We start from the raw sequence: 56,087 nt of genomic DNA, 5'->3' as shown, positions 1-56,087 counted from the left end.
TGGGTGCAGATGTGGCACTCATTACCGACGGGCGTTTTTCGGGGGCTACGCGGGGGCTTAGCATCGGACACGTGAGTCCTGAGGCAGCTGAGGGCGGTCTGATTGGCTTGCTAGAAAATGGGGATACCATTACAATTGATGTGGATAGTTATGAAATCCATGCCCATTTGGACGAAATCGAAATTCAGACCCGTCAGGCGCACTTTACGCCAAAAGTCCAAACAGTCAAAGGCTCGTGGCTCAAACAATACCGCCAACTTGTCACCAATGCTAGCAACGGCGCCATGCTAAAGACGGAGCTTGAGTGAACGAATTTTTCGCCCTGTTTCTACAGCAGACCATTACCCTTTTTGCCATCATTGACCCCTTGGGGGTCAGTGCTATTTTACTCTCCATGCTTCCTGCTTCTACGACGCAAGAACAGATGAATGGCATCGCCAAAAAATCTACGCTAACCATCGTCATCGCTTTTTTTGTGGTATTGCTCACAGGAAAGTTTGTGCTCAATCTTTTTGGCATTGAGCTAGACGCGCTAAAAGTTATGGGTGGGCTTGTGTTGTTGCTTATGGCCATTAAGATGGTTGAGGGGAGTTTGGAGCCTAAAAACCAAACCCCTGAAGAGCGCGAAGAGGCCAAACATAGCCATGAATTTGCCATCATCCCTCTGGGAATTCCCATTACCTTTGGGCCTGGCATTTTTGCTACTATTGTCATTTTCAAAGCCAGCGCCACAAGTTACCTCGACCTTGTGGCCTTAACATTGGCATTTTTGGTGGTGGCTTTTTTAACTTACATTGCCTTTCGTAATTCTTTGAAGATTCGTAAGCTTTTGGGCATCACGGGCCAAAAAATCATCAGCCGTTTGATGGGCCTCATTGTTGGGGCTATTGCGGTGCAGTTTGTAGTAGGCGGGGTCTCTTCTTTATGGAGTGCAGGGCTTTAGTCAAAGCCCTGCAGGTCTATCTACTTTTGAATGGGCTCGCTTTGGGTGTAGCCAAATTCCAAGGTGCGTTGTTCCCCAGCTTTTAATGTAAAATTCCAGCGCACCTTTCCTTCTGCATCTAGGGAGTCGGGTGCGTCCCCTAAGCGTTTAATCACCACTTTTTCATGACTAGAAAGGGGAAGCCTTTCTAGAAAATCGACGGCTTGTGTCTTGGAGGAGCGGTTGGAGAGGGTGTATCGCCAAACACGTTCGGTGGTTTTGGTGGAACCAAATCCCGATTCGGTGGTAAAGTTGCGCACCAGTTTTTTCTCTACTCCAATCAAATCGTGTTTTCCAAAGTAAACATGGGCTTGTTGGTCGGGGAGAAATTGGCCTGTATTGCGCTCTCCCAATAGCATTCCATCAAGGACAAAGTGGGTTAAGGCAGACTCTACGCTCACTTGGGGTGAAAAGGTTGCACGCATGTATGCTAACGCCGTGCCATAGCCGTCTACTTCGATGCCATACTGGGCAAATGCCTGCTGTTGGTGCAATATCACCTGTGTGTGTTCTCCACTGGGTAGTGTCACAGGTGAGGCCTCCCAGACCTCTTTGCTCTCAAGTTCTACGGGTGTGCCCGCGACATCTTGGGTGGATTCGCCCATGGATTTGAGTGCCATGGTGCGCATCATGGGTAGTGCTTCTGGCAAGCCCACATAGTAGGGATAAAAAGGCGTGGGTGCCAGGGCGTGGTTGTGGGCAAAGGAATAAAGCCGTAAGGCGATGTTGGTTAAGTCTTCTCCAAGCGTGTGAGAGATGAAAAGCGATTGGGTGATGGCAAGCTTGTCTTGAGCGCTCTCTCCTGTGAACGTATTGACGCGTTTGGCTTCAAGATTAGGGAGCTCAAAACGAATCTCTAACACACTTGGTGCAGTGCATGTAAGGGAAAGAGAGAGAGGTTTTGCCTTGCTTGTTGTTTGTTTTGAGGTGAGGCGGTTGAGGGCTTCTTGAGCAAGATTAACGGCCTTTTGCTGCGCTTCTTTGGCGCGCAATGTTTCAAGGGCTAGGGCGGTAAACCCTTGTGCATTTTTTTGCAATTCTCCAAAAGAGCTGTTAGAGAAGCTGACACGCTCCAAAAGACGTTCTTTGGCCTGTGTGGCAAGAAGCTCTTCTTGCGCAGTTTGGAGCGCTTGGGTTGCGTTTTCTATCTCTTTTTGCAAAGGCGTGTTTGCTTGAATGGGCTCACCAATGGTTTTGTTTTTGGTGGCGCACGGTGTGCGAATACTTAAGGTTTCATTGTGAACAAAATCTGGAAGTGTGGTTTCAAAGACGCCACTACCTACCTCAAATTGTTGAGTGAGAAAGGCTTTGTTGGTGTAGATTTCAAGCAAGGCGGTGTTCGCCATCAAAGAGAGGCTAGATAAAAATAAAGGGGCTAAAAAACGCATGGTTGTCCTCCTGAGGAAATAAACTATGAAAGACATTGTAGCATACCTCTTTGTCTTACATGTAAAGCCTTTATAACCTTAGATTGGCTATAATCACCTCCAAAAAAACAAGGACATTCATGCCTCTCTCCCCTACCAAATATATCTTTGTCACCGGCGGCGTTTTAAGCTCTCTTGGCAAAGGTATTGCTGCTGCGAGTATTGCAACGTTGCTTAAAAATGTTGGATTTAAAGTGAGTATTTTAAAAGCAGACCCGTACATCAACGTGGATCCAGGCACCATGAGTCCCTTGGAACACGGGGAAGTTTTTGTTACGGACGATGGAGCGGAGACGGACCTTGACTTGGGCCATTATGAGCGCTTTTTGGATGTGGATTTGCACCAAACCAACAACTTTACCACGGGAAAAGTTTATTCGACCGTCATCGAAAAAGAGCGGCGCGGGGATTATTTAGGGGAAACCATTCAAGTGATTCCACACATCGTGGGTGAAATCACTAGACGTATGAAAGAGGCAGCCAAGGGACAAGATATTTTGATTGTAGAGATTGGCGGTACGGTGGGCGACATCGAAGGACTCCCCTTTTTGGAGGCCATTCGCGAATTGCGTTCCGAAGTGGGCAAGAAAAATGCGATGAACATTCACTTGACGCTTGTTCCCTACATCACTGTTGCGGGTGAGCTGAAGACTAAGCCTACCCAACACTCCGTACAAGAGTTGCGCCGCATCGGTATTACACCAGACATGCTCATTTGCCGTGCGGAGCGCCCTTTGCCAAAAGAGCTTCGTAATAAGCTAGCCTCTTCATGTGGGGTAGAGCGTAACAGCGTGATTGAGTCTGCGGATGCCCCAACCATCTATCAAGTTCCTCTAAACTTTTTAAAAGACAATATTCTTGCTCCTGTTTCGGAAGTTTTGGACCTAGGCGAGCTCAAGCCCCATATGGAAGAGTGGAACACGCTTGTTAAGCGAGTGATTGCTCCTAGGGATGAGATTGTGATTGCTTTTGTGGGCAAGTATTTGGGTTTAAAAGAATCCTACAAATCCCTTACCGAATCGCTTATTCATGCAGGAGCCCATTTAGATGCGAAGATTACCATCAAGTGGGTTGATAGCGAAGTATTGGAAGAAAAAGGCGAAAAGGGACTGCTGGATGATGTGGACGGTATTTTGGTGCCCGGAGGGTTTGGAGAGCGCGGGGTCGAGGGCAAGATGCGTGCCATTCGTTACGCGCGAGAAAACGGGGTTCCTTACCTTGGGATTTGCCTTGGAATGCAGCTAGCGATGATTGAATTTGCACGCAATGTGCTCAAGATTGAAGATGCTAATTCGGTAGAATTTAACGCTACATGTAAAAATCCTATCATCTACCTTATTGACACCTTTTTGGATACCAGCGGTCAAAAACAGTTGCGCACCTATCAAAGTCCTCTTGGGGGCACAATGCGTCTTGGGGCCTACCAATGCCAAACCAAAAAAGGCTCTTTGCTGCGTGAAGTATACCAAGACAAGCCCACTATCAAAGAACGCCACCGCCACCGCTACGAAGCCAATCCTGAATACCGAAGTGCTTTTGAAGCAGCGGGTCTTACTGTAAGTGGCGAGTCGGATGGGCTGATTGAAGCGGTGGAGCTTGAAGGGCATCCGTGGTTTATTGGGGTGCAATTTCACCCTGAGTTTACTTCACGGCTAACAAATCCCAATAAAGCGATTTTAGGGTTTGCCAAAGCGGCGCTAGCCACGCGGCATGGCTGAGAAACTCACCAAGGAGGCGATTGCGGAGATTTTGGCGGCACGGTTTGAAGAGGACGTGTGCACCAAACTCTCCATGATACCCCCGCCCCATCAATTTAAAGACATCGACAAAGCCGCCGCGCGTATTAAGCGGGCTATTGAAGCCAAAGAACCCATTGCTATTGTAGGCGATTATGATGTGGATGGGGTGGTTTCTTCGGTGATTCTAAGCGAGTTTTTTGACGCACTTATGGTGCCCTATACCCTCAAAATCCCCAACCGTTTTACGGACGGATACGGGCTAAATCCTAAAATTGTTAAAGACTTGGCCGCCACACTGATTATCACCGTCGATAACGGAATTTCTGCTCATGAGGCCGCGCAGTATTGTCTTAGTCAAGGGATTGACCTCATCATTACAGACCACCATACCCCCACAGAGGGCCTGCCTGAGGCCTATGCCATCATTAACCCCAAACAAGAAGATTGCAGTTTTCCCCACAGTGAGATTTGTGGCGCACAAGTGGCGTGGTATTTGGTTGCTGCGCTTAAAGATGCGTGCGGCGTGGCGTATGATTTGGGAAAATGTCTTGATTTGTTGGCCATTGCTATTATGGCGGACATGATGGAGCTTAAAAACATGAACCGCACTATGGTAAAGAAAGGGATTTGTGAGCTCAACCGCTCTTCTAGGCCCGCCTTTGAGGCGGTGCGCTCTTTTTTTAAAAAAGAGCAATTTGAAAGCGACGACATCTCTTTTTTGCTCGCGCCTTTGATTAACAGTTCGGGGCGCATGGATGATGCGATGGTGTCGTATCGGTTTTTAAAGTCTTCATCTGTAAAGGTTGCCACGGAGCTTTTGGAGGAAATTGTCGCGTTTAATAATTTGCGCAAAGAGGAAGAACAGCAACTCTTTGAGTCTTCATTGCGTGCGATCAAAGAAGATGAGCACGTTATTGTGGTATGGGGTGAAGCGTGGCACGAGGGGGTGATTGGGATTGTGGCTTCGCGTTTGGCAAAGCGTTTTCATAAGCCCGCGTTGGTATTTTCGGTGGATGGCGAGCGTGCCAAAGGAAGTGCAAGAAGTGTGGGTCGGGTGGATATTTTGTCGATTATTGCTCAGCATGAGGGGTTTTTATTGGGTTTTGGCGGGCATAAGGGTGCGGCTGGGATGGCGATTGCCCCAGAAAATTTGCCTGCATTCAAGCAAGCCCTAGAGCTTACATGTAAAGACATTGCACACCATGAACTTGGCATGAATGAGGATGTTCTTGGGGAGGTTGACCCTGATGAAATCGATTTTGAACTTTTAGAGATTTTAGAATTTTATGAGCCTTATGGCCAAAAAAACCCGCGCCCTTCGTTTTTGATTCGAGGAATTGAGGTAAAAATTGATCGCACGATTGGCAAAGAACACAACCATCTTAAGTTGATTTTACAAACCCCTACAAGAACCTTGGAATCCCTTTTTTTTAATTTTGACACACCCGCACGAAAAGGAAATGTGATTGATATTGTCTTTACTGTTCAAAAGAACAGTTATCGCGGATTAGTAACACCTCAGTTACTTATAAAGCAAATTTTAAGCTGTACCTAAAATCTCGCGTGCTATGCTTCTCTTTGTCCCAAAACAGAACAAGGAGAAATCATGGAGAAAAGAGAGCTAGACGCGCTTTGTGACGTGTTAGACACAGAGCTAAAACAGCATGGATTATCGCGCAGAGATGCGCTGAAACTCGCGGGCCTGAGTTCTGCGGCTTTTTTGCTAAACCCGAGCGCATCGGTGGGTGCAACCTCGGCAACGGCAAGCAGTGTCACTGGAAAAATCCTCATCGTTGGCGGCGGGGCGGCGGGGTGTTCTCTTGCCAATGCCTTGGTAAAAAAGATTTCTTCCCCAGATATTACCCTTATTGAGCCAAATCCTCAGAGTGTGACATACCAGCCTGGCCAAACCTTTGTGGCTACGGGGATTTACAAACTCGAAGATATTGTGGCCCAAACGGAGGACTTTTTGCCCAAAGAGGTGAAGTGGATAAAAGACAGTGTGGTTTCCTTTGATCCCGAAAACAACACCGTAGAAACAACCGCTAACGGTCAAATCCGCTATGATTTTTTAGTAGTGGCCACGGGGTTGCAACTGCATTATGAGACCATTGATGGGCTAACCAAGGAGATGATTGGGACGGAAGGCATCGGGTCTATTTATACCCCTCAAGGTGCGCTCAAGACATGGGGTGTGCTTCAAGAATTTGTTGCCAAAGCAAAGTCTGGCCAAAAGGTAGCAGGTGTTTTTTCTCACCCCAATACACCCATTAAATGTGGTGGCGCTCCAAAAAAAATCATGTACCTTACCCATGACCGTTTAAAAGAAGCCAAAGCGCGTGAAAATGCCACCCTAACCTTTTACCCCAATGGTGGGTTGATGTTCGATGTACCTGAATACCACGATGCTATCATTAAGCAGTACGAAGTCCGTGGTATGGAATGGAACTACCGACACAATCTGATTGGGGTGGATGCAAGCAAAAAGATCGCCACCTTTGACCACCACTACCTTGTTAAAGGCGCGTGGGATGAAGATTTGGAAGAATTTGAGATGATTCCAGAGGCAAAACGCGTGGAAGTACCCTATGACTTTTTACATGTAACGCCTCCTATGACAGCCCCAGATGCAGTGCGAAACTCTTCTCTTGCATGGCAGCGCGGGAGCGCGGCCGCAGGAGGTTGGGTCGAGGTAGAAAAGGAGACCCTGCAACACTACCGCTACCCCAATGTCTTCGCTCTGGGAGATGTGGCGGGAATTCCCATGGGAAAAACAGGAGGGTCTGTGCGCAAGCAATACACCGTGTGCGCTGATAACCTTATTGCAGTCATGAATGGCAAAGAGCCCAAGGCCAAATACGACGGTTATACCGTGTGCCCTTTGGTGACAGGGATTGGAACAGTGATGATGGCGGAGTTTGATTGGAGTGGTAAGCCTACCCCCTCCTTTCCTCTTCTTGACCCTTCTCAAGAGCGTTGGTTGTGGTGGATTATGAAAGTGTACATGCTTAAACCCATGTATTTTCATGGTATGCTCAAAGGGCGAGCGTAGCCATGAAAACAGTATATTTGAAAAGAGGCGGCACACTGCCGCTGGTGCTAGTTTTTGTAATCGGGTTGGCGGCAAGCGGTGCATTTGCACAAGTGCTTAGCATGGAAGACATTTACCAAAAAACCTGCGCCCATTGCCATGGAATAAAAGGCGAAGGGGTTGGTGATAAAAAAGCACCTCCGCTTAACACACTGCCGCAAAACGCTCTCTCTTATGAGCTTTTTAATCTTACGGCGGTGACACAATCTTCGGGAAGTGACCATGAAATTATGGAACATAACCAACGCAAGATTGAAGAAAAAGGGATGCGCTACCACCCTGATGACATGGCGCGCTATATTTACACCACATTTAATCCTCTAGCAAAACTTGAATCCAGAGGATACCACGAGTATTCGGCAGAGGAAGTGTACGCTCAGATGTGTGCAAAATGCCACGGAGACAAAGCCCAAGGCGACCCAGACAAAAAAGGACCGCCACTAAACACCTACGCCCTACACGAATTGGAAATGGAGCTTCTTTCATTGAAAGAAGGATTTCAATCCTCAGGAGGCCACCATGCACTGATGGCAGAGACGCTTAAGCGCATTGAAAACCGCGGCATGGCATACCATCCCAAAGACATGGCGACCTATATTTATTTTCACTTTAATGAAAAAGGAAAAAAATAGCATTACATGTAAGGGTTCGTTTACCGATCCCTTACCTTTTTTGGTTAAAATTCCTTTTTTGCAACATGATAAATAAAAGGTAACAAATGCGACATCTTGTGCGAGAAGTGGTTTTTTTTGTGATTCTTTTTGGTGTGTTGGCTTTAGGAATGCACATGGACAGGTGGTTGAGCGCCCCCGTGGCACACTGGGAGGGGTTAGGGTATCATGTTATGCCATGGCACCCGCTCGTGTACACCTTTGGCATTTATGTGGTGTTGAGCATTCTTCGCGTGGTTGTTGCGCTAGCCCTGCGCCCCTTTCGCCGACAAGCTTAGCGTACCACCCCGTTTTGTACGGGCACGAACAGGCACGCCTCTATCACTTCTTGGGTGATAGCACCATCTCTTTTGCAAAACCGCGTAATGATTTGCTTCTCCCCTTGTTCAATGGGTGCTACTAAAACCCCGCCCTCTTTAAGTTGGTCAAACAAGACTTCAGGCACCTTGGGCGTAGAAGCTGAAAACAAGATGCGTTCAAAGGGCGCAAAATCACGCCATCCCCGTTGTCCATCATCAAACCGCGCGTGGATGTTGCGAATCCCAAGAGTGTCAAACCGTGTTTTGGCCTCACGCAAGAGTTTTTCAATGCGTTCAATGGTAAACACCCGCCGTACAATCTTGCTTAAAATCGCCGCTTGATACCCGCTCCCACACCCAATCTCTAGCACCGCGTCAACACCCAAAGGCGCTAGGGCTTGGGTCATTTTAGCAACCGTAAGTGGCGAGCTTATCCACTGGTTGCCCGCTAATGGCAAGGCATCTAGCGTGTAGGCGTTGTGGCGCATGCCTTGGGGGACAAAGAGTTCGCGTTCTGTGGAGGCAAAGGCCTCAAAAACAGCAGGGTCAAGGGGCAGGTGGTCTGCAAGGGCGGTGGCGAGATTTTTACTTTTATGGAGCCTTAGTTTTTGGTGGAAGTGCATGAAAGTCCTGTGTTGATATAGCGTCGCATGGTGTGAAGGGTTTTGGCGGTGGCCTTACATGTAAGCAAAGCTTTAGCGTCATCGCGCACGCTTACGCCAAAAGGGTCGATGAGCCCGCTTCCTGTGGCTTCATCGCTGGCATTGGCGGCAATGACGTAACATTGGTTGGTAATAGCAAGGGCATCACACAGCGTTTCGTAGTGGCGTTTGCGTTCTTTTCCCCACAGGGCAGGCACAAGGAGTATTTCTACTCCTTTAAGCTGTTCCCATAAGGCAGGAAAGCGCAATTCAAAACAAATGAGCACGCCTACGTGCATACCACGCCACAAAAAAGGGGCAATGGCGGCTGTGTCGCCCGCGACAAAATGGGCAGGCTCGTCGCCTAGAGGAAAGAGCTTGGCTTTGTCTTGGGTGTGGACAACTTGCGCGTTTTCGAGGAGGTAAAAACGGTTGGCAAACCCGTGGGATGTTTTGACGATACATGTAAAGCCAACCGCCTTTTTTTTGGTGCCTTGTTTGAGTTTTTCTAGTGCTTTGGCGCTAAAGGCGGCCGCTTCTTCCATGCGGTCATAGCTGTAACCCGTGAGACATAGTTCTGGCGCAAGGCACAAAGAGTCTGGCTCGGCGCGTTCAAGTAAAGCTAAAAGGGTGGCTAAGTTGTCCTCCCAAGGCCGTTCTTGGTAGGCAAAACTTAGCGTGTGCAAGGGTAGACTAGAAGTCATCAAACGACAAGCTTCCTTTGCTGTAGTTGGTTACATTGCCTTCAAAAAAGTTGGTCTTTTGGTCGTTAAATTTCGAAAAATCATCGACCCATTTGATGGGATGTTTTGCGTCGTAGATTTTCTCAAATCCAACGGCTTTAAGGCGGTCGTCGATGAGGTAATGAATGTATTCTTCGATGATGTCATCAGTAAAGCCCATGATTTGGTTTTGGGTGATGTACTTGCCCCATTCGATTTCCAAATCGCCCGCTTTTTTGAACATCTCGACCACTTTGGCTTTGAGTTCGGGTGTAAACAGGTCAGGGCGTTCTTTTTGGACGGAGTTAATCATGTTTTGAAAGAGTAATAAGTGAGTGATTTCATCTCGCTGGATAAAGCGAATCATCTGTGCACTTCCTAGCATCCGTCCCGCACGCGCAAGGGCGTAGATGGCGGTGAAGCCTGAGTAGAAGTAAATGCCCTCTAGGATCTGGTTGGCAAACATCGCAAGGACGAGTTTTTCATCCGTCACATCGCCGGCAAGTTCTTCGTACACACTTGAGATGTAGTCATTTTTGCGACGCAATACTTCGTCGTGTTTTTCCATTTCGTAAATGAGGTCGGTGTTGTCGCAAATGGCTTCGACCATGACCGCGTAGGATTTGGAGTGGTTGGCTTCTTCGTACGCTTGACGGGCAAGGCATGCGTTAATCTCGGGAGCGGTAATGTAGGGGTTGATGTTGTCCGCGAGGTTGTTGGTCTGGAAGCTGTCCATGCTGATAAGCTGCGACCAGACAAGGTCATACATGCGTTTTTCGGCGTCCGTGAGGTTGCGGTTGTAATCAAGCACGTCTTTGGTGGTGTCCACTTCTTTGGGAAACCACGTGTTGCCTTCCATGTAGTCCCAGAGTTTGAGTGCCCAGGTGTATTTGGCTTTGGTGAAGTTCAAGATGCCGTGGGGATTTCCGCCAAAAATTTTGCGATCACCTAGGCTTTCGTTAGAGTTTGGGTTATAAATACGTTTGCGTTCCATAAAAACTCCCTGTGATATTTTCGTGGTATTGTACACGAAGTTTGCTAAGAGGGAAGAAAAAACCTTTACATGTAAGGGTGGTTTTCTTGTATAAAATCAGCCAATGCTTCTTTGTCAAGGGGACGCGCAAAGTAGTAACCTTGGAACCTGTCGCACCCAAAATGGGTCAGCATGTCTAGCTGTTCTTTGGTCTCAATACCCTCGGCAACCACGTCCATTTCCAGGTTTTTGCCAATGGTGATGATACTTTGCACCATTTGTTGGGCACCCTTGTCCAGCAAAACCGTATCGATAAAACTTTTGTCGATTTTAAGCTCATCGATGGGAAGCATGCGCAACATGCTCAACGAAGAGTACCCCGTGCCAAAATCATCCATAGAAAGCTTGATGCCATGGGCTTTGAGCTCTTGGAGTAGGGGTAAAATACTTCCAACATCTTCAATCAGTAAACTCTCAGTAATTTCCAACGCCGCCCACACCCCTTGGATGCCCTCTTCGCGCATTTTGCCAATAAAATAGGCCGCAAAATCAGGCTCAAGCAGTTGGCGGGCGGAGAGGTTGATGGAGGTGTAAAAGGTGCGGCCAAGGGCCTGTTGGACCCCTTTAATATCGGCAAAACTGGCTTCAATAATGCACCGGCCAAGAGCAGGCATCTGCCCAGAAGCCTCCGCCACAGGGATAAAGGCATCGGGAGGCACATTGCCTAAAATAGGACTGTTCCAGCGAGCTAAGGCTTCCACGCCGTAAAAAGCGCCTTGGGTGCTTATTTGAGGTTGGTATACCATGAAAAATTCACGGTTTTCGATGGCGCTGCGAAGGGCTTGTTCGATGTTGACATTGCGCAAGTACCCTTCTTGCATGGTGTTTTTAAACAAATGAGCGCTGTTTTTGAGGCGTTTGGATTCGTACATGGCAATGTCCGCTGCCCGCAAGAGTTCGTTAATGGTTTGCCCGTGGGCAGGGTATTTGGCAATTCCAACGCTTGCCCCTACATGTAAACGCATGGCATTGATGTGGTAAGGGGCTGAAGCAGTTGTGATGAGTTCTTTTGCCAAAGCTAACAGAGTGTTATCCTCGTGGGCAAGTGTTAGTAAAATAAACTCATCGCCCCCGTGGCGCAGTAAGAGCGCATTTTTTGGCAAAATGGCGCGTAAACGTTGGGCAAGTTCTCTTAGGAGCACATCTCCATGCTGGTGACCAAAACTATCATTAACGTTTTTAAAATTATCCAAATCTATGTACAGCAATCCAAAAGGGGGCGCTTTGGGGTAAATCCACTGCTGGATGTTGTCTTTGAGGTAGTTTCGGTTTAAAAGGCCGGTGAGCTGGTCGTGGGTGGCTTGGTGTAACAACTCGGCCCTGCGTTTGGCTTCAGCGGTAGCAATGATGCGAAAGAGAAAATAAAGCAACCCTTCCACACATACAAAAATGAGAAAATAGGTTCCCAATAACTTGGCAAAATCCATCCAAAGAAGCTTCATCTGCGTCATGAGAACAAACCAAAGCTTGTACGTTGCGTCGTATTGGAAGGAGACTAGCCGGGAAGTTTCTTCTGCGTCGTAGACAAAAGAGAGAGGTTGGCGTGAACGCCAAAAACTACCCAACGCACTTGCGTGGGTTTTTTCTACCGCTTTTTTCATTGCTTCTTGTTTGCTGTGCGAAAGCGCGTCTTGGTAGATGTTGTAGTTAGGCTCTTGCCCATTGCTGGCGTATTGCACGCGCATATCCTCACGCACAATCAGTGAAAGATAACGGTTTTCATGGTCGATGTTTTTAACCAAATGCCCAAAAGAATCCTCCAAACGCAAGGCGGCTGTAATGACGTGATGGACGCTTCCATCAGGGTTGCGCATGGCTTTGCGGATAGGAACAATCCAGTCTTGAAAAGGCTTAAAAAAATAGGTACGCCCAAAAACCATGTCGTCTGTTTCCATGGTTTTGATAAAAGAGTCACGAGACTCGGGTTGCTCTAAAAGATTGGGGAAGGTTGAAACATCAAGGTTATTGGTAGCAAACAGCATGGCTCCTTGGGGGTTGACCAGTGCGATTGAAATAATGGCAGGACTTTTTTCAAGGGCCGCATCAAGAATGGCCATAGCGCTTTGGTTGTCCTGATAGGAGTCGTCTTCTAAAAACCGATGCCCAAGGATGTCTAGCATCACTTCGTTGGTTCTATAGAGCGCTTGGGTGGAGTTGGCGATGAGTCTTAGGGTGTTTTCTTGGGAGCTTTTGGCATTAGCAAAAAGCCTTTGCCATTGGAGATAGGAGACAAAACCAAAATAAAGAGTAAAAAGCGCCGTCAAAATGTAAAAAATTGACCATATATTTTTTTTCAAAAGCGCCATAGAATCACCCTTTGGTAAATTTTTTTATATTGTAGCATTTCTGCACTTTGGAGCGATTTGCGTTACAATAATGCTTTTATTCTTTACATGTAAAGGATTTTCGTGGGCATTGAATGGATAATCGCTTTTTTGATTTTGGGCGCGGTGGTAGGCTTTATGGCGGGATTGTTGGGGATTGGCGGGGGTGGCATTATGGTGCCGGTGCTCACAGCCATTTTTCTTGCCCAAGGGGTGCCTGTAGAAAACGTGGTGCATTTGGCTCTTGGCACCTCCATGGCGTCCATCGTCTTCACCTCTTTTGCCAGTATGCGTGCCCATCACAAGCGCGGTGCGGTGCAATGGGATATTGTGAAATTGATGGCGGGCGGGGTGATTCTTGGCACCTTTGCCGCGACGTTTTTGGCCACATGGATGGCTTCAGCGCATTTAGCCATTTTCTTTGCTGTGTTTATGGGATACGTTTCGATTCAGATGGCCATCGATAAAAAACCAAAACCTAGCCGCGTGTTGTTGCCTCCTCCTGCCCTTTTTGGTGGGGGGACGTTTATCGGTGTGATTTCGGCGCTGGTTTCCATTGGCGGCGGGTCGCTGAGCGTACCTTTTTTAGTGTGGCAAAATGTGGATGTGAAAAAAGCCATCGCCACGTCTGCGGCCATTGGCCTTCCTCTTTCGCTTGCGGGGACATTGGGGTATGTGGTCAATGGCCTTTTACATCCCAGTGATGCTGCCATGACTGCAGGTTTTGTCTACCTTCCTGCGGTGGTGCTTATCTCTTTGGTGAGTTATTTTACAGCTCCTTTTGGCGCGAGCATGGCTCACCGCTTGCCTGTGGGTAAACTCAAAAAAATCTTTGCGTTGTTGCTTATGCTTTTGAGTTTAAAGATGCTAAGTTCTGTGCTGTAGCAAGGGAAATCCCTTGCTACTCTTGTACGCAAATCTCTCCGCGCTTTACATGTAAAAGGGTTTGGTAGATAACAATGCCCACAATGATAGTTGTAGTGGCGATTAGAATGTAAGCTAAATATAAAACCCCCTGCTCTTTTGTGAGGCTATACAGCACCATGGTGCTAATGGCCATGGCTGCCAAGGGGAAGATAAACGCCCACCACGAGATAAAAAATTTAATCTTGACAAAGTTCTTGTACATAAAGGCAATGAGCAGGGTAAAAAAGAGCCCAAGGTTGTAAAGCATCAACGCAAAGGTGTCAAGGGAGTGGGTGAGCTTGAGGTAAGAGAGAAATCCTACCGCTGGAGGCGCGATGAGGATGAAGAGCGTGGGCATAAACTTTGTAGCCAGTTGGTTGTGAAAAATGATGCGATTAAGGACGATGGAAAAAAGTACAACCCAAAAGAAAAGCCCAATGGAGAGAAAGTAAAACAACGCGCCCGTAGGCACAAACCCTACGCCGCCAAGAGGGACTAACACGTTGCCCACGATAGGAATGAACCACGCAGGACTAGAATGGTCAAGCTGTTGGTTGTGGTTAATCCAAAAAGCGATGGTGTGCAGGGTTAGAAACAGGTGCAACAACGTGCCTGAGTACCAAAAAAGGGCACTGATGGCAGGGGAAAGCTCTTTGTAGCCAATGGCAAGCATGAGCATGGAGATGGAAATTGCCGAGAAAAAATTGATGCGCACAGGGTGGGCAAACTCATGCCGCACCGCGTCAAAGTACCGTAGTGCTTTTAAACTGTATAAAGCACCAATAAAAAGAAAAATGGCCGTGCTAACAACCAAAAGCCCTTGTCCTAAAAAAGCAGGAAACCCTAGGATTTCCCCTGCTTTTAGGTACATCAAGCTTAAGCCTCCCATGCCCATCACGATGGCAAACATCATGATGGGAAAATGCCCAATACGCGTTTGTGCTTCCACGAAAACTCCTCGTTTTTTAGGAAGCATACATTTATTATTTACATATGTAAATTAAAAGAGTGCACGGCTACGCTTTGGCGATGTGCTCTTCGATGGCTTCAGCGACCCGTTTAGAAAATGCAACGGCTTCTACGACGGTACGCGCGCCTGTGACCACGTCCCCAGAGGCAAAAACCCCCTCATGGGTGGTGCGTCCGCAATCATCTGTCACAATGAGCCCGCGTGGGTCAACGTCAATGCCTTTGTTGTTGCTGACAATCACGTCGCGTGGGTTTTGGCTGATGGCAACCAGTACGCTTGTGGCGCTCTCAAAGCCCTCTTCGCCTTTACATGTAAAGCGCACGCCCTCAGGAGTAATCTCCTCGGGTGTGCGGTAAAAATCAAAGTGCACACCATCGAGCTTGGTGCAATGGATTTCGTGTTTAGACGCAGGCATCTCTTCTTCGCCCTTTCGGTACATAATGCGAACCTCTTTGGCTCCCTTTCGGATGGCGGTGCGCGCCACATCCATGGCCACATTGCCAGCTCCCAGGACGACGACTTTTTCCCCTAAGTCATGCACATCGGGATTTTTGAGGTACTCAATAGCAAAATGCACATGGCCTAAGCTTTCGCCTTTGATGCCCAGCTTTTTGGGTGCCCACACGCCCGTACCGATAAATACAGCGTTAAAGCCATCGCGAAACATATCTTCAATAGTGAGGTTTTTGCCCACGGTGGTGTTGGGGCGAATTTTTACACCAAGGGCTTTAAGGTGCCCCACAAGGGCGTCAATCAAGGTTTTGTCAAGCCTAAAATCAGGAATTCCATAGCGCAACACCCCGCCCATTTTGTCGTTTTTATCATAAATGGTAATACCGTATCCCTTAAGCGCGAGCAAAAACGCTAGCCCCATACCCGCTGGCCCGCTGCCAATGATAGCCACATTGTGGCCGTTGTGTGCGGGTTTTTCAAAGGCAGCACGGTGAATGAAGTTGCTAGAAATGTAGTGCTCAATGGCTCCTACGCTTACAGGTGAACCTTTTTTGTTGAGGATGCAATGGCCCTCGCAGTGTTTTTCATGGGGGCAGACCAAAGAGCAGATAAGGGAAAGGGGATTATTTTCAAATAAAAGCTGCCCTGCTTCATGGATATGGCCGTCTAAAAAGAGGCGAATCATTTGTGGAATGGGGGTGTTGATGGGGCAACCGGGGCGGCATTTGGGTTTTTTGCATTCAAGGCAGCTGGATGCTAGCTGCAAAATGGGTTGGTTCATGGGGGTTCCTTGGCGCAAAACGCGTAAAAATTAGCGAAGCGTAGCGAAATTTGGGTTAAAAATTACGTAAGCGAACAGGAATGAGGTGTGTGAGGGATTCTAGAGCAAACGCGTTTAGTGGGGAAGGCGTATTGCCCAAGGTGGGCTCTACATGTAAATAGCGTTGGAGATAGTACGTGCCATTGTACCCAAGAGCGTGAAGCTCTTCAATCATGGTGTTGATGTGGTTTACATGTAAGAGGTCAGGATGCACAGTGGTGCGTACTTCAAAGCTCACATCTGCTCCAATGAGGTAGGTTAAGCTTTCATAAAAAGCATCGTAGTTTGAAGAGCCTGTGAGGGATTTATGAAGGGCTTGGGGCGCTTTGTAATCAAGGGCTACGTAATCCACAAGGGCATTTTCCACAAGGGTGCGAATGACTGAGGGCTTAGTTCCATTGGTATCAAGTTTGATTTCAAATCCCATGGCTTTGATGGCTTCACAAAGGTCTTGGAGATGCGGGTACAACGTGGATTCGCCACCACTTAGTACCACGCCATCAAGCTTTCCTTGGCGCAAACGCAAAAAATCAAACAGGTCTGATTCGCACAAGGTGCCTTTTTCGCGCACAATGTTAGGGTTATAGCAGTAAGGACAGCGCATATTGCACCCACTAAACCAGACCACGCAAGCTAGGCGGTCTGGAAAGTCGGTGGTGGTAAAGCGGGTGATGTCGAAGATGGGTTTATTTGACGGGTTCTGCAAACTTCACTCGTTGGCGGTGTTCCCCTTTTTTGCCGATGTTAAAACTCTCGACAGGGCGGTGGTAGCCCATAACACGGGTGTATACCATGCAACGCGTGCGTTTTTCTTCCAACTCTTTAGGCAGTTGCTTGTTCATGTTCTCTCCTTTGGATTTCTTGATGTTCTTTTAACAATTCCTCGTCACACATAGGGCAAAATTCATGCTCACCGCTAATGTAGCCGTGCTTCTCACACACAGAAAAGACAGGTGTGATGGTGATGTAAGGCATGCGGTAATTGCTAATAACCTTTTTGATGAGCCGACGGCAAGCCTCAGCAGAGCTGATGCGCTCTTTCATGTAAAGGTGCAAGACCGTACCGCCCGTGTAGGCGCATTGGAGTTCATCTTGCATGTCCAGAGCTTCAAAAGGATCATCGGTATAATCAGCAGGAAGCTGAGAAGAGTTGGTATAGTAGACATTTTTGCCACTGCCTGCTTGGATAATGTCGGGATAGCGTTTTTTGTCTTCTTTGGCAAAACGGTACGTGGTGCCCTCGGCTGGTGTGGCTTCGAGGTTATAGAGGTTGCCTGTCTCTTCTTGGTAAGCACGAATTCTATCGCGCAGGTACTCTAGCATTTCAAGCGTAAACGCATCGCCAAAATTGCTTGTGATGTCGTGGTCACCATTGGTAAAGTTACGAATCATCTCGTTCATGCCATTAATGCCAATGGTCGAAAAATGGTTATTAAAATTAGGCAAATAGCGGGCAGTATAGGGGTAAAGCCCACGGTCATACATGGTCTTTACAAAAACACGCTTTTTTTCCAAGGTGGATTTAGCCATCTCTAAAAGCTCATCCAGTCGTGCGTATAATCCCTCTTTATTTCCCTTGTAAAGGTAGCCAAGGCGTGCGAGGTTAAGGGTGACTACTCCGATGCTTCCTGTCATCTCCGCACTGCCAAAGAGCCCGCCCCCGCGTTTTAAAAGCTCGCGCAAATCCAGCTGCAAGCGGCAGCACATACTGCGTACGTGACCGGGTTTGTAAGCCTTGGGATTTTCCACAAGCTCGCCTGTTTGTGCGTCGCGTAAGTATTGGCTTCCGATAAAGTTTTGAAAATACGAAGAGCCAATTTTAGCAGTGTTTTCAAAGAGCAAATCGGTATTTTCGCCGTACCAATCAAAATCTTCGGTGATATTTACTGTCGGAATAGGAAAGGTGAAGGGTTGCCCTGTTTTGTCGCCCTCAGTCATCACTTCGTAAAAAGCACGGTTGATGAGGTTCATTTCAGGTTGAAAATGCCCATAAGTGAGCGCGTCTAAGGTTTTAGCACCACGCTCTTTAGCTATGGCAACAAGCCTCTCGTTAGTTTCGTTTCCTTTGAGGAGGTGTATATTATTGGCCGTAGGGGTTTGGTCTTTCAGATCCTCGGGCACGCTCCAGTCGATGGTGACATTCGTAAAAGGGCTTTGGCCCCAACGTGCAGGGACGTTGAGATTGTAGATGAAGCTACGTACCGCTTTTTTCACTTCTTTGTAGTTGAGTTGGTCTTTGAAGACATAAGGGGCAAGGTAGGTGTCAAAGGAACTAAAGGCTTGGGCGCCCGCCCATTCGCTTTGCAAGATGCCTAAAAAGTTCGCCATTTGCCCTAGGGCTTCACGAAAATGCCTAGGTGCACGACTCTCCACGCGGCCACGCACACCGTTAAAACCTTCATTTAACAAGTTGCGCAAGCTCCAGCCTGCACAGTAGCCGGTAAGGCAGTCAAGGTCGTGGATGTGGTAGTCGCCGTTTCGGTGAGCAATGCCTTCTTCTTTGGAGTAGATTTTATCGAGCCAGTAGTTGGCGATGACTTTGCCAGCGGTATTGTTAATGAGCCCTGCGTTGGAGTAGCCCGTGTTGGAGTTGGCTTTGATGCGCCAGTCATTGCCGTTGATGTACTCTTCGATGGTTTGGGTGGAGTTGATAAAAGTGGTGTCTTCTGAGAGTCCTAGCACGTGCTCGCGCTGCATTTTGTGGGTGTGGCGATAGATCATAAAAGAGCGCATGACTTCAAAATAGCGTCCACGGTAGAGTTCTTGTTCGATGAGGTCTTGGATGTCTTCTACGGCTGCAAGGCGCTTGGCATTGAGTTTCTCTATAACATTGAGAAAAATAACCCTGTCGTAGGTGGTGTTTTCGCTTTTGAAGGCTTTTTTAATGGCGTCTTCGATTTTGTAGGGTTGAAACTCTTGGGTGGTTCCGTCGCGTTTAAGTAGTGTCGTAAGCATGGGCATCCTAACGGGTGGGAGATTTGTCTTTTTAGGGGTTTATTATAGTATAAAGGGTGCATCTTGAAACTTAATTATTTTTGTTACAAGGGCGTGACATGCTTAAAAATTTGCCAAAAAGTCTAATTTTAATGAAACAAGTTAAAATTTTCACATCAATTTTTATCTAAATAAAACCCTATAAATAGGGTTTTTATTGAATTTATTGAATTTTTTAGTGTGACATTTTGCCAATTTTGCTAAATATGAAAAATTAATTTAAATTTTTAAATTATAAAATCACGAAAGCATGAATTTTACAATGGCTTCGACGTGAATATCGGTGGTGTCAAACAGAGGAACAGGAGCATCTTGGGGGCTTAGGAGCATCCCTATTTCTGTGCATCCAAGCACGACGCCTTGGGTAGTGGGATGTGCGAGTAGGTGGTTTTTGATGGTGTTTTGATAATAGACTTTGGACGAGGTATCTATTTTTCCTTTACACAATTCTTCAAAAATAATGCGGTTAATTTCCATGATTTCTTTGGGCACGTGAACACGAATACCGTGTTGGACTAACACCTCTTTGTAAAACGCCTCTTCCATGGTAAAGCGTGTGCCAAGAAGCAAAATCTCAGTGACGCTGTCTTTTAAAAGTGCTTGTGCTGTAGCGTGGGCAATGTGCAAAAAAGGAACCGAAATCGCCGCGCTAATCATGGGGGCGATTTTGTGCATGGTGTTGGTGCAAAGGGCGATACCTTGGGCGCCTGCGCGCTCAAGTGCGCACGCAGCACTAGCGAGTTGATGTCCTGCTTCTTCCCATTTTCCTTCTCTTTGAAGCACTTCAATGGGGGCAAAATCCACAGAATGTAGCCACAAGGGCGCACTGTGCAAACCCCCTTTTACTTTTGCAATCGTCTGGTTGAGCTTGGTGTAATAGTGGCTTGTAGATTCCCAGCTCATGCCGCCAATGAGGCCGATACTTTGCATTGTCACTCCTGTATCACACCCTTACATGTAAAGGTGAAGTTTAGTGGTTTTATTTAAATTCCAGATACGCCTTTGGAGTAAAACCCCAAAGGCTACGCTAACGCTGAGTTCTCCTCAGCGCAGGGCTCGCGCACCCTTGGTGCTTTTTTTCTTGCAAAACAGGTTTTGGAAGAAGGTTCTCAATTTCGTTTAAATTCTAGTTTTTTTCCAAACCCCAAGCGGTTGTCGGTGAGCTTGGCATAGTCAATGCGAACAGTCCAAAGTTCAGGGAGCATGGCTAGGGCAAATGGATACGTGGCATAATAAAGTCTTTTGTGTGCTTTGGAGGCTTCATTTAAATGTCCCGTGAATTGCATTCCTTGAATAAGTCCAACGGTTTTGGTTTCCAAGGTTACGGTGCCTGCAACAAGTGGATTTGCAAGAGCGTCTTGCATGTGCCGTGTTTTAGAGTCAGAGGCTATCACAAAAGAAGCATTTTTGAGGTCAAAAGCGTAAAAGCAACTACAAGCATAAGGCTGATTGTCTTTACATGTAGTTAGGTTGAGCACATGATGGTCTTTTAAAAAAAGGTGAAATTTTTCATCCATCATGTGCCCATTTCCTTACTGACACCCCTCGCACTCGATGCTGCGATCTGCCACGTCTAGGGCATTTTCGGGGCTTTGAGAGCGTAGGTAGTAAGTAGATTTGATACCAAGTTCCCACGCGAGCATGTAAATGTCGTTGAGGTATTTGCCACTGGCCTTGTCAAGGGTGATGAAAATATTAAGGCTTTGGCCTTGGTCAATCCATTTTTGGCGCACAGCACCTGCTTTGATAAGCAAACGCTGGTCAAGCTCATACGCAGGGGTGTAAAAGTTCCATGTATCAGGGGAGAGATTGGGCACGACGACGGGAATCATCCCTGAGAGGTTTTCTTCAAACCACTTGCGTTTATACACAGGCTCAATGGTCTGAGTGGTGCCCACGAGGATGGAGATGGAGCTTGTGGGGGCGATGGCCATCAAATAGCCGTTGCGCATGCCGTGCTCTTTGACTTTAGCACGCAGTTTTTCCCAGTCGTAGGTGGTGCCATCAAAGAGCCCGCCACGTTTGACAAGGGCTTTGGCATTTTCGTTGGCCATGTCGATGGGGAAAATGCCTTGTGACCATTTGGAGCCTTGAAATTCGGGGTAGACCCCTTTTTCTACCGCAAGATTAGAAGAGGCGTAAATGGCGTTGTAGCTCACCGCTTCCATAATCTCATCCACTTTGGCGAGATGGTCATAACTGCCCCAAACAATGCCTTGTTCAGCGAGCATTTGGGCTTCACCCATGACGCCAAGACCGATGGCGCGTGAGGCAAGGTTGGTGCGCTTGACTTTGGCATGGGGGTAAAAGTTGAGGCCAATGACGTTGTCAAGCATGCGAATCGCAATGGGTACGCACCGTTCAATCTCCTCTTTGGTGTTGACCTTGGAGAGGTTGATGCTTGCCAGGTTACACACGGCGGTTTTGCCTTCGCATTTTTCTTTTTCGACGATGTAAATGGCTTTGCCGCCGATGGCGTCTAAGGCTGTAATCTTTTTTGCTTTTTTAGTAATACCACTATCGACCCGTACATCCACGTCTTCTTCAAAGAGTTCCACGCTCTCATCTTCGTAAACCACTTTGATGAGGTAGTGGTTAGGTTGGGTGTTTTGGAAGATTTCTGTGCAGAGGTTTGAGCTTCGGATGATTCCTGTGTGGCTGTTGGGGTTGACGCGGTTGGCGTGGTCTTTAAAGCACAAGAAAGGACTGCCGCTTTCAAAGTAGTTGAGCAATATTTTCTTCCACAACTCTTTGGCCTTCATGTGCTCTTTGCTCACTGACTCATCTTTTTCGTACGCCTCATAGCGTGCCGCAAAGACTTCGCCGTGAAGCTCACACAAGTCTGCGGTTTCCGCTGGGTCAAACAGCGTCCACATGCCATCTTCTTGTACCCGCTTCATAAACAGATCATTAATCCACAAGGCAGGAAAGAGTTCATGGGTACGGCGGCGCTCTTCGCCTGAGTTTTTCTTCAAGTCTAAAAAGTCAGACACGTCCATATGCCACGGCTCAAGGTACACGGCAATGGCCCCTTTGCGGGTGCCCAGTTGGTCTACGGCAATGGCGATGTCGTTGGTGATTTTCAAGAAAGGGATGATGCCTCCCGCGGCGTTTTTATGGCCATCGATGCTGCCGCCCATGGCGCGCACCAAGTTCCAATCCCAACCAATGCCTCCGCCAAATTTACTCAATAAACTCATCTCTTTGTAGCTATCGAAAATCCCTTCGATGTTATCGGGTGTGGAGCCGATGTAGCATGAGCTGAGTTGGTGGCGCGTAGTGCGGGCGTTGGAGAGGGTTGGGGTGGCGAGCATCACTTCAAATTTGCTGATCAAATCGTAAAATTTCTTCGCCCAATCTTGGCAGTTAAATTCGTGTTGGGCCAAAAACATGGCTATGGCCATGAACATGTGCTGAGGCAGTTCGATGGGCTTGCCCTGGCGGTCTTTAATGAGGTAGCGGTCATTGAGGGTTTTGACACCCAAATAGGTAAATTGCAAGTCACGTTCTGGGGCAATATAGGCGTTAAGATCGTCCAAGTCGTACTTTTCTTTTAAGCCCATAAGCAGTCTTCCCTCGGCCTCTCCCCGTTCAAAATAGGCGCGTAAGTGCCCATAGTCAGAGTAACCGTTGACCTTGTGGTACAAGTCGTACAAGAAAAGGCGCGCCGCCACAAAGGTCCAGTTGGGGCGGTCGATGTCGATCTTTTCTACGGCGGTTTTGATGAGGGTTTTTTGAATCTCTTCGGTGGAGATTTGGTCGCGAAACTGAATCTTAGCATCCACTTCCAGTTCGCTTTGGTTGACGTTGTCTAAGCCCGCGACAGCAGAGGAGGTGTATTTTTTGATTTTGGAAATATCCAATGGTTCTGTGCGACCATTGCGTTTAATGACGGTTAGCATGCGCTTTCTCCAAAGACTCGGGCAAAGATTTTATCGACATTTTTAGTGTAGTAACTGTAGTCAAAGCAGGCGCGGATGTGCGCTTCATCAAGCTTTGCCCGCAAGTCCGCATCTTCTAGTAGGTTTTGCAAAAAGAGGCTTTCCCCTTGGGCGTTAAGGGCAGGTTTACCTTGTTGGAGGTCGGCCCACACTTTCATGGCGTTGCGTTGGACGATTTTGTACGCGTCTTCGCGGGAAACGTTGAGGGCAGGAAGCTCTAGCAAGATGCGTTGGGAAAAGACAAGGCCGCCCGTGAGGTTGAGGTTGCGCATCATATTTTCAGGGTAAACCACCAGTTTTTCAATGACTCCGGTAAGGCGTGCAAGCATAAAATCAGTGGTGATGAACCCATCGGGCAAGATGAACCGCTCTACGGAGCTGTGGGAGATGTCGCGCTCGTGCCACAAAGCGACGTTTTCTAGCGCTGGCATGGCATAGGAGCGAATCATGCGACACAGGCCAGTGATGTTCTCGGTGAGGACAGGATTGCGCTTGTGGGGCATGGCAGAGCTGCCTTTTTGGCCTTTGCTAAAAAACTCTTCCGCTTCGTAAACTTCGGTGCGTTGGTAGTGGCGTACCGCAACAGCGATTTTTTCGCAACTAGACGCCAAAAGCGCGAGGGCGTTCATCAGTGCCGCGTAACGATCCCGTTGGATGACTTGGTTGGAAGCAGGAGCGCACGTAAGGCCAAGTTCTTCGCAGACAAACTCTTCAAGTTCTAAAGGCGCGTGGGCGAAGTTGCCCATGGCACCACTGATTTGTCCGACGCTGATGGTTTTCATGACGTGTTCTAGGTTTTCTAAAGAGCGCTTGATTTCATCATGCCAGATGGCAAGCACGAGTCCAAAGGTGATGGGCTCGCCGTGAATGCCGTGGCTGCGTCCGACCATGAGGGTCATTTTGTGTTCCATGGCGCGGGTTTTTAGAGCCGCCATCAATGCGTTTACGTCTTCGATGATAAGTTTCAAAGAATCGCGCATCTGGAGGGCTACAGCGGTGTCGATGCAGTCGCTACTGGTCATGCCGTAGTGCACCCAACGGCTCTCGTCCCCAAGGCTTTCAGAAACACTGGTTAAAAAGGCAATGACGTCGTGCTTGGTTTCTTGCTCGATTTCGTCAATGCGTGCGATGTCAAAGGCGGCGTTTGCTAGAATTTTTTGCGTGTCTTCATCGGGAATAAGTCCAAGTTTGTTCCATGCCTTGACGGCCGCTTTTTCTACTTCAAGCCACGCATCGTACTTGGCCTGAACGGTCCACTTTTGCTTCATAACTTCCCGTGCGTATCTTTCAACCATTTCTCTACCTTTTTGTATTAAATATTTGTTTCATGCAAGCGTTGTTCTGGGTTGGATGAAACAAATATTTTGATGAAAAGTCCTTAAGGGGTTGGTGTTTGGGTATAATATTTTTCCCTCTTTACAAGTAAGAAAAGCGTTACATGTAAAGAGTAAATTCTATCTAAATGTGAGTAAAGATTGCCTTATATTCAAAAACCTTTTCGGGCTTTACGCCCTACTCCTGCTTATGCTTTCTTGATGGACGTTTTGGGTCTTGGCATGAAAGAAGCGCAGCGCTATGTAGACCGTGGTCGCGTGTACCAAGACGGTGTGGTCATTACAGAAAAAAACCAACGCCTTGTTGGCCTTGTAGATGTGGTGGTGTATGTCCCAGAGTCTCAAGGTTTAAATCCTTGTTTTGAAGAAGAAGACTTTGCCCTTTTTGACAAGCCAAGCGGTTTGTTGGTGCATCCTACTAGTCGTAAAACAACCTACTCTTTGTACGATGAAATCTTACATCATTTTGGTGAAGAAGCGAAGATTGTCCATCGTCTTGACAGGGAAACGAGCGGGTTGATTTTGGTGGCAAAACACAAAAAAGCCGAAGTAGCACTCAAGCAGTGTTTTGAAAAACGTCAAGTGGCCAAAACATATCTTGCTTTAGTGCGAGGGCAGATGAGGGAACCTTTACATGTAAACGCCCCGCTTTTAAATAATCAAGATTACAGTGACATTAAACTGCGCATGGTAGTGGACGAACGCGGCAAGCCTTCTCAGACAGATTTTGAACCCCTTTCTTATTTTCCTGACATTGATGCAACCCTAGTAAAAGCCACACCCCATACAGGGCGGCAACATCAAATCCGTGTGCATTTGTTTCACGTGAAACATCCTATTTTGGGTGACCCTTTATACGGGGTCCCGACGTGGGTTAGTGAGCGTTATTTGGATGAAGTTCTCGCCCTAGAAGAGCGTTTAGAGTGGATGGGCGCAAACCGTCTGCTCTTGCACGCTAACACGTTAGCCTTTACTTTTGAGGAGAAAAACTACACGTTCGCCTCTTTGCAAGACACCGCTGCCCTCTTTTATGCCTTTGGAAAGGAAAAAAATGCGTACAATTTTATGCAATGAAACCCCAATAGTTCCTAGCACCCTCTTTTGTATCGGGAGAAATTATGCCGAGCATATTAAGGAGCTTGGTAATGAAACCCCAGAAACTCCTGTGATTTTTTTCAAACCCAACAGTACATTAGCAGAATTGTTACATGTAAGCGAGCACGATGAGCCTATTCATTACGAGGCAGAGATTGTTTTTGTGGTGGGCGATGAAGGCTATAAAGCCGCGGGCATTGGACTGGACCTTACCAAGCGAACTTTGCAAAGCGCGCTTAAGGCTAAAGGATTGCCATGGGAGCGCGCCAAAGCATTTCGCGGTGCTGCACTAGTTAGCCCTTGCACCTCCTTTACATGTAAAGAAGCATTACGATTGGAGCTTTGGATCAATAACGTGTTAGCACAAGAAGGCAAGGTAGAGCAGATGCTGTACACGCCCGAAGCCCTTCTCGAAGAACTGCGTGCGTTTGTGGATGTTAGCGAAAATGACCTCGTGTTTACGGGGACACCCAAAGGCGTGGGTGTCGTTCAGGTGGGCGATGTGTTTGTGGGAAAATTGTACGAAGGAGACCAGTTGCTTGTTGAACAAACATGGCGGGCGTGTTAGTCTTTATCTAAAAACAACACCTTAATCATACCACCAATCGAAACAACCGCAACGATACCTAGAAAAATCACTTGCCCCCAATCAAGTACGGTCATGGGTGCTCCTTTCTTTGAGTTGTCCGCACGCAGCGCTGATGTCTAGCCCTTTAGACTGACGAATCGTGCAGACGATTCCGTGCGCATTGAGGTAGTCCCTAAAGGCTTCCATGGCTTTAAGTTCTGGACGCTGGTAAGCACTGCCCTCGTGCGGGTTAAAATAGATAAGGTTCACTTTTGCCTTAATGCCATGCAATAGTGTCACCAATTTTTTAGCACTTCCAAGGTCATCGTTGCGCCCACGAATGACAAGGTACTCAAACATCACCCGCTTGCGCTCATCAATAGGAAAGGCTTTGACTGCTTCAATGATAGAAGCGATGTTGTAAGCTTTGTTGATGGGCATCAGCTCTTGACGCAAGGCATCATCTACCGCATGCAAAGAGATGGCAAGTAATATGCCTAAATTCATTTCACCCAATTTTTTGATTTGGTGGCTAAGGCCGCTGGTGGAGATTGTTTGGCGTTTGGGAGAGATGGAAAGCCCGTCAATGTCTGCAAAAATCTTTACTGCTTTGACCACTTCAGGAAGATTATCCAGTGGTTCACCCATGCCCATGTAGACGATGTTGACCCGACGTTCGGGTGCGATGTTGTGCCGTTTTTTGATGGCAAGCACCTGGCCTACGATCTCACCCGCGCTTAGGTTGCGCACAAAACCCCCTTTTGCGGTAAAACAAAAGGTGCACCCAATCTTACAACCCACTTGCGAAGAGATGCAAATGGTAAACTTGGGATGGCTCACGCGTCTGCCTTCTTCGTCCACCACTTCTTCTTTCATGGGCAAAAGCACAGATTCTATGGTGTGTCCATCACGCAATTGAAACAACACTTTAGCACTACCATCTTGGCTAATCTCTTCACGGACTACATGTAAAGGTGTCAAATCATAGGTTTGCCCAAGGTGTTCGCGCATGGCTTTGGGGAGGTTGGACATGGCTTCTATGTCATCCACGTAGCCTTGGTAAATCCATTTAAACACCTGTTTTGCACGAAAACTCGGGCTAAGTGCTTGGGCGAGCTCTTCCTTGGTAAAGTCTAAAAGAGAGGGTTTCATTGTAGGTGTTTCCAGTGTGTGTGAACTAAAAATTCAAGGCGCGCTTTGGCTTCTTGATGGTTGGCTAAAAAAGCCTTATGTGCATCTTTATGACAATAGTTTGTCACCACAAAAAGACCAAAAGCGGGGATGTTAAACATTTCTGCTACGCGCAAAACCGCGTAAAATTCCATATTTTCCACAGCGCATTCTGCTGCTAAAAATTCAGTACAAAGCGCCTCATCTGCGGTGATGTAGTTGCTGGAATTGACAACAACCTGTGGCAATGTTTCACGTGAAACATAGGGTGAATGGTGGGAGATATTTAGAGAAAGGGGTGAATAGGCCTTTTGAAGAAGCGCCGTTCCCTCGAGATTGCGTGCATGGGTGCTTACGCACGCTTCAAGCAAAGAAAGTTTTCCATAACTTCCCGCACTTCCTACAAAAAGCAAATGCTCTGGTTTGCATTCCAAGCACAAGCGTGTCAGTGCGATAGTGCTGTCTACTAATCCGATGCCAATAGGCTTGGCAAAAGAAAACTGCTCGCTCGCACCCGCACAAACAATCATAAGCGCACCGCAATGCCTTGATCGTACAAGTAGCGTTTTAAATCCATAATGTCTATCTCTTTAAAGTGAAAAATCGAAGCAGCCAAGGCCGCGTCCGCATGGTTTACAAAAGCGTCTTTGATGTGCTCCATCGTCCCTGCCCCGCCACTGGCTATGACAGGAATGTCAAGCATTTGGCTCATTTGAGAAGTCAGCGGGATGTCGTAGCCATTTTTGGTGCCATCACAATCCATAGACGTGAGCAAAATCTCACCCGCACCGCGCTCTTGCAACTCTTTGGCCCACGCTAGCGCATCTTTGCCTGTGTCGATGCGCCCGCCATTGATGTACACGTGCCATGCGTCTCCCGTGCGCTTGGCGTCGATTGCGACGACAATACACTGGGTGCCAAAACGTTGGGCCGCTTCGTTGATAAACTCAGGGCGGTGGATGGCGGCTGAGTTGATACTCACCTTGTCACACCCTACATGTAAAAGCTTGTAAATGTCTTCGAGTTTACGAATACCGCCACCAACGGTCAGAGGAATGAACACCTCCTTGGCAACTTTAGCGACAATATCAACAATCGTATCGCGCCCCTCGTGGGAGGCGGTGATGTCTAAAAAGGTGAGTTCATCTGCCCCTTCTTCGTTGTACCGTTTTGCCACTTCCACCGGATCGCCCGCGTCTTTGAGGCCAACAAAATTTACTCCCTTGACGACACGGCCGTTGTCTACATCAAGGCAAGGGATGATGCGCTTGGCAAATTCTTCCATGCATTTCCTTCGGTGAATTCGTATGAAAAGTTTCAGTAATTAAGGGTTGAGTTTACCGAAAATAGGGCTAAAAGCTACTTAAGCATCTGGTAAAACTTGTTTTTTAGAGGAACTTGCTGTTGAGAAGATTTTGGAGCTTTGTCGCAAAGGTGTTTGAAAAAAGTAAATCATTCATGGACTTTACAGAATTTATTGGGTATAATGGGCCGTTTTAGGAGCGCGCATGGGCATTAAAGCCAAAAAAATGTTTGGACAAAATTTTCTCAAAGATAGCTCCGTATTACACCAAATCATCCAATCGATGCCCGAAGATTCACCCAACGCATTGGTAGAAATCGGCCCTGGATTAGGTGATTTGACGCAGTGGCTACTCCAAAAAAGAGGTGTAGTAGCCTACGAAGTCGATACAGACTTGTGCGCTTATTTAAACGAAAGATTTGCCAAAGAACGCAAAACAGAACAGTTTGTTTTGCACCAAGGCGATGTGCTAGCCAGATGGGAAAAGCAGGAGACCTTAGCAACCAAGCCTTATGACTTGGTTGCTAACCTGCCCTATTACATCGCAACGGCCATTATTTTACGTGCTTTACGTGATACCCAGTGCCAAAGCCTTCGGGTGATGGTGCAAAAAGAGGTGGCACAAAAGTTTGCCGCTGCCCCAAAAGAAAAACATTTTGGAGCATTGGGAATTTTGGCCCAACTTTTAGGCCATGTTGAAGTGCTGTTTGATGTTCCGCCCCACGCTTTTGAGCCGCCACCCAAGGTGACTTCATCGGTGTTGTGGATACAAAAACGGCGCGAATACGTGGGCGGAGAGCATGGAGTGTTTAAAAATGAAGCCCAACGGGATGCTTTTGAACGGTATTTGAGAATGGCTTTTAGTGCCCCTCGCAAGCGCTGGTTAAAAAATATGACCTTGGGTTTTGAAAAAACACTTTTGGCTTCGTTACTAGAAGAACAGGCACTTTCGTTAAATAGCAGACCACATGAAATCGACACTGCGACGCATCATCACCTCTTTAAACAACTTACAAAGGTGAATGATTATGTCAGAAATGAACAACAACAGCAATAGCGACTCCAGTAGCAACAACCCTAATCCAACTTCTTCTGAGGCGCCAGCAAAACCCCGTAGACGTAGACGTCCTCGAAAGCCACAAGGGCAAAAACCAGCGCTTCAAGACGTTGGAACACCTGCTACTTCTGAGGCGCCAGTGCAGGCTTCAACCCCTGTAAATACACCCGAAAGCAGAGCAAATAAATCAGCCCAAGGCAATAAAAACCGACGTAAAAATGCTTCAACGCCGATTGTGGGCAATGAGCCGTGGCAAAAAGAGATTGGGCGGGTGATTGAGGCAAACAAACGGGCCCATGATGAGCGTCTAAAACCCAATACAACTATCAATGCCAACACAACAAAAGTACGTATCACGCCTTTAGGCGGTCTTGGTGAAATTGGTGGAAACATTACCGTGGTGGAGACTGAAACCAGTGCGATTATTATTGACGTGGGAATGAGTTTTCCCAGTGAAGACATGCACGGGGTAGACATTTTAGTGCCCGATTTTGATTATCTTCGTAAAATTAAAGATAAAATTAAAGGTATTGTCATTACCCATGCCCACGAAGACCACATCGGTGCCATTCCTTACCTTTTTAAAGAGATGCAATTTCCTCTTTATGGTACTCCATTGCCTCTTGGAATGCTTTCTAATAAATTTGACGAGCATGGTCTAAAGCAAGCTAAAAAGCTTTTCCGTCCTGTAGAAAAACGCAAAATTTATCAGATTGGGGAGTTTGATGTAGAGTGGATGCACATCACCCATTCCATCATCGATGCCTCCGCGTTGGCTATTACATGTAAAGCCGGCACCATCTTCCACACGGGCGATTTTAAAATCGACCACACGCCCATTGATGGCTATGTGAGCGACTTGAACCGTTTTGCGGAGTATGGAGAAAAAGGCGTTTTGTGTATGCTAAGCGACAGTACTAATTCCCATAAAGAAGGCTTTACGCGCTCTGAAAGTTCTGTGGGTAAAACCTTTGATGCTATTTTTTCCAAAGCTAAAGGCCGCGTGATTATGTCCACCTTTTCTTCCAACATTCACCGTGTGTACCAAGCCATTGACCACGGATTAAATTATGGGCGAAAAGTAGCCGTCATTGGCCGCTCTATGGAGCGCAACCTTGAGATGGCACGCGAACTTGGGTATATCGATCTGGATAAAAGTATTTTTATTGATGCTAATGAAGTGCACAAATACCCCGACCATGAAGTACTCATCGTTACCACAGGAAGTCAAGGGGAAACCATGGCGGCCCTTTATCGCATGGCAACAGACGAGCACCGCCACATCAAAATCAAGCCCACCGATCAGATCATTATCTCCGCTAAAGCCATCCCTGGCAATGAAAACAGTGTCTCAAAAGTGTTGAACTTTTTATTGAAGAGTGGCGCGAGTGTAGCGTATCAAGATTTTAGTGAGATTCACGTCAGTGGCCATGCTGCCCAAGAAGAGCAAAAACTTATGTTACGTCTTTTGAAGCCAAAATTCTTCATTCCTGTGCACGGAGAGCTTAACCACACCATTAAGCACCAAGAAACCGCCATTAAATGTGGTGTAGATCCCAAAAACACCATTATTATGGAAGATGGGGATCAGATTGAAGTGTGCGGAAAGTACATTAAAAAAGTTAAAACTATCAAGACGGGCAAAGTTTTTATTGACAATCAAATCAACAAACAAATTGCCGATGATGTAGTGATTGATCGCCAAAAATTAGCAGAATCTGGTGTGGTGATGATTATCGCCCAAATCAACAGAGATGACCATAAACTAGCTGCAAAACCACGGGTTGTGAGTTACGGTTTGGTGCCTGACCGCGAAGATAAGAATTTTTCAAAAGAGATGGAAGAGGTGTTGATTCAATTTATCACTAACGCCAAAAAAGAGCTGTTGCAAAACCAACGTGCTCTTGAAAATGAAGTGCGCCAAGTGGTGCGAAAGCATATTTTCCGCTCGCTCAAAAAATACCCTACTATCGTACCAACCATTTTTGTAATGTAGGGCGTGCAATGCATAATTATCAGCAAATTGCTAAAGAAGTGTTAGTGCTAGAAGCTAAAGAGTTGTTGCGTTGTGCCGAATCTTTGGGCGAAGAAATTGAAGAAGCATTGAGACTTGTGGTAAATACAAAAGGAAAGCTTGTGGTGACGGGTGTTGGCAAGAGTGGCCTTGTGGGCGCAAAAATTGCCGCAACCCTAGCCAGTACGGGCACAAGTAGTTTTTTCCTTCACCCCACCGAAGCCATGCACGGAGACTTGGGAATGATTGGAAAAGAAGACGCAGTGCTTGCCATTAGCTATAGTGGCGAGAGCGAAGAGTTGGTGCGTATTTTGCCCCACATTAAGCGTCTTGGGATTCCACTCATTGGTATGGCAAAGACCAAAGAGACAACACTAGGACACTACAGTGACGTATTTTTATCTGTCCATGTGGAAAAAGAGGCTTGCCCTTTAGACGCAGCACCGACGTGTTCGACGACCCTAACGTTAGCTTTAGGGGATGCGTTGGCCGTGTGTTTGATGAAGTGCCGTAATTTTCAAAAAGAAGATTTTGCCTCCTTTCATCCAGGCGGCAGTTTGGGCAAACGGTTGTTTGTGCGTGTTAGTGATATGATGCGCACGCAAAACCTACCCATTATTAGCGCTAAAACCCCATTAAAAGAGGCCATCACTGTGATGAGCGAAGGGAGACTAGGAAGCGTTTTGTTAGTAGATGAAGAGGAAAAGCTGGTTGCCATTTTAAGCGATGGTGATTTGCGACGTGCCCTTATGCAAGAGGATTTTTCGCTTGAAAACTCTTCATTGTGCTATGCTACCAAAAACCCTAAAACGTTTACTAACGAAAACATGTTAGCCAGTGACGCGTTAGCCTTGATTGAATCCTATAAGATTCAATTGGTGGTTGTTACTGATACTCAAGCACGCCCTATTGGGGTGTTGCATATTCACGATCTCGTGGAAGCAGGCATTCAATGAACCCCGAAACCAAACGGCTTAATAAATTTATTTCTCATAACACCAAATACTCACGGCGTGAGGCAGACAAGCTTATTCAAGAGGGTAAGGTGCGGGTGAACAACCATATCGCTACCGACCTTGCGACGCAAATCAAAGAGGGCGATAAAGTCAAAATCAACGAACGCCCCGTACGCCAAAAAGAAGATTTTACCGTTTTGGTGTACCACAAGCAAAAAGGCGAGTTGGTGAGTAAAAAGGATGACCGTGGACGCAAAACCATCTACGACACCTTGCCAAAGCGTTATGCTAACTACCTCAGTGTGGGGCGTCTTGATTTCGCGAGCGAGGGATTATTGCTTCTCACAGACTCTCCCGTCATCGCTTCAGCGCTCATGCACAGTGATTTGGAGCGGATGTATTACCTAAAAATCAAAGGCGAAGTGACGCCTGCGATGATTGAAGCCATGCGCAACGGCCTTGTGGCAGCCGATGCCACCAAAGGTGGGCATGAAAAAAGTGAGATTAGGTCTATGACCTTTGCACCCTTTTTGGCCTATGGCATTTTAAATAGCACAGGGGGCTACACAAGACTTAAAGTAGTCATTAGTGAAGGTAAAAACCGTGAACTACGCCGCTTTTTTGGCTATTTTGATGCCGATGTGGTGGAACTAAAACGGGTAAGTTATGGTCGCGTGAGCCTAGACATGCTAAAGCCTGGCAAGCACCGCTTTTTAGAAAACAGTGAGTATGAAGATTTGCGCAGTTTCTTAAAAGAACGAGGCATCCGCTACTAATGGACGCTTTGGCGTTGCGCTTTCGCCCCAAAACTCTCGAAGAGATGGTGGGGCAACGGCACCTCGTGGGCGAAGGAAGCCCTCTTCTTGCCCTTTTAAAAAAGGGAAAAATGCCCCACGCCATGTTTTTTGGACCTCCGGGAACGGGCAAAACCACCCTCGCGCGCATCGTGGCAAACATGCTTGATGCGCCTTTTTATGAGTTGGATGCCACGAGCTTGAAAGTGGAATCCTTTCGCAAGATTTTCGCTTCCCATCAACACGCCCTTGTGAAACCGCTTATTTTTGTGGATGAAGTGCACCGTTTGAGTAAAACCCAACAAGAAGTATTGCTCTTGCCCATGGAAAACCACGAAGCTACCGTCATTGGTGCTTCCACAGAAAATCCCTACTTCGCCCTTAGTAATGGCATTCGCTCCCGCTCCATGTTGTTTGAATTTAAACCCCTTGAAGCAGAGGATTTGCACACCCTTTTGGTGCGGGTTCAAAATGCCCTTGGGTTTACCATCACGCCAGAAGCTGCCGATTATGTGGTGGATTCGAGTGCGGGCGATACAAGAGCGATGCTCAACTTGCTCGAATATGCCTTACATGTAAACACGCACATTGACCTAATGTTGCTCAAATCCTTGCGCCCTGCCCCGCTCAAAGATGGGGTTAGTAGCGACGATACCCACTATCAACTTGCCAGTGCGCTCATTAAAAGCATTCGAGGCTCAGATGTGGACGCGGCGTTGTATTATTTGGCACGCTTGATTGACGGGGCTGAAACGCCTGAGTTTATCGCAAGACGGTTGGTGATTTTGGCTAGCGAAGACGTGGGAAACGCTAATCCTAACGCGCTCAATCTTGCTGTTAGCACCATGCAAGCGGTGAAGTTGATAGGCTACCCAGAATCTCGCATTATTCTTTCCCAGTGTGTGGTCTATTTGGCCTCTTCGCCCAAGTCCAACAGTGCGTATGACGCTATCAATAAAGCCCAAGCTTACGTGACTAACAAGCCACGCCTAGACGTGCCTGCGCATCTTAAAGAGCCCACCCGCCAAGGATATCTTTATCCGCACGCGTTTGGGGGATGGGTAAAGCAAGACTACACGAGCAAGCCCGTGCATTTTTACACTTCCAGTGGGGTTGGCTTTGAAAAAACGCTAGACGAGTGGCTTCACAAAATCCGCACCAAAGACGCGCCTAAAAAGGCTTCCAAAGACCCCGAGGCATAAGACTTAACATCCCTGCATACTCATGCAATGCCAAGTAGCTACGTGCAAGATTTCCAAATGAGGGTGTGTAATCTCGCCACGAATCTTCACGGGGCGCGTCGAGCTTAAAATCGGTCGCGTAAGGGAGTACCTCAAACCCTGCGTGTTCAAACAGCACTACCCCCCGTTTCATATGATAGGCAGAGGTGACAAGCACAACACGAGGTGTGTGATTAAATAAGGTGCGCGTTAGCACAGCATTTTCGTAAGTATCACGACTTCTGTCTTCTAGGATAATCCTAAATCCCTCTCCTGTTTCAGAAAAAGCAATCCCAAAGGGTGTAAAAATAGCATCAAGAGACTGGGCAAATCCTTGGGCTTCGGTAAGTTGTTTGTCGCCACCCCCAGTGTACACGAGTGGCACACCATAGGTTTTAGCAAGCCCTAGGCCTGCAAGGGCGCGTTTGAGGCCATCACTGGTGAGGGATAAGGGTTGGCCTTGAATCACGCCACCCCCTAGTACAATCACCGCATCAGGCGCTTGCGAGGGCGCATTAAAGACACGATAGGGAGCTTCTAGAGGAGAGAGGAGCTTTGAGGCTAAAAAAGGAGTAGAAAGGCCATAAAACGCAACAGCGCAGCAAAAGAAGAAAAAGCGAAAGCGTTTGGCCCAAATGGCTGCCCCTAAGAGCACAAGGATGAAAATCCCAGGAGGCAGCACGAAAGCGGTAAAAAGTTTAGAAAGGACAAACATTAAAGGAGGCGAACACCTTGAATTCCCGCCTTCATGGCACCAATAACATAGCCATCAGAGCCTTCTAGGACGGCATCTAGGTTTTCAGGACTCACCACTAACACCATGCCTACCCCCATGTTGAAGGTGCGGTACATTTCTGCTTCTTCCACGTAATCACTCATGAAATTAAACACAGGCAAGGTGCGAATGGACGCTTTTTCCACCTCCGCCCCAAGACCCTCAGGAAAGACACGAGGAAGGTTTTCGACGATGCCACCACCCGTGATGTGGGCAAGGGCGTTGATGTAAGGTTTGAGGGTTTTAAATTCATTGACATAGATGCGTGTAGGCTCAAGCAAGATGTCGATGAGCGGTTTTCCTGCAATTTCATTGTCAAAACTGTAGCCAAGTTTGTCAAAAAAGAGTTTGCGCACAAGGGAGTAGCCGTTGGAATGGATGCCCGAACTTGGGAGGGCGACAAGCACATCCCCGTCCTTTACATGTAAGGCGCGGTCCATTTCGCTTTTTTCTGCAATGCCCACGGCAAAGCCTGCAAGGTCAAAGTCGCCCTCGTGGTACATGCCTGGCATTTCAGCTGTTTCGCCACCAATGAGGCTTGTTTGCGCCCGTTTACATCCCTCGGCAATGCCTTTGACCACATCAATAGACGCGTCAAGTTCCAATTTTCCCGTGGCGTAATAGTCAAGAAAAAAGAGTGGCGTGGCAAAGTTACAGATGAGGTCGTTGACGCACATAGCTACCAAATCAATCCCAACGGTATCAAACCGACGAGAATCAATGGCCAGTTTTAACTTGGTCCCTACCCCATCAGTCGCGCCCATTAATACAGGTTCTTGAAAGCCTTTAGGGAGTTCGTAAGCTCCAGCAAACGACCCGATTCCACCCACAACATTGGGGCTAAAGGTTGCTTTCACAAGAGGTTTAATGGCCTCAACAAAGGCATTTCCCGCATCAATATCAACACCTGCTTCTTTGTAGCTCACACTTTGTTTCATTTCTTTTTCCCAATTGGCACGGCGGAATAAGGCTGTTTTAGCTCAAAAGGCACAACAGGATGTTCTCGCCAAAGTTTAGATCTCAAAAGACCACCGCGGTGACCAAACGTAATCCGTCTGTAGAATTTGCCTGATTTTAGCTAAAACATGTTAAAATCAGGGTTAATAGACACAAGGCGCAAAGGATAAAAAGGGTGCGAGATTGTGTGATTACAGGTGGAATCGGAACCGGAAAAAGCACCGTTTGCAAAAGGCTGCGTGATTTTGGTGTCGTTGTTCTTGACGCAGATGTGCTAGCTCATGAGCTTCTTCAAGAGCATCATCGTGAAGTTGCCGCGATTTTTGGGGAAACGTGTGTTGAGGATGGTGTGGTCAATCGTGCGAAACTTGGCGCGGTTGTTTTTACTGATTCCCAAGCACGCAAAAGCTTAGAAGCCTTATTGCACCCAAAGGTGCATGCAGGCCTGATGGAAGCATTCCTTACATGTAAGGCCCAAAAAAAACCTTGCGTGTTGGACATTCCGCTTTATTATGAAACCCAAAGCGTCTACGAGGGCTTTGACGTGGCTGTGGTTTACGCACCTAAAAGACTGCAGCTAGAGCGTCTTTGTGCTCGAAATAACTGGGATGAAGCAACGGCTTTGTTGCGCATTGAGGCACAACTTGATAGCGAACAAAAGCGCCAATGGGCCGATTATGTGATTGACAACAGCCAAGACTTGGCCCATTTAGAAAAAGAGATAGCGGCGTTTTGCCGCTGGCTAAAGGAAGAGAATGTATCTGGATAAATACAGCGCGAGCGGCAATGATTTTGTTATTTTTCATGGGTTCAAAAGCGCAGACCGTTCAGCCCTAGCAAAGCGCCTCTGTCACCGCCAAGAGGGTATAGGGGCCGATGGGCTCATCGTGCTTTTGCCTCACGAATCTTGTGATTTTATGTGGGAATTTTACAACAGCGACGGTTCAACGGCCTCAATGTGCGGCAACGGCTCGCGTGCTTGTGCCCATTATGCTCTCACCCATGGATTGGCATCTGCCACGATGCGCTTTATGACTGCTGCGGGTGAAATAATTTCACGGGTTGAAGGGGACGAGGTGGAGAGCCAACTTACAGCCGCTAAGGAGCTTCTTGCGCCTTTTGAGGAAGCCGGCGCGCGTTGGCATTTTTTTGATACAGGTGTGCCGCATCTTGTAACATTTGACCTCCCCTATGAGCCAGTGCTGGCTAGAACTATGCGCGAAAAATACAATGCCAATGTAAATTTTTGTCTTTATGATGATGCTTTACATGTAAGGACGTACGAGCGGGGTGTAGAGGCTGAAACAGGAGCCTGCGGCACGGGGATGGTTGCTTCATTTTTGAGTGTGTTTACCTACTTGGGTGGGCCTGAAGTGTTGGCAGTTTTTCCCACCAGTCAAGAAAAACTACAGGTGCGCATTGACGCTAGCGGAAAACTTTTTCTCAAAGGCGCAGTGCGACGAGTGTTTTCTGTAGACATAGACATGAGGATAAAGCAATGAGAGGGCTCATTTTATGGATAATGGTGGCGTTAATGGCTGGCGCAACAGGTTTTCCTGAATCCTACTATGCGATTACAAAAAGCGAAGAGCAAAAAGAGGCATTTGGTGCAATTTTAAAACCCCTTGTAGAAAAAACAAACAAAGAAATTTTAGCTGAACGGGCTTTTGTAAGACAGTTTTTTCAAACCCATCTGGCTAATGCTTTTCGTGATGTGCCTGAACAGGAGCTTTCTAGGCTTGCGACACTACGAAAAAAATACCGCGTAGAGGCTCTGTATGACCGCGAAGAGTACTTGAGGCGGATTGATATTATCCCCATTTCGTTAGCACTTGCGCAAGGTGCCATTGAGAGCGGTTGGGGAAAAAGCCGTTTTGTGCGAGAAGCCAACAATATTTTTGGGCACTGGACATGGGGTGAAAAAGGATTAGTACCTCTTAACCGCGCAGAAGGCATGACGCACCGTATTCGGATTTTTGATTCATTAAAAGAATCTGTCGATGCGTACGCGCTGAATCTTAACCGCCATTATGCTTACGAGATGTTTCGGGAGGAAAGGGCCAGAGCGCATCAGCAACAAAAAGCTTTTGGCGGGACAGAGGCGGCTAAGACAATGATTTACTACTCAGAAATAAGAGAAAAGTACGTGGAGATGCTAAAAAAAGCAATGCAGGACAATGGCTTTCATGTGTATGATAAGCCTAGAGCCCCGCTATTTTCATCGCTTCGGCTTGAAAGTGTGCCATTACTGGCTCGATAACTTCATCAAATAACCCGCCCTCCATGATGGCATCAAGCCGGTAAAGGGTGAGGTTGGCACGGTGGTCAGTGATGCGATTTTGAGGGTAATTGTAGGTGCGAATGCGTGCACTCCTATCTCCTGTTCCCACTTGCAATTTACGCTCTTGCGTCTCTTTGGCCATGCGTTCTTGCTCTTGCAAATCGTACAAACGTGCTTTTAAAACCCGCATCGCCGCATCTTTGTTTTTATGTTGGGATTTGCCGTCTTGATTAACAACCACCAAGCCTGTAGGAAGGTGGGTGATGCGCACGGCACTGTCGGTGGTATTAACAGACTGCCCGCCGTTGCCAGAGCTTCGCATTACATCTATTTTTAAGTCACTAGCATTGATTTCAATCTCAATATCATCCACTTCGGGCATGACCGCTACGGTGATGGCGGAAGTATGAACGCGCCCTTGGGACTCGGTGGCTGGAACACGTTGGACGCGGTGAACGCCACCTTCGTATTTCATGCGGCTAAATGCCCCCTGCCCTTTAATAACGGCAATAACCTCTTTGTAGCCACCCATGACGCCTTCGCTTTGGCTCACAATCTCCACTTTCCAGCCTCGCACTTCGGTATAGCGCATGTAGGCTTTAAAGAGGTCTGCGACAAACAGTGCAGCTTCATCGCCCCCTGTGCCTGCGCGAAGCTCTAAAAAGGTGTTTCGGTCATCGTTGGGGTCTTTGGGGAGAAGCAAGATTTTGATCTCTTCCTCTAGTGCTTCTTTGCGAGGTTCGAGTTCTTTAATTTCTTCCTTGGCTAGTTCCCACAACTCAGCATCTTCTAGGAGAAGCTTGTTTTGTGTAAGTTGCTCACAAACATCCAAATAGGAAATTGTTGCTTCTTTAATCTCTTCGAGATTGGATTGCTCTTTGGAGAGTGCTGTCATGCGTTTGATGTCGGTGACAATTTCAGGTTCGCTTAGGAGTCGCGTGATTTCATTGTAACGGTCTAAAAACGGGAGAAGTTTTTCTCTTAACATGATGACAAGCTAATAGTGAAAGAAGAAAAGAAGGCCGCGAAATTAATTTGCGGCACTGAGGGTACTAACAGACTTGGAAAGACGACTAACTTTGCGTGCAGCACTGTTTTTTTTCAAAAATCCCTTGTTCACATAACTGTGAAGGCTTTTGTTTGCAGCTTTGAATGCGTTTTGAGCAGCTTCTAGGTCACCAGCAGCAACAGCGGCGTGGACAGCTTTTGTAAGATTTTTCATTCTGGTGCGGTAAAATCGGTTGCGCTCAGTTCTTACGATGGTTTGTCGTGCGCGTTTTTCAGCGGACTTATGATTCGCCATTTCGAATGCCTTTTCGTGTAAAATTTTAGTCTTGGATTATACAGAATTAAAAATTAAACAAAACTTATTTTCAGTAAAATTTAAAGAAAAAAAAGCTCTTTCGCCTCTTGGACACACCCAAAAGCTTTGAAAGAGTTGTGTTACAATAGCGCCATGATTTTTAGTTTACATGTAAAGGTTATGGTATGAAACTTTTTGGAACCGATGGCGTGCGGGGCAAAGCAGGGCGAAAACTCGATGCAACTACTGCGATGCGGCTGGCCATGGCCGCAGGGATTTATTTTAGAAAGCACTCCAGAACCAATAAAATTATCATCGGCAAAGACACCAGACGTAGCGGGTATATGATTGAAACAGCGATTGTGGCGGGCTTGACGGCAGTGGGGTACAACGTGCGGCAAATTGGCCCGATGCCCACCCCTGCCATTGCTTTTTTAACCGAAGATATGCGGTGTGATGCGGGGATTATGATTAGTGCTTCGCACAATGCGTACTACGACAATGGGATTAAATTTTTTGATCACCAAGGCAATAAACTGGATGAAAAAGCAGAAGCGGCTATTGAGAAAATCTTTTTTAACGATGAACTGATTGAGAAAAACCAAAAAGAAGAGCTAGAGATTGGCAGTGCCAAGCGGATTGATGACGTGATTGGTCGGTACATTGTGCAGATTAAAAACTCTTTTCCAAAAGCACTGACCCTGAGCGGAATGCGGGTGGTGCTTGATGTGGCTAATGGGGCGGCGTACAAAGTGGCGCCGACGATTTTTAATGAACTTGGCGCGGAGACGTTTGTGATTGCAAATGAGCCCGATGGAAGTAATATTAACTGTAACTGCGGTGCTTTGCATCCAGAGTTTTTGAGTGAACAAGTGCGAAAACTGCGCGCAGACATTGGGTTTGGGTTTGACGGGGATGCGGATAGGCTTGTGGTGGTGGATGAAACGGGCGTAGTGGTGCAGGGCGATAAATTGCTAGGCGCATTGGCGCTCTACCTCAAGCAAGCAGGTATTCTCAAGGGAAATGGCTTGGTCACAACAGTGATGAGTAACCAAGCACTTGAAGATTTTGCTACCAAGGAAGGTATGGCACTGCACCGATGCAACGTGGGCGATAAGTACGTTTTAGAGGGCCTAAGAGAAAAAGAGATGAACTTTGGGGGCGAGCAAAGCGGCCACATTATCTTTTCTGATTTTGCCAAAACCGGTGATGCCTTGGTGGCGGCCATGCAAGTGATGGCGTATTTGTTGACGTCTAAGAAAAAAGCGAGTGCGCTTCTAAGCCCATTTGAGCTTTATCCGCAGCTGCTAAAAAATATTCCCATAGGAAAAAAGATTCCTTTGGAAAAAATCGAAGGCTTAGAGGCACTAGAAACCGCCTTAGCTAAAGAAAATATCCGCACATTAGTGCGGTATTCGGGGACAGAAAACTTGTTGCGTCTTTTGCTTGAAGGGGAAGATGCGAGTCGTCTAAACAGTGCCATGGAAGAGCTGGAAAAGTTTTTTACTAAGGTGCTCAATGGGTAAAGCGTGGGCGCTGTTTGCCTTGGGGTTTGTAACGGTTTTTGCGGTTGATCAGGCTATTAAAGCTTTGTTTGTGTATGAGGGAGTTCAATGGAATGGCGCGTATTTCTCCCTCGTTTTAACCTACAACAAAGGGGTTGCATTTTCTATGTTGGCTTCGTTAGGACCATGGTTAAAAGTGATTCAAGTAGGGCTTATTGCGGGAATTTTAGGGTATTTGGTGCAAAATAAAACCATGGTGCAGGACCATGCCATTCCTCTTGGGATGCTTTTAGGAGCGGGCAGCAGCAACGTGCTTGACCGTTTTGTGCACGGTGGCGTAGTGGATTATCTGTTTTGGCACCGATGGTTTGAGTTTGCTGTGTTTAACTTGGCTGATGTGATGATTAATATTTCGGTAGCAATTATTCTTATTCAGACCCTCTTTTTTCCAAAAAAACAAGCTTAGCATGCCTTTACATGTAAAGGCATAGTGGCGTCCTGAGGCATTTTTAAGCCAAATTAAAAGCTTTGAGCGTTATAATCTCAGCTCTTTAAATTTTGGGATCGCGTAGCTCAGTTGGTAGAGCACTACCTTGACATGGTAGGGGCCGTTGGTTCAAGTCCAATCGTGATCACCATTTTTTGTTCTCCCGCTTGTATGGGAGTTCAGTAGGTAAAAGGAAAGACAATAATGAGCGAACCTATCGCATACCTCGTGGACGGCATGCCCGTCGATACCCAAACCGTTGCCGCAAAAAATCTCCAAGGCTCACCTCTTTTTTTTGATAACTCCGAAGCCTCTTTAGAGCTTATTCGCCACTCCACTGCCCATTTGATGGCCCATGCCATTAAGCGCCTGTACCCTGAGGCAAAATTCTTTGTGGGTCCTGTGATTGAAGATGGCTTTTATTATGATTTTCGTGTTGCTGCTAAGATTACTGAAGCAGAGCTAAAAACCATCGAAAAGACCATGCTAGAAATCCTCAAAGAGAAACACCCCATTGAGCGCTATGAATTAACCAAGGCTGAAGTTTCTCAAAAATTCGTTGCGGATGATTTAAAACAAGAAGTCCTCAAGCGGATTCCAGAAGGCGGTGTGTCTATTTATAAACAAGGGGATTTTGAAGACATTTGCCGTGGCCCCCATGTGCCCAATGTGAACCTCTTGCGCTTTTTTAAACTTACCCGTGTTTCGGGGGCGTATTTGGGTGGGGATGAAACCAGGGAAATGCTTACCCGCATTTACGGTACCGCATTTGCTGATAAAGAGACCCTTAAAGAGCATTTGGCAATGATTGAAGAAGCCAAAAAGCGCGACCACCGAAAGCTTGGCAATGAATTAAAACTCTTTACCTTTGATGAAGAAATTGGCGCAGGACTTCCTATTTGGCTTCCTAATGGTAGCCGGCTGCGCTCCAAGCTCGAGCACTTATTGTTTGCTGCACATCGCAAGCGAGGCTATCAGCCTGTGCGTGGCCCTGAGCTTCTTAAGGCCGATGCATGGAAAACCAGTGGACACTATGATAACTATGGTGAAAACATGTATTTTACGGTCATTGATGAGATGGAATACGGCATCAAGCCCATGAACTGTGTGGGCCATGTGAAGGTATTTCAAAGCGATGTGCGCTCTTATCGTGATTTGCCATTAAAGTTTTTTGAATACGGCGTGGTGCACCGCCATGAAAAAAGTGGCGTCATGCACGGCTTGTTTCGCGTGCGTGAATTTACGCAAGACGATGCCCATGTTTTTTGTACGCCCGAACAAATCAAAGAAAACGTCATTGAAATCTTAGATTTTGTTGACCAAATCATGAAAAGCTTCGGCTTCACTTATGAAATGGAAATTTCCACTAAGCCTGCCAAAGCAATCGGTGATGATGCTGTGTGGGAAAAGGCGACACAGGGCCTTAAAGATGCTTTGGACGAACACGGATTTGTGTATGGCATTGATGAGGGGGGTGGTGCTTTTTATGGCCCAAAAATCGACATCAAAATCACGGATGCCTTGAAACGTAAGTGGCAGTGTGGTACTATACAGGTGGATTTCAACTTGCCAAGCCGTTTTGAGCTTAGTTATATTGACCAACACAACGAGCGTGCGCAGCCAGTGATGATTCACCGTGCTATTTTGGGGTCGTTTGAGCGGTTTATTGGTATTTTGATTGAGCACACAGGAGGGGAGTTTCCCTTTTTTATTGCGCCCACGCAAGTGGTCATTGTGCCTATTGGCGAAGAGCACCATAGCTATGCCAAAGAAGTGGCACGCAAGTTGCTTGAACAAGGCATTGATGCGGAAGTGTCGGCCAAAAACGAGAGTTTGAACAAGCGTATTCGAACTGCTGAAAAGCAACGGGTGCCTATGATTGTAGTAGTGGGTGAAGAAGAGGTTAAAAACCAAAGTGTTGCCCTTCGAGACAGGCGAGAGCGTATGCAATCGACCCTATCTTTAGAAGAGCTCTTAGCGCAATTAAAGGAGAAAATGAGTGAGGTACGCTTTTGAGTAAACAAAAAGACGTCATGTTGAACGACGAGATACGTGCAAGTGAAGTGAGGTGTATTGGGGATGACGGTACCCAATATGGGATTATTTCCCGTAACGAAGCACTTTCGATTGCTGAGAAAATGGGCTTGGATTTAGTGCTTATTGCTCCTGAAGCCACGCCACCTGTGTGCAAGGTAATGGATTATGGTAAATTCAAGTACCAACAGGATAAAAAGCTCAAAGAAGCAAAGAAAAAGCAAAAAAGTATCGAAATAAAGGAGATTAAATTCTCTGTGAAAATCGCGCAAAATGATGTGAATTACAAAATCAAGCATGCCCGCGAGTTTCTAGAAGAGGGCAAACATGTCAAATTTCGGGTCTTCTTGCGAGGCCGAGAAATGGCTAATCCCCAAGCAGGCATCGACGTCCTTGAGCGCCTATGGCCACTTGTGGAAGATATTGCAGATCGTGACAAGGCGCCTGCCTTGGAAGGACGCTTTGTAAATATGATGACATTCCCCAAAAAAGACAACTCCAAGTAATTTAACAACACTCTAAGCATTTTTCGGCTAACATGTTTGGCTTTGAAAAATGCTTGGGGTTTCCCCTTCTATTTTCAAGAGACACAGCAAGGAGATACCATGCCGAAAATGAAAACGGTACGTGGTGCGGCAAAGCGCTTTAAAGCGACAAAAAACAAGATTAAACGCGGTTCAGCATTCCGTAGCCACATCTTGACTAAAAAGCCCACTAAGCGTATGCGCGGACTTAAAGCATCACAGTATGTTGACAGCACTAACGTCAACGGCGTGAAATTGATGCTCAATCAAAAGTAAGACAAAGGTTTTTGGCGATTTCGCCATTTGAAACACATCCCCCTCATGCAGGGAAAGTCCTCTAGAATGAGGCACCATAAGGTTAAGGAGACATAATGGCAAGAGTAAAGACTGGGGTTGTCCGACGACGACGCCATAAGAAGTTATTGAAGTTAGCGCGTGGCTTTTACAGCGGACGCCGCAAACACTTTAGAAAAGCAAAAGAGCAGCTTGAGCGCAGTCTGGTGTACGCTTACCGTGACAGACGACAGAAAAAACGAGATTTTAGACGCCTTTGGATTACGCGTATCAACGCAGCATGCCGATTAAATGACCTGAGCTACTCACGTTTCATTAATGGTCTTAATAAAGCCAACATCGTGCTTGACCGTAAAATTCTAGCTGACATGGCAATGAACGACCCTGAAGCATTTGCTGCTGTTGCTGCCAAGGCAAAAGCCGCTCTGTAATTTCTCTTTAGAGCAAGATTTCTTCTTGCCCTAAAAGCGCACCCTCTTTACATGTAAGGAGGGTGCGCACTTCTTTAAACACTTTCTAGTACCACAACGCTACTACCTTTAAACGCACAGCAACGTTTCGAATTAACGCCCTTCTTTAATAATACTTTGACGCGGATAAACAAAAACTGTGTTTCTGGTAATGCTAATTTTCTCTTTCTGATCAACAGCATAAGCCGTGATAACAATGGGAATAGGCGTGTCTTTGCGCTCATCTCGTGCAAGTTCTTGATCGGTAGAGAGAATCACAATGCGCTTGGCTTTTTGACCAGCTTGGAGTAAAAATGGTTCGCGCGGACGCTCAATACGAATGTGTGGATGGTCTACTTCAAAATGGTAAGTGTGGTCTACGCTATCAGTGTTTTGAAATAAAAATGTGTAAGCATTTTCAATACTTTTTTCTTGTACCTTGTAGAGTTCCGTGGTGCGGTTGATGTTGAGTAGCATATACTCTTTTTGAGTTCCCATAAACAGCAATAGCCCAAACACCACAGACAAAACAATACCATAGGCCAAGGTGCGAAAACGCAAAAATTTAGTGTTTCGGTGTTGGGTAAGCGCGTTAGGGCTTGTCCATGAGATAAGGGTCTCTTTTCCTAATTTATTCATGACTTTAGTACACGCATCGGCACATTCAAGGCAGTTAATGCACTCAAGCTGCATTCCTTTTCGGATGTCAATATGGGTAGGACAAATCCGAACACACGCTTCGCATCCTGTGCATTCATCGTCTTTGCCAGGAGGCTTGCTCCAAAGTTTTTTTCCGCTAGCATCAAAGACAAGGCCACCGCGTTTGGTGTCATAAAGGGTTTGTAGGGTCTCTTCGTCGTACATCACCGATTGCACGCGCGCATAAGGGCACACATAGATGCAAAAATTTTCCTTTAGCAGGAGAATATCAAAAATTAAAAACCCACTAATGGCAAACAAAAAACCAAACAAAACAGGATGTTCAGCAGGCGAGCGTAAGTAGGTAAAAAAATCCTCAGGGGGAATAAAATACCACATAAAGTTAGAAGCAACAAGAAACGCTAATCCTATCCAAATAGCAACCGCAAGCGCTTTTTTAAAGCCTTGGTTCTCTTTCGGGGGTGTTTGTTTGTTGGCGATAGTGCGACGAATGCCCAACAGTTTTGTCTCAATAAGATCACGATACACAACACGAAAAATCGTTTGAGGACATGCCCACCCGCACCACACCCTGCCACCAAGGGTGGTTACAAGGAAAACACCCAAAAACAGAAGCATTAGCAAAAAGGGCATCAGGTAAAGTTCTTGCATATCAAAGGTTGTAAACAAAAGATGCAGTTGTTTTTTATCAAAACTCAATAAGAACAAGTGGTTCCCCTCGAGGGCAATAAAGGGCAAGGCAAGAGCAACAAGGGTGATGATGCCAAAGGTTAGGTAGCGTTTTTTGTTATAAAACACTGGGGTGCAAGTAGCACAACTCATGCGTTGCCTCCCAGGGGGGGCTGTGCAATTAATTCACACTCTTTTTCTGGCTTTTTCTCTTTTGTGGGCTGTTTTGTTGGGGTAGCGTAGAGAAGTTTTTTCTTTGTTTTGGCCAGCTCTTTTAAACCTCGTGAATTAATATAATCTTTTAGTGAACTGCGGCTTACATGTAAAAGTTTAGCAATTTCACTGACGGAAATTCCCTCTTCCAAATACTCAATGACTTTGGCGCGGTAAGTGTCAAATTTAGATTGAGACATCCTTCCTTTGGGGCGCCCTTGAGAAGCTTGCTCTTTAGGGTGTATGCCTTCTTCTCGTATACGCACCAAAACAGACAGCGCATTGAGTGCGCTAAGGCTACTAGAGACAATCTCTTCGGTGTGGCATACATGTAAAGTAATGTCTCTTTTTAGCAAACATTCAAAGACCTTTGCAAGTTCATCAACGTGTGTGCTCAGAGCCCAAACATCGTAAACAAGCAGGGTTTCATTGTTGTTCAAAGAACGTAAAAATCCCTTAAACTCTTTGCGATCTTCCAAGACCAAAGACGCGTCAGAAGTCTCAATTTCAGTAGAGTGGATGGGGATGCCGTGTGTAGCCGCATACTTTAAAACATGCTGCTGCTGTTCGATAATATTAACCTTTTTGGTCATATTTTTTAGAAGTATAATTGCCATGGTGTCACCTTTTTATCACAAGTAAGAAAGTATAGCGCGACATGACGTATAAAGTCAAGGTAATAAAACGTATTTACGTCAAATTGACGAAAATAGTGAGCAGTATCAGCCTCATGAAGCGCATTGGTTGCGTAAACAGTGCTTTTTGGGTACAATACGCCTCCAAAATCATTTGAAAGGTGGTGAGAGCCAGATGCCAGGAATCAAAGTGCATCCAAATGATTCGTTTGACGAAGCATACCGAAAGTTTAAAAAGCAAACTGATCGTAATCTTGTAGTTACAGAAACACGAGCACGTCAGTATTTTGAGCCGATGACAGAAATTCGCAAGAAACAGAAAATCAGCGCGCGTAAAAAAATGCTTAAACGATTGTACATGCTACGACGTTACGAGTCACGACTCTAATCCAAATAATGCGGAGCCAAAAGGCTTCGCATTATACTCCCGTTAGTGCCAAATCCCCCATTTTAACCCTTTTTTAGACTTCTTACGTATAATAACCCCTAACGCGTTAGGCGATGGTTTTGAACGGCAAAAAGGAGACTCCATGGCAAAATTCACGGTTGCAGAAGCTTCGGACATTTTGGGCATTACCAAAGAAGCCATTTATAATCGCATCAGACGTGGCACTTTGAAAAGTGTTACTGAAGCGGGAGTAAAACATGTGGTTCTTGAAGAAGAGGCAAAATCTTCTTCAGCAAAATTTTCCCAGCCTAAAACTATTCCTCAAGATGACCTTTATGTAGAACTTCTCAAGGAACAAGTTGGTGAATTCAAGGCCCTTGTTAAAAAACTTGAAGAAGACAAAGAGCGATTGATTGCAGAAAAAGAAGCGCTGCTTGTCCACTCTAAAGAGGAAGTGGAGCGTATTTACAAAGAGCGTGACAAGCAATTAAAAGCAATTTTATCTTTAGCAACTCGCCCTTTGTTGGAAAAAACATTGCCTGCAAAAAATGAAACCATTGATGCGGATTTTGAAGAGCTAACACCTTATGAAAAGGAGTTAGTGGGAGAGCCAGTACCCGAGGAGTGGATTAACTTGGGCGTTTCTATGCAAAAAAAAGGCATCTCTGAAAAAAAACAAAAAAAGATTAACACGGCCTTAGTTCAAAAAGTTGGGTTTTGTGAGGACGTGAGAGAAGAGAATGGAACGTTGTTTATCCGACGCGGAAAGAAGCTTAAAGAACTTTTAGGAAAATCATGAATATTATACGAAAAACATCAGATTATGCGGTTGCCGGTGGTATTGGTTTACTTGTGGTGATGGGTTTGCAAGGATGCGAGCAAAAAGGGGATGAGGCGGCTTTTACAAAGGCCAGCCAGACCCAAGGCGCTTTTGTGGTTATTGGCGAAGAGCCAAACGGTGGTTATACCATCTTGGATGAGTACCCAAGTGACGTGACGCGGGTTATTTTGCGCACCCTTGATGGCAACGAGCGGATTTTGAGCGATGCGGAACTTGAAGCACTAGTAGCAGAAGAGGCCAAAAAAATAGAAGCAGGAACATCAGCACTCACAGGAGACAAGGTGAGTTCTGGTTCTATGGGTCTTGGGGAAATCGTCCTTGCTAGTATGGCGGGAGCGATGATTGGTAGTTGGATTGGAGGGCGTTTGTTTAACAGTCCTGCCTACCAACAACAACGCCAAAGTGCTTACAAAAACCCCCAGACTTATAGTCGTAGCGTGAACAGCTTTCAAAAAGCACGGGCTACTGGCACGACAAGCAGTACACCAAAACGCAGCGGCTTTTTCGGCTCCAGTGGTGGCACCAGCCAAACGGGTGCTGTGAGTGGAGGCTAGGGTGGTAGAGACCTTACATGTAAAGCCTTTAACACAGGAATTTTTAGAATCCATTGGTTTTTGGTGGCACACAGACCCTGACCAAACCCCTTATCTAACCGACACGTTAGTGTGTGTTAGTGAGGCGGAAGCTAACGCCTACTATGAGGCGGCCAATACAGCTTATGAGATGATGGTGGCAGGGGCCGAGCATGTAATTAGGCACAACTTGTTTCATGAGCTTGGCATTCCTTTTAATCTTGTGGAACTTATTCGCGACTCGTGGGAAAATGATGTGCATTGGCACCTCTACGGACGGTTTGATTTTTCAGGAGGCCTTGGTGGGGCGCCCATCAAGCTGATAGAGTTTAATGCCGACACGCCCACGGCATTGTACGAAACCGCCATCATCCAGTGGGCACACCTTAAATACAATGGACTCAATGAAGCCGCGCAGTTTAACACTCTTTACGAAGCGCTCAAAGAAAATTTCAAGCGTCTTGTGGTGTTTGAGGGCGACACTGAGGCATTTGGACGCCACTATGAGGGGTGGAAAATTCTTTTTTCTTGTATGGGTGGTAGCATCGAAGATGAGGTGACTACGAAACTGCTACAAGCTGCGGCCAATGAGGCAGGGTTTCATACGGACTTTGCCTTTGTAGATGCTGTGGGTTTTAACGACGAAGAGGGAATTTTCAAAGGGGAAGAGCAGTTTGAGTATTGGTTTAAACTCATTCCGTGGGAAGCGATTGCGGTGGAAGAGGGAACCTTGGCGTTGACCCTGGAAAACATCATTAAAAACCAAAAAGCGATTATCCTCAATCCCGCTTACACCCTTTTGTTTCAAAGCAAAGGGATGTTGAAGATTTTATGGGAGTTGTTTCCTGATCACCCGTTGTTGCTAGAAGCGCGTTTTGAACCTTTACATGTAAAGCAAGTGCAAAAGCCGATGTTTGGAAGAGAAGGGGCAAATGTGCACATCTTGGACGCTGCAGGCCATCCCGTGCTGGAGAAGGGTGGCGTGTACGGTCACCACCCCAAAGTGTTTCAAGCGTACGCTCCTTTTATGGAAGATGGCAACAAGGAACGTTATCAGGCAGGCGTCTTTTTTGCTTACGAGGGGTGTGGGCTTGGGTTTCGCCGTGGCGGTGAGATTTTAGATAATTATTCCAAATTTGTAGGACATGTGATTAAGGAGAGTCTATGAAATTAGTATTATTAGATGCCAAGACATTAGGAAAAGATGCGGATTTAAAAGTTTTTGAGTGCTTTGGCGAAACAGTAAGTTATGAAACAACTTTGCCCGAACAGACGGTTTCGCGCCTTGAGGGCGCAACGGTTGCCATCACCAACAAAGTCAAAATCGGCAAAGCCGTTATGGAGGCGTGTCCTCAGCTCAAACTCATTTGCATTACCGCAACAGGCACAGATAACATTGACCTTGAGACAGCTAAAGCCTTGGGGATTGAAGTGAAAAACGTGGCGGGGTATTCGACCCATTCGGTAGCCCAGCATACCTTTGCTTTGGTGTTAGAGCTGCTAACACACGTGAGTTATTACGACGGGTTTGTCAAAAATGACGGCTGGGTGCAAAGCCCTATTTTTACCCACATCGACAATCCCATCCGTGAGATTCATGGGAAAAATTGGGGCATTATCGGCCTTGGAGCTATTGGCAGACAAGTGGCGCAGATTGCTACGGCGTTTGGCGCAACGGTGTGCTATCACTCCGCTTCAGGTTCCAAAAGAGAAGAGCCGTACCCGCACAAGAGCCTTGAAGCGCTTCTTAAAGAGTGTGATATCGTGAGCATTCATGCGCCCTTTAATGCGCACACCCAAGGACTCATCAGTGCAAAAGAGCTCTCTTGGATGCGCCAAGATGCATTGCTCATCAACGTAGGGCGCGGCGGCATTGTGGATGAAGTGGCACTCAAAGAGGCCCTTGAAGCTCAGAAGATTTACGCAGGGTTTGATGTGCTAGCTATTGAGCCCATGGATCCTAACGCGCCTTTGCGAAGCCTTACATGTAAAGAACGCTTGGTGCTCACGCCTCATGTGGCATGGGCGAGCATTGAAGCGCGCACAACGCTCATTGGGCTAGTTGTAAAAAATATTGAAACATTCTTAAGGAGTTATCGTGGCTAAAGAACACAGTTTTGACATTACCGCTGAAGTGGACAAACAAGAGTTAAAAAACGCGTTAGAACAAGCCAAAAAAGAGGTGGCAAACCGGTACGATTTTAAAGGACTGCTTGCCGAGATTGACTACAATGAAAAGGCCAAAGTGATTACCCTCACAAGCACCAGTGATGCAAAAGTGGAGGCAATAAAAGAGATTGTTATCTCAAAAGTTATCAAACGTAGCATTGCCTCAGAAGCCATTAAAGAGCTTAAGCGTGAAAGCGTGGGCGGGGGAAATACAAAGCTAACTTTGCAAGTGGTGGATGTGATTTCCAGCGACGATGCAAAGAAAATTGTCAAAGAAATTAAAGCTCAAAAACTCAAAGTCCAAGCAAGCATTCGCGGAGAAGAGGTGCGCGTGACCGCCAAAGCGATTGACGATTTGCAAGCATGTATCAAGATGGTAAAAGAGATGGAGCTTCCCCTGCCTCTTTCGTTTACAAACTTTTCCTAACATGCACACGTACGAGCCCACCCCTACACCCAAAACCCTCAGGTGCAAACTGTTCGCGTGGGGAATTGGGCTTGGCATTTGGGGCGGGCCTTTTATTTTGGTTTTTCTGGGGTGGTGGAAATTTCATTGGAGTGCGGGTGCGTTAGGTGGGCTGTTTGGGTATTTGTTAGCAGGTATCATTAGCAGTAAAATGCGCCAGTTAAGCATCCCCCAAGACCAACGAGAAATCTCTTTTACCTCTTTTGAAATTGCCAAGTGGTACGTGGTGCGTTATTTGTGCTGTGATGCGGTTCGCTAAAGTTTACGTAGAGCTCACCAACGCATGTGGGCAGGCGTGCTCTTTTTGCCCCTCTAGGCCTAAGCAAAAACGCGTCATGAGCCTTGAGAGTTTTGGCCATGTCCTTTTGGAGTTAAAACCCTACACTAAAACCCTTGCTTTGCATGTTTTTGGCGACCCTTTGATGCTTGAAAATATCAAAGAATACATGGACTTAGCCCACGCTAGTGGTTTTGGCATCCATCTTGTTACTAGTGGGTTTCGACTCAGTATGCACAAAAAGACTTTATTGTCACACCCTGCGCTCATTCAGCTTAACATTTCCCTCAATAGTGCCCTGGGCCAATGCGAAGAAAAATTGCGAACGTATTTGGAAGAAATTATGACATGGTGTGAATACAAACGCCACCATGCGCCAAGGCCATTTGTAAACTTACGCTTATGGAATAAAGGTGGCGATGCGCGTGATGCGGATTTTTCTTTGGCAATAGAGACATTTTTTTCTCACACGTTTTTTCACACGCCCATGTTAGAATGGAACGTTGAGAAAAAGGTATGTCAATTGGACACGAAAATACGTTTGCACAAGGAACAGTATTTTATGTGGCCTTCATTAAGTGCGCCTGTTGTGCCAGATGGGTTTTGCCATGGACTCCATTCCCATATTGGTGTTTTAAGTGATGGAACAGTGGTACCTTGCTGTTTAGACGGGGAGGGTGTTTTGATGCTCGGAAATCTTTTTATTCAGCCACTTTATGGTATTTTAGCGTCCCAAAAAGCCCAGGAGATACGTCGTGGATTTGACGAAAAAAAACCTCCAGAACCTTTGTGTCAACGGTGCGATTTTCGAAAGCGTTTTTTATAATAAATTTCTTGTAAAACCCATTACAAGAAATTTAAAATTTACACTCAATTTACACAGCCTCGTTACAATGCGGCCATAATTAAGGAGAAACAACGATGCCATTAAATTTTGTTCAATCATCCACAGTGTTTTGGGCTGAAAAAATTATGCGGAAGTCTTTGGCTAACCACCTTGTTATCACGCCAGTCAAAGAAGAGATAAAGCGCAAAGCAAAACCTGGACACACTTACATGCTTTACATTCACATTCCTTTTTGTCATACGTTTTGTTCTTACTGCTCTTTTCATAAATTTTATTACAACGAAGAAAAGGCATTACAGTATTTTTCTTTTGTACGGCACGAATTGCGCAAGGTAAAAGAGCAGGGGTATGATTTTGAAACCTTGTATGTAGGTGGCGGTACAACGCTTATAAATGAACCAGAACTTATTAAGACGTTAGAATACGCCAAAAGCCTTTTTAATATCAAAGAAGTTTCTTGTGAAAGTGACCCAAACCACCTTGCACCAAATAGCTTGCGTCGCTTTCGTGGGTTGATTGACCGTCTTTCCATCGGGGTGCAAAGTTTTGATGACACGCTTTTAAAACGCATTGGACGGTATGAAAAATTTGGCTCAGGCGCGCAAATTCAAGAAAAGCTTTTGAAAATGGCAGGTATTTTGCCTACCACAAGTATTGATTTAATTTTTAACTTTCCAGGCCAAACAGAAGAACAGCTTTTACGTGATGTAATTACAGCGCAAGCGTTGGATATTGATCAAATTACAACCTACCCTCTCATGCAGTCAAATCTTATGAAGAAGTCTATCTCGAAGGCATTTGATGGGCAAAAAAGTGACAATGAACACCGTTTTTATGAGCTCATTCGAGGCGCCATGAACCAGTACCGTCCTGTTAATGGGTGGGCTTTTTCTCGCCAAGAAGAGAAGCTAAGTGATGAATATGTGGGAAGCCATAGCGAATATGTGGGTGTTGGAAGTGGTTCTTTTAGCTTTTTGGAGGGCACTTTGTACGTTAATGCTTTTGATTTGGACCAATATATGGACAAGGTAGCCAACGAAGAGAGTGCTGTTATTGCTTCATGTGCGTTCACTCCTAAGCAACGGGTGCAGTATCAGTTCATGACCTCTTTGTTCGATGGCATGGTAGATATTGCCCAGTTTAATCAAATGCTCAAAACCAATGTAGAACGGGTAATGGGTAAGGAAATTACCATGCTAAAACTTGCCGGTGCTATTGAGATTTCTGATGGTGTGATTGTCCCTACAGAATTTGGGAGTTATGTTTCTTTGGTGTTGATGCGAGAGTTTTATGCAGGCATGGACGGGGTGCGCGCGATGTTTCGGTCCCAGCCCAAAGTCGATAAAATTGTCAACCTATAGTAGTATTGCAATGGAGTAACCCATGAAAAAAGCCTACCGCCTTGTGCATGATGAAAACCTGTGTATCGGGTGCCAAGCATGCAACATTGCGTGTAGGGCTGAAAACCATATTCCTCTGGAGGTTTACAGGCTTCAGGTTTTTGTTGCTGTGCGCCCTGAGGCGGCCACAATGGATTTTACCCGAAGTGCGTGTGTTATGTGTGATAACGCTCCTTGTGTGAGCGTATGTCCAACGCGAGCTACTTTTCAAATGCGTGATGGTATTGTCTTAGTAGATGAAAAACGGTGTGTTTCGTGTAAGTATTGCGCACTAGCATGCCCGTACGGTGCGCGCTATACAGACCCCCTGACCAAGGCATTACAAAAGTGTGATTTTTGTTATCAAAAACGTATTTTAAAAGGAGAACTTCCTGCTTGTGTTGAAGTTTGTCCGACAGATGCGCTTGTATTTGGAGACATGAACGACCCCCATAGTCCTGTGACCCAAAAACTCAAAAACTCCTTTAGTTTTTATCCACAATCCCATCTTGGCACAAAGCCAAAAGTAGCCATCATTCCCAATAAAAAAGGATTGCGCTATGAGTAATATGTGGGGGAGTATGGCGCAACACGAGGTCATCCATTGGCCATGGCCTATTGCAGTGTATCTGTTTTTGGCAGGACTGAGCGCGGGTTCAATGCTCGTGGCGCTTTTAGTGAAGTGGAGTCGCCATGAGCGCAACACGAACTCCATCTGGGATGCCATGGTAAAGGCGGGTGCACTGATTGCTCCTGGGGCAATTATCTTGGGGCTCATGTTACTTATTTTGGATTTAGGAAAGCCCCTTTCGTTTTTTTGGTTGCTTGTTTATTATAATCCTACGTCTGTCATGTCTCTTGGTATTATTATTTTGCTTATTTATACCCCGCTCTCTTTGCTGTTTACTTTGATGATTTTTGAGGAAACAGTTAAGCGCCACAAACTATTGCGCCTATTTTTGCCTCTTGTGATGTTTATACGTTCATTTTCCCATCGTGCCAAAGAGTTAGAATATTTTTTGTTTACCTTTGCCTTGGGAGTGGGGGCTTATACGGGATTTTTGCTCTCAGCAATTCAAGCGGTGCCTATGTGGAATAATCCTATTTTGCCCATTTTGTTTTTAACTTCAGGTATTTCAGCAGGGATTGCATCCAATATTTTAGTAGGACTTTTATTTTTTAAAAGCTCTATTAATCCTGAGAGTGTGAAGTACCTTTTGGTTTTGGACATGCGGGCAGTAATGAGTGAGATTCCTCTTATTGTCATGCTTTTCCTTGGCATGTTTTACAGTGGAGAAGGGGGCATGGAGGCAGCTAAGGCGGCTCTTAGTGAAGGGTATTTGGCGTGGATTTTTTGGGGTGGAGTCGTGGGTGTTGGACTGCTAACCCCCTTGGTTATTGCCCTGACTGCACTGCGCAGCCATGTGTATCGCATGGGCTTTATTGTGGCCAATGCCATGATTGTTCTTTTGGGTGTTTTTCTGCTACGATACTACATTATTTACGCTGGCCAGACCTTTACTGGCGCCTAAAGCGCACATCAACCTCTGGGGATATTCATGAAGATTCTTTTGCTTGAAGATGACTACAATTATCGTGAAAGTATTAAGGAATACCTTGAGATGTTGGGTTTCGAGGTGGATGATTTTGATAATGGCGCGGATGCCCTCGATAGTATTTATGAAAAAACCTATTATCTGTTAATTTTAGACATCAAGGTTCCTGAGGTTAGTGGCCATGAGATTATCCGCTATGTAAAAGAGTCAGGGATCAAGGTGCCAATTATGATTATCACTTCTTTGGTGGACATTGACAATGTGGCCATTGGGTATGAGCTT

General features: G+C 46.4%; 59 protein-coding genes and 1 tRNA gene (1 of these 60 running past the window's edge). 37 read left to right on the top strand and 23 right to left on the bottom strand.

Going from position 1 to position 56,087, the window contains the following annotated elements; translation table 11 throughout:
* Both ilvD and JWV37_RS04755 read left to right on the top strand, forming a co-directional pair.
* Window positions 1–308: the end of a dihydroxy-acid dehydratase gene (gene ilvD / locus JWV37_RS04760; protein WP_205458635.1), read on the top strand. 1,375 nt of this gene lie to the left of the window's left edge; only the last 308 of its 1,683 coding nucleotides appear in the window; the start codon falls outside the window, past its left edge; its stop codon occupies window positions 306–308.
* A complete protein-coding gene (locus tag JWV37_RS04755) occupies window positions 305–943 on the top strand; it encodes a MarC family protein (RefSeq protein ID WP_205458634.1) in 639 nt (212 codons plus the stop codon). Before ilvD ends, JWV37_RS04755 begins: the two co-directional genes overlap by 4 nt.
* A gap of 20 nt (window positions 944–963) precedes the next feature.
* On the opposite strand, the gene JWV37_RS04750 is transcribed toward JWV37_RS04755, so the two are convergent.
* Entirely contained in the window at window positions 964–2,370 is a 1,407-nt protein-coding gene (locus tag JWV37_RS04750; protein WP_205458633.1) for a DUF4139 domain-containing protein, read from the bottom strand.
* Window positions 2,371–2,489: 119 nt separating this feature from the next.
* On the opposite strand from JWV37_RS04750, the gene pyrG reads away from it, so the two are divergent.
* From pyrG to JWV37_RS04725, 5 genes are all read left to right on the top strand, one after another.
* A complete protein-coding gene (gene pyrG / locus JWV37_RS04745) occupies window positions 2,490–4,127 on the top strand; it encodes a CTP synthase (protein WP_205458632.1) in 1,638 nt (545 codons plus the stop codon).
* Window positions 4,120–5,703, top strand: a complete 1,584-nt coding sequence (gene recJ / locus JWV37_RS04740) for a single-stranded-DNA-specific exonuclease RecJ (protein ID WP_205458631.1) — start codon at window positions 4,120–4,122, stop codon at window positions 5,701–5,703. The genes pyrG and recJ overlap by 8 nt, the downstream gene beginning before the upstream one ends.
* A 51-nt stretch (window positions 5,704–5,754) precedes the next feature.
* The gene (locus JWV37_RS04735) at window positions 5,755–7,200 is read left to right on the top strand and encodes an NAD(P)/FAD-dependent oxidoreductase (RefSeq protein WP_205458630.1); all 1,446 of its coding nucleotides are present in this window, start codon (window positions 5,755–5,757) and stop codon (window positions 7,198–7,200) included.
* Window positions 7,201–7,202: 2 nt separating this feature from the next.
* Entirely contained in the window at window positions 7,203–7,871 is a 669-nt protein-coding gene (locus JWV37_RS04730; protein ID WP_205458629.1) for a c-type cytochrome, read from the top strand.
* 86 nt (window positions 7,872–7,957) lie between these two features.
* Window positions 7,958–8,188: a hypothetical protein gene (locus tag JWV37_RS04725; RefSeq protein ID WP_205458628.1), complete on the top strand. Its 231-nt coding sequence runs from the start codon at window positions 7,958–7,960 to the stop codon at window positions 8,186–8,188.
* Here the strand turns inward: JWV37_RS04725 and JWV37_RS04720 are convergent.
* The 4 genes from JWV37_RS04720 to JWV37_RS04705 form a co-directional block, all read right to left on the bottom strand.
* Window positions 8,185–8,832: a protein-L-isoaspartate(D-aspartate) O-methyltransferase gene (locus JWV37_RS04720; RefSeq protein ID WP_205458627.1), complete on the bottom strand. Its 648-nt coding sequence runs from the start codon at window positions 8,830–8,832 to the stop codon at window positions 8,185–8,187. The genes JWV37_RS04725 and JWV37_RS04720 overlap by 4 nt on opposite strands.
* Window positions 8,811–9,554, bottom strand: coding sequence for a nitrilase-related carbon-nitrogen hydrolase (locus tag JWV37_RS04715; protein ID WP_205458626.1), 744 nt, complete (start codon window positions 9,552–9,554; stop codon window positions 8,811–8,813). The genes JWV37_RS04720 and JWV37_RS04715 overlap by 22 nt, the downstream gene beginning before the upstream one ends.
* Entirely contained in the window at window positions 9,544–10,566 is a 1,023-nt protein-coding gene (locus tag JWV37_RS04710; protein ID WP_205458625.1) for a ribonucleotide-diphosphate reductase subunit beta, read from the bottom strand. The genes JWV37_RS04715 and JWV37_RS04710 overlap by 11 nt, the downstream gene beginning before the upstream one ends.
* Window positions 10,567–10,631: 65 nt before the next feature.
* Window positions 10,632–12,911 (bottom strand): bifunctional diguanylate cyclase/phosphodiesterase, encoded by a 2,280-nt coding sequence (locus JWV37_RS04705; protein ID WP_205458624.1) that lies wholly within the window; start codon window positions 12,909–12,911, stop codon window positions 10,632–10,634.
* A gap of 102 nt (window positions 12,912–13,013) precedes the next feature.
* Here JWV37_RS04705 and JWV37_RS04700 point away from each other — a divergent pair, with 102 nt between their 5' ends.
* Window positions 13,014–13,814, top strand: a complete 801-nt coding sequence (locus JWV37_RS04700) for a sulfite exporter TauE/SafE family protein (RefSeq protein ID WP_205458623.1) — start codon at window positions 13,014–13,016, stop codon at window positions 13,812–13,814.
* A gap of 16 nt (window positions 13,815–13,830) precedes the next feature.
* On the opposite strand, the gene JWV37_RS04695 is transcribed toward JWV37_RS04700, so the two are convergent.
* The 9 genes from JWV37_RS04695 to purB form a co-directional block, all read right to left on the bottom strand.
* Entirely contained in the window at window positions 13,831–14,784 is a 954-nt protein-coding gene (locus JWV37_RS04695) for an SLAC1 anion channel family protein (protein WP_369407652.1), read from the bottom strand.
* Window positions 14,785–14,851: 67 nt separating this feature from the next.
* Window positions 14,852–16,039, bottom strand: a complete 1,188-nt coding sequence (locus JWV37_RS04690; protein ID WP_205458621.1) for an NAD(P)-dependent oxidoreductase — start codon at window positions 16,037–16,039, stop codon at window positions 14,852–14,854.
* Window positions 16,040–16,094: 55 nt separating this feature from the next.
* Window positions 16,095–16,784, bottom strand: coding sequence for an anaerobic ribonucleoside-triphosphate reductase activating protein (locus JWV37_RS04685; protein WP_205458620.1), 690 nt, complete (start codon window positions 16,782–16,784; stop codon window positions 16,095–16,097).
* On the bottom strand, window positions 16,765–16,920 hold the full coding sequence (gene nrdD / locus JWV37_RS12795; protein WP_205458619.1) for an anaerobic ribonucleoside-triphosphate reductase: 156 nt from the start codon (window positions 16,918–16,920) through the stop codon (window positions 16,765–16,767). Before nrdD ends, JWV37_RS04685 begins: the two co-directional genes overlap by 20 nt.
* Complete coding sequence (locus JWV37_RS04675; RefSeq protein WP_205458618.1) at window positions 16,901–19,033, bottom strand: ribonucleoside triphosphate reductase; 2,133 nt, start codon at window positions 19,031–19,033, stop codon at window positions 16,901–16,903. The genes nrdD and JWV37_RS04675 overlap by 20 nt, the downstream gene beginning before the upstream one ends.
* 279 nt (window positions 19,034–19,312) lie before the next feature.
* Window positions 19,313–20,002, bottom strand: coding sequence for an aspartate/glutamate racemase family protein (locus JWV37_RS04670; protein WP_205458617.1), 690 nt, complete (start codon window positions 20,000–20,002; stop codon window positions 19,313–19,315).
* 179 nt (window positions 20,003–20,181) lie between these two features.
* Window positions 20,182–20,592, bottom strand: a complete 411-nt coding sequence (locus JWV37_RS04665; RefSeq protein ID WP_240332025.1) for a pyridoxamine 5'-phosphate oxidase family protein — start codon at window positions 20,590–20,592, stop codon at window positions 20,182–20,184.
* A 12-nt stretch (window positions 20,593–20,604) separates the two neighbouring features.
* Window positions 20,605–22,974: a ribonucleoside-diphosphate reductase subunit alpha gene (locus JWV37_RS04660; RefSeq protein WP_205458616.1), complete on the bottom strand. Its 2,370-nt coding sequence runs from the start codon at window positions 22,972–22,974 to the stop codon at window positions 20,605–20,607.
* Entirely contained in the window at window positions 22,968–24,308 is a 1,341-nt protein-coding gene (purB, locus tag JWV37_RS04655; protein WP_205458615.1) for an adenylosuccinate lyase, read from the bottom strand. Before purB ends, JWV37_RS04660 begins: the two co-directional genes overlap by 7 nt.
* 240 nt (window positions 24,309–24,548) lie before the next feature.
* Here purB and JWV37_RS04650 point away from each other — a divergent pair, with 240 nt between their 5' ends.
* Window positions 24,549–25,421, top strand: coding sequence for an RluA family pseudouridine synthase (locus JWV37_RS04650; RefSeq protein ID WP_205458614.1), 873 nt, complete (start codon window positions 24,549–24,551; stop codon window positions 25,419–25,421).
* Window positions 25,399–26,010 (top strand): fumarylacetoacetate hydrolase family protein, encoded by a 612-nt coding sequence (locus tag JWV37_RS04645; RefSeq protein WP_205458613.1) that lies wholly within the window; start codon window positions 25,399–25,401, stop codon window positions 26,008–26,010. Before JWV37_RS04650 ends, JWV37_RS04645 begins: the two co-directional genes overlap by 23 nt.
* Before the next feature lie 81 nt (window positions 26,011–26,091).
* Here JWV37_RS04645 and rlmN read toward each other — a convergent pair whose 3' ends face one another.
* The 3 genes from rlmN to hisF are packed head-to-tail and all read right to left on the bottom strand — an operon-like array spanning window position 26,092 to window position 28,465.
* Complete coding sequence (rlmN, locus tag JWV37_RS04640) at window positions 26,092–27,162, bottom strand: dual-specificity RNA methyltransferase RlmN (protein ID WP_205458612.1); 1,071 nt, start codon at window positions 27,160–27,162, stop codon at window positions 26,092–26,094.
* Window positions 27,159–27,710, bottom strand: coding sequence for a phosphorylase family protein (locus JWV37_RS04635; RefSeq protein ID WP_205458611.1), 552 nt, complete (start codon window positions 27,708–27,710; stop codon window positions 27,159–27,161). The genes rlmN and JWV37_RS04635 overlap by 4 nt, the downstream gene beginning before the upstream one ends.
* Window positions 27,707–28,465 carry an imidazole glycerol phosphate synthase subunit HisF gene (gene hisF / locus JWV37_RS04630; protein WP_205458610.1) on the bottom strand — a complete coding sequence of 253 codons (759 nt, stop codon included), beginning with the start codon at window positions 28,463–28,465 and terminating at the stop codon, window positions 27,707–27,709. The genes JWV37_RS04635 and hisF overlap by 4 nt, the downstream gene beginning before the upstream one ends.
* Before the next feature lie 223 nt (window positions 28,466–28,688).
* Here hisF and rsmA point away from each other — a divergent pair, with 223 nt between their 5' ends.
* From rsmA to JWV37_RS04605, 5 genes are read left to right on the top strand one after another with little or no spacing between them, the layout of a single operon-like run.
* Window positions 28,689–29,540 (top strand): 16S rRNA (adenine(1518)-N(6)/adenine(1519)-N(6))-dimethyltransferase RsmA, encoded by an 852-nt coding sequence (rsmA, locus tag JWV37_RS04625; RefSeq protein WP_205458609.1) that lies wholly within the window; start codon window positions 28,689–28,691, stop codon window positions 29,538–29,540.
* Window positions 29,521–31,536, top strand: coding sequence for a ribonuclease J (locus JWV37_RS04620; protein WP_205458667.1), 2,016 nt, complete (start codon window positions 29,521–29,523; stop codon window positions 31,534–31,536). Before rsmA ends, JWV37_RS04620 begins: the two co-directional genes overlap by 20 nt.
* 8 nt (window positions 31,537–31,544) lie before the next feature.
* The gene (locus tag JWV37_RS04615) at window positions 31,545–32,510 is read left to right on the top strand and encodes a KpsF/GutQ family sugar-phosphate isomerase (protein WP_205458608.1); all 966 of its coding nucleotides are present in this window, start codon (window positions 31,545–31,547) and stop codon (window positions 32,508–32,510) included.
* Entirely contained in the window at window positions 32,507–33,286 is a 780-nt protein-coding gene (locus JWV37_RS04610; RefSeq protein ID WP_205458607.1) for a pseudouridine synthase, read from the top strand. Before JWV37_RS04615 ends, JWV37_RS04610 begins: the two co-directional genes overlap by 4 nt.
* Window positions 33,286–34,506, top strand: a complete 1,221-nt coding sequence (locus JWV37_RS04605) for a replication-associated recombination protein A (RefSeq protein WP_205458606.1) — start codon at window positions 33,286–33,288, stop codon at window positions 34,504–34,506. Before JWV37_RS04610 ends, JWV37_RS04605 begins: the two co-directional genes overlap by 1 nt.
* Here the strand turns inward: JWV37_RS04605 and JWV37_RS04600 are convergent.
* Window positions 34,475–35,239 carry a YdcF family protein gene (locus JWV37_RS04600; protein ID WP_205458605.1) on the bottom strand — a complete coding sequence of 255 codons (765 nt, stop codon included), beginning with the start codon at window positions 35,237–35,239 and terminating at the stop codon, window positions 34,475–34,477. The genes JWV37_RS04605 and JWV37_RS04600 overlap by 32 nt on opposite strands.
* Entirely contained in the window at window positions 35,239–36,237 is a 999-nt protein-coding gene (gene purM / locus JWV37_RS04595; protein WP_205458604.1) for a phosphoribosylformylglycinamidine cyclo-ligase, read from the bottom strand. Before purM ends, JWV37_RS04600 begins: the two co-directional genes overlap by 1 nt.
* Before the next feature lie 194 nt (window positions 36,238–36,431).
* Here purM and coaE point away from each other — a divergent pair, with 194 nt between their 5' ends.
* From coaE to JWV37_RS04580, 3 genes are read left to right on the top strand one after another with little or no spacing between them, the layout of a single operon-like run.
* Complete coding sequence (gene coaE, locus JWV37_RS04590) at window positions 36,432–37,025, top strand: dephospho-CoA kinase (protein ID WP_205458603.1); 594 nt, start codon at window positions 36,432–36,434, stop codon at window positions 37,023–37,025.
* Window positions 37,012–37,758: a diaminopimelate epimerase gene (dapF, locus tag JWV37_RS04585; RefSeq protein WP_205458602.1), complete on the top strand. Its 747-nt coding sequence runs from the start codon at window positions 37,012–37,014 to the stop codon at window positions 37,756–37,758. The genes coaE and dapF overlap by 14 nt, the downstream gene beginning before the upstream one ends.
* Window positions 37,755–38,516: a glucosaminidase domain-containing protein gene (locus tag JWV37_RS04580; protein WP_205458601.1), complete on the top strand. Its 762-nt coding sequence runs from the start codon at window positions 37,755–37,757 to the stop codon at window positions 38,514–38,516. The genes dapF and JWV37_RS04580 overlap by 4 nt, the downstream gene beginning before the upstream one ends.
* Here JWV37_RS04580 and prfA read toward each other — a convergent pair.
* Both prfA and rpsT read right to left on the bottom strand, forming a co-directional pair.
* Window positions 38,458–39,525 (bottom strand): peptide chain release factor 1, encoded by a 1,068-nt coding sequence (gene prfA / locus JWV37_RS04575; protein WP_205458600.1) that lies wholly within the window; start codon window positions 39,523–39,525, stop codon window positions 38,458–38,460. The genes JWV37_RS04580 and prfA overlap by 59 nt on opposite strands.
* A gap of 42 nt (window positions 39,526–39,567) precedes the next feature.
* Window positions 39,568–39,840, bottom strand: a complete 273-nt coding sequence (rpsT, locus tag JWV37_RS04570) for a 30S ribosomal protein S20 (protein ID WP_205458599.1) — start codon at window positions 39,838–39,840, stop codon at window positions 39,568–39,570.
* A 185-nt stretch (window positions 39,841–40,025) separates the two neighbouring features.
* Here rpsT and glmM point away from each other — a divergent pair, with 185 nt between their 5' ends.
* From glmM to rplT, 7 genes are all read left to right on the top strand, one after another.
* Window positions 40,026–41,366, top strand: coding sequence for a phosphoglucosamine mutase (glmM, locus tag JWV37_RS04565; protein ID WP_205458598.1), 1,341 nt, complete (start codon window positions 40,026–40,028; stop codon window positions 41,364–41,366).
* The gene (gene lspA / locus JWV37_RS04560) at window positions 41,359–41,811 is read left to right on the top strand and encodes a signal peptidase II (RefSeq protein WP_205458597.1); all 453 of its coding nucleotides are present in this window, start codon (window positions 41,359–41,361) and stop codon (window positions 41,809–41,811) included. Before glmM ends, lspA begins: the two co-directional genes overlap by 8 nt.
* Window positions 41,812–41,907: 96 nt before the next feature.
* Window positions 41,908–41,983 (top strand) — tRNA-Val (locus JWV37_RS04555).
* A 50-nt stretch (window positions 41,984–42,033) separates the two neighbouring features.
* The gene (gene thrS, locus JWV37_RS04550) at window positions 42,034–43,848 is read left to right on the top strand and encodes a threonine--tRNA ligase (protein ID WP_369407654.1); all 1,815 of its coding nucleotides are present in this window, start codon (window positions 42,034–42,036) and stop codon (window positions 43,846–43,848) included.
* Window positions 43,845–44,372 carry a translation initiation factor IF-3 gene (gene infC / locus JWV37_RS04545; protein ID WP_205458595.1) on the top strand — a complete coding sequence of 176 codons (528 nt, stop codon included), beginning with the start codon at window positions 43,845–43,847 and terminating at the stop codon, window positions 44,370–44,372. The genes thrS and infC overlap by 4 nt, the downstream gene beginning before the upstream one ends.
* Window positions 44,373–44,471: 99 nt before the next feature.
* Window positions 44,472–44,666: a 50S ribosomal protein L35 gene (gene rpmI / locus JWV37_RS04540; protein WP_205458594.1), complete on the top strand. Its 195-nt coding sequence runs from the start codon at window positions 44,472–44,474 to the stop codon at window positions 44,664–44,666.
* Between the two features lie 95 nt (window positions 44,667–44,761).
* Window positions 44,762–45,115 carry a 50S ribosomal protein L20 gene (gene rplT / locus JWV37_RS04535; protein ID WP_205458593.1) on the top strand — a complete coding sequence of 118 codons (354 nt, stop codon included), beginning with the start codon at window positions 44,762–44,764 and terminating at the stop codon, window positions 45,113–45,115.
* A gap of 132 nt (window positions 45,116–45,247) precedes the next feature.
* On the opposite strand, the gene ccoG is transcribed toward rplT, so the two are convergent.
* Window positions 45,248–46,615, bottom strand: a complete 1,368-nt coding sequence (ccoG, locus tag JWV37_RS04530; RefSeq protein ID WP_205458592.1) for a cytochrome c oxidase accessory protein CcoG — start codon at window positions 46,613–46,615, stop codon at window positions 45,248–45,250.
* Window positions 46,612–47,292: a helix-turn-helix domain-containing protein gene (locus tag JWV37_RS04525; protein WP_205458591.1), complete on the bottom strand. Its 681-nt coding sequence runs from the start codon at window positions 47,290–47,292 to the stop codon at window positions 46,612–46,614. Before JWV37_RS04525 ends, ccoG begins: the two co-directional genes overlap by 4 nt.
* Window positions 47,293–47,485: 193 nt before the next feature.
* Between JWV37_RS04525 and rpsU the strand changes: the two genes are divergently transcribed.
* The 12 genes from rpsU to JWV37_RS04465 all read left to right on the top strand — a co-directional run.
* Complete coding sequence (gene rpsU, locus JWV37_RS04520) at window positions 47,486–47,698, top strand: 30S ribosomal protein S21 (protein WP_205458666.1); 213 nt, start codon at window positions 47,486–47,488, stop codon at window positions 47,696–47,698.
* 142 nt (window positions 47,699–47,840) lie between these two features.
* A complete protein-coding gene (locus JWV37_RS04515; protein WP_205458590.1) occupies window positions 47,841–48,497 on the top strand; it encodes an integrase in 657 nt (218 codons plus the stop codon).
* Complete coding sequence (locus tag JWV37_RS04510; RefSeq protein WP_205458589.1) at window positions 48,494–49,093, top strand: UPF0323 family lipoprotein; 600 nt, start codon at window positions 48,494–48,496, stop codon at window positions 49,091–49,093. The genes JWV37_RS04515 and JWV37_RS04510 overlap by 4 nt, the downstream gene beginning before the upstream one ends.
* Window position 49,094: 1 nt before the next feature.
* On the top strand, window positions 49,095–50,279 hold the full coding sequence (locus tag JWV37_RS04505; RefSeq protein ID WP_205458588.1) for a glutathionylspermidine synthase family protein: 1,185 nt from the start codon (window positions 49,095–49,097) through the stop codon (window positions 50,277–50,279).
* Complete coding sequence (locus JWV37_RS04500) at window positions 50,276–51,217, top strand: D-2-hydroxyacid dehydrogenase (RefSeq protein WP_205458587.1); 942 nt, start codon at window positions 50,276–50,278, stop codon at window positions 51,215–51,217. Before JWV37_RS04505 ends, JWV37_RS04500 begins: the two co-directional genes overlap by 4 nt.
* On the top strand, window positions 51,210–51,707 hold the full coding sequence (locus JWV37_RS04495; RefSeq protein ID WP_205458586.1) for a YajQ family cyclic di-GMP-binding protein: 498 nt from the start codon (window positions 51,210–51,212) through the stop codon (window positions 51,705–51,707). Before JWV37_RS04500 ends, JWV37_RS04495 begins: the two co-directional genes overlap by 8 nt.
* 1 nt (window position 51,708) lies before the next feature.
* Window positions 51,709–52,005 carry a hypothetical protein gene (locus tag JWV37_RS04490; protein ID WP_205458585.1) on the top strand — a complete coding sequence of 99 codons (297 nt, stop codon included), beginning with the start codon at window positions 51,709–51,711 and terminating at the stop codon, window positions 52,003–52,005.
* Window positions 51,992–52,849 (top strand): radical SAM/SPASM domain-containing protein, encoded by an 858-nt coding sequence (locus JWV37_RS04485; RefSeq protein ID WP_205458584.1) that lies wholly within the window; start codon window positions 51,992–51,994, stop codon window positions 52,847–52,849. The genes JWV37_RS04490 and JWV37_RS04485 overlap by 14 nt, the downstream gene beginning before the upstream one ends.
* Window positions 52,850–52,944: 95 nt before the next feature.
* The gene (locus JWV37_RS04480; RefSeq protein WP_205458583.1) at window positions 52,945–54,231 is read left to right on the top strand and encodes a coproporphyrinogen III oxidase family protein; all 1,287 of its coding nucleotides are present in this window, start codon (window positions 52,945–52,947) and stop codon (window positions 54,229–54,231) included.
* 22 nt (window positions 54,232–54,253) lie between these two features.
* Entirely contained in the window at window positions 54,254–54,817 is a 564-nt protein-coding gene (locus tag JWV37_RS04475; RefSeq protein ID WP_205458582.1) for a 4Fe-4S dicluster domain-containing protein, read from the top strand.
* Complete coding sequence (gene nrfD, locus JWV37_RS04470; RefSeq protein WP_205458581.1) at window positions 54,810–55,781, top strand: NrfD/PsrC family molybdoenzyme membrane anchor subunit; 972 nt, start codon at window positions 54,810–54,812, stop codon at window positions 55,779–55,781. Before JWV37_RS04475 ends, nrfD begins: the two co-directional genes overlap by 8 nt.
* A 27-nt stretch (window positions 55,782–55,808) precedes the next feature.
* Window positions 55,809–56,087, top strand: a 279-nt coding sequence (locus tag JWV37_RS04465) for a response regulator transcription factor (protein WP_205458580.1), incomplete at its 3' end; no start/stop codon positions are given.

This window comes from Sulfurospirillum tamanense, from assembly GCF_016937535.1.
Taxonomy (GTDB): Bacteria; Campylobacterota; Campylobacteria; order Campylobacterales; family Campylobacteraceae; genus Sulfurospirillum_B; species Sulfurospirillum_B tamanense.
This window is presented reverse-complemented; position numbering and strand designations above follow the sequence as displayed.

Excerpts from the sequence above, each read along its gene's own strand:
- JWV37_RS04645 (WP_205458613.1), top strand. The coding sequence starts at position 25,399 with ATGCGTACAATTTTATGCAATGAAACCCCAATAGTTCCTAGCACCCTC.
- prfA (WP_205458600.1), bottom strand. The coding sequence starts at position 39,525 with ATGTTAAGAGAAAAACTTCTCCCGTTTTTAGACCGTTACAATGAAATC.
- JWV37_RS04490 (WP_205458585.1), top strand. The coding sequence starts at position 51,709 with ATGCACACGTACGAGCCCACCCCTACACCCAAAACCCTCAGGTGCAAA.
- JWV37_RS04665 (WP_240332025.1), bottom strand. The coding sequence starts at position 20,592 with ATGATGGATGAAAAATTTCACCTTTTTTTAAAAGACCATCATGTGCTC.
- nrfD (WP_205458581.1), top strand. The coding sequence starts at position 54,810 with ATGAGTAATATGTGGGGGAGTATGGCGCAACACGAGGTCATCCATTGG.
- JWV37_RS04600 (WP_205458605.1), bottom strand. The coding sequence starts at position 35,239 with ATGTTTGTCCTTTCTAAACTTTTTACCGCTTTCGTGCTGCCTCCTGGG.
- JWV37_RS04485 (WP_205458584.1), top strand. The coding sequence starts at position 51,992 with ATGCGGTTCGCTAAAGTTTACGTAGAGCTCACCAACGCATGTGGGCAG.
- JWV37_RS04735 (WP_205458630.1), top strand. The coding sequence starts at position 5,755 with ATGGAGAAAAGAGAGCTAGACGCGCTTTGTGACGTGTTAGACACAGAG.
- lspA (WP_205458597.1), top strand. The coding sequence starts at position 41,359 with ATGGGTAAAGCGTGGGCGCTGTTTGCCTTGGGGTTTGTAACGGTTTTT.
- rsmA (WP_205458609.1), top strand. The coding sequence starts at position 28,689 with ATGGGCATTAAAGCCAAAAAAATGTTTGGACAAAATTTTCTCAAAGAT.
- glmM (WP_205458598.1), top strand. The coding sequence starts at position 40,026 with ATGAAACTTTTTGGAACCGATGGCGTGCGGGGCAAAGCAGGGCGAAAA.
- JWV37_RS04720 (WP_205458627.1), bottom strand. The coding sequence starts at position 8,832 with ATGCACTTCCACCAAAAACTAAGGCTCCATAAAAGTAAAAATCTCGCC.
- purB (WP_205458615.1), bottom strand. The coding sequence starts at position 24,308 with ATGGTTGAAAGATACGCACGGGAAGTTATGAAGCAAAAGTGGACCGTT.
- rpsT (WP_205458599.1), bottom strand. The coding sequence starts at position 39,840 with ATGGCGAATCATAAGTCCGCTGAAAAACGCGCACGACAAACCATCGTA.
- JWV37_RS04605 (WP_205458606.1), top strand. The coding sequence starts at position 33,286 with ATGGACGCTTTGGCGTTGCGCTTTCGCCCCAAAACTCTCGAAGAGATG.
- JWV37_RS04670 (WP_205458617.1), bottom strand. The coding sequence starts at position 20,002 with ATGCAAAGTATCGGCCTCATTGGCGGCATGAGCTGGGAATCTACAAGC.
- JWV37_RS04615 (WP_205458608.1), top strand. The coding sequence starts at position 31,545 with ATGCATAATTATCAGCAAATTGCTAAAGAAGTGTTAGTGCTAGAAGCT.
- JWV37_RS04705 (WP_205458624.1), bottom strand. The coding sequence starts at position 12,911 with ATGGCGCTTTTGAAAAAAAATATATGGTCAATTTTTTACATTTTGACG.
- JWV37_RS04620 (WP_205458667.1), top strand. The coding sequence starts at position 29,521 with ATGAACAACAACAGCAATAGCGACTCCAGTAGCAACAACCCTAATCCA.
- dapF (WP_205458602.1), top strand. The coding sequence starts at position 37,012 with ATGTATCTGGATAAATACAGCGCGAGCGGCAATGATTTTGTTATTTTT.
- JWV37_RS04675 (WP_205458618.1), bottom strand. The coding sequence starts at position 19,033 with ATGCTTACGACACTACTTAAACGCGACGGAACCACCCAAGAGTTTCAA.
- JWV37_RS04730 (WP_205458629.1), top strand. The coding sequence starts at position 7,203 with ATGAAAACAGTATATTTGAAAAGAGGCGGCACACTGCCGCTGGTGCTA.
- JWV37_RS04510 (WP_205458589.1), top strand. The coding sequence starts at position 48,494 with ATGAATATTATACGAAAAACATCAGATTATGCGGTTGCCGGTGGTATT.
- JWV37_RS04750 (WP_205458633.1), bottom strand. The coding sequence starts at position 2,370 with ATGCGTTTTTTAGCCCCTTTATTTTTATCTAGCCTCTCTTTGATGGCG.
- JWV37_RS04610 (WP_205458607.1), top strand. The coding sequence starts at position 32,507 with ATGAACCCCGAAACCAAACGGCTTAATAAATTTATTTCTCATAACACC.
- JWV37_RS04710 (WP_205458625.1), bottom strand. The coding sequence starts at position 10,566 with ATGGAACGCAAACGTATTTATAACCCAAACTCTAACGAAAGCCTAGGT.
- JWV37_RS04515 (WP_205458590.1), top strand. The coding sequence starts at position 47,841 with ATGGCAAAATTCACGGTTGCAGAAGCTTCGGACATTTTGGGCATTACC.
- JWV37_RS04715 (WP_205458626.1), bottom strand. The coding sequence starts at position 9,554 with ATGACTTCTAGTCTACCCTTGCACACGCTAAGTTTTGCCTACCAAGAA.
- hisF (WP_205458610.1), bottom strand. The coding sequence starts at position 28,465 with ATGGAAGAATTTGCCAAGCGCATCATCCCTTGCCTTGATGTAGACAAC.
- JWV37_RS04635 (WP_205458611.1), bottom strand. The coding sequence starts at position 27,710 with ATGATTGTTTGTGCGGGTGCGAGCGAGCAGTTTTCTTTTGCCAAGCCT.
- JWV37_RS04525 (WP_205458591.1), bottom strand. The coding sequence starts at position 47,292 with ATGGCAATTATACTTCTAAAAAATATGACCAAAAAGGTTAATATTATC.
- ccoG (WP_205458592.1), bottom strand. The coding sequence starts at position 46,615 with ATGAGTTGTGCTACTTGCACCCCAGTGTTTTATAACAAAAAACGCTAC.
- purM (WP_205458604.1), bottom strand. The coding sequence starts at position 36,237 with ATGAAACAAAGTGTGAGCTACAAAGAAGCAGGTGTTGATATTGATGCG.
- rlmN (WP_205458612.1), bottom strand. The coding sequence starts at position 27,162 with ATGAAACCCTCTCTTTTAGACTTTACCAAGGAAGAGCTCGCCCAAGCA.
- JWV37_RS04480 (WP_205458583.1), top strand. The coding sequence starts at position 52,945 with ATGCCATTAAATTTTGTTCAATCATCCACAGTGTTTTGGGCTGAAAAA.
- pyrG (WP_205458632.1), top strand. The coding sequence starts at position 2,490 with ATGCCTCTCTCCCCTACCAAATATATCTTTGTCACCGGCGGCGTTTTA.
- JWV37_RS04475 (WP_205458582.1), top strand. The coding sequence starts at position 54,254 with ATGAAAAAAGCCTACCGCCTTGTGCATGATGAAAACCTGTGTATCGGG.
- JWV37_RS04500 (WP_205458587.1), top strand. The coding sequence starts at position 50,276 with ATGAAATTAGTATTATTAGATGCCAAGACATTAGGAAAAGATGCGGAT.
- JWV37_RS04660 (WP_205458616.1), bottom strand. The coding sequence starts at position 22,974 with ATGCTAACCGTCATTAAACGCAATGGTCGCACAGAACCATTGGATATT.
- rpsU (WP_205458666.1), top strand. The coding sequence starts at position 47,486 with ATGCCAGGAATCAAAGTGCATCCAAATGATTCGTTTGACGAAGCATAC.
- rpmI (WP_205458594.1), top strand. The coding sequence starts at position 44,472 with ATGCCGAAAATGAAAACGGTACGTGGTGCGGCAAAGCGCTTTAAAGCG.
- JWV37_RS04650 (WP_205458614.1), top strand. The coding sequence starts at position 24,549 with ATGGACGTTTTGGGTCTTGGCATGAAAGAAGCGCAGCGCTATGTAGAC.
- nrdD (WP_205458619.1), bottom strand. The coding sequence starts at position 16,920 with ATGAACAAGCAACTGCCTAAAGAGTTGGAAGAAAAACGCACGCGTTGC.
- JWV37_RS04580 (WP_205458601.1), top strand. The coding sequence starts at position 37,755 with ATGAGAGGGCTCATTTTATGGATAATGGTGGCGTTAATGGCTGGCGCA.
- recJ (WP_205458631.1), top strand. The coding sequence starts at position 4,120 with ATGGCTGAGAAACTCACCAAGGAGGCGATTGCGGAGATTTTGGCGGCA.
- JWV37_RS04690 (WP_205458621.1), bottom strand. The coding sequence starts at position 16,039 with ATGAACCAACCCATTTTGCAGCTAGCATCCAGCTGCCTTGAATGCAAA.
- rplT (WP_205458593.1), top strand. The coding sequence starts at position 44,762 with ATGGCAAGAGTAAAGACTGGGGTTGTCCGACGACGACGCCATAAGAAG.
- JWV37_RS04725 (WP_205458628.1), top strand. The coding sequence starts at position 7,958 with ATGCGACATCTTGTGCGAGAAGTGGTTTTTTTTGTGATTCTTTTTGGT.